Raw genomic sequence first — 57,182 nt, 5'->3', positions numbered from 1 at the left:
CGGGCCGGGCCCGGCGCCCCAGGGCCAGGACACGGGCCAGCAACTCCTCGTAGGCGAACGGCTTGGCCAGGTAGTCGTCCGCGCCCAGGCCCAGGCCCTCGACGCGCTCCCGTACGGAACCGGCGGCGGTGAGCATCAGCACCCGCGTCAGCAGACGCGCCTCGACGACGCGACGGCACACCTCGTCGCCGTGCAGGCCGGGCAGATCGCGGTCCAGGACGAGCACGTCGTAGTCGCCCAGGCGCAGCCGTTCCAGCGCCTCCGTGCCGTCGTGGGCGACATCAACGGCCAGGGCGTCCCGGCGCAGCCCCTCGGCAACCATCTCCGCCAGGAATTTCTCGTCTTCCACGACCAACACACGCATGTCACCAGATGTACCTGAGAGGGACGTTTCCTCGACGTAAACGTCCACGGTGAGGGAAACGAAACACGGTCCCGTGTGAGCCTCCGTGCAGTCGGACTTGGTCCGGGAGCAGGGAGGAAAACCATGGCGGAATTCAGGTACGGCATAGCGGCCGCGTTCGTGACGGGGTTGGCGCTGTTTGCCGTGAGCTGCACCGGAGGCGCTTCGGACGCGGCGAAGGGCGGCAGTGCGCAGGACTCCGGCGGGGCTGGCGACGGCAAGAAGGAGGACGAAGCCTATGCATACCGTCAGTGCCTGCGCGACAACGGCCTGAAGGTGCAGGAGCCCAAGCCGGGACAGGCCGCGGGCATCGAGGTGAAGGACGAGAAGGCGCTCAAGAAGGCGCAGGAAGCGTGCAAGGACCTGCCCGGTGCCGGCAACGGCAAGGAGATGAGTCCGGAGGAACAGCAGAAGGCGCTCGACAAGGCGGTCGCGTACGCCCGTTGCATGCGCGAGCAGGGCATCGACATGCCGGACCCGCAGATGGAGGACGGCAAGCTGAGCATGCGTGCGGGAGGCGGCCCCGACGTGAGCAGGGAAAAGATGGACAAGGCCACGAAGGCGTGCAATGACAAGCTCGGCAAGTGAACGCAGGCGGCCTCGCCGGAAGTACGTCCTCGCCTCGACGGTCGTGGTGGGCGTGCTGGTGGGCGGGGCGGCGGTCGTCGCGACCAACGCCGACCACGCCAAGGGGCGGCAACAGCGCACGGACGGTCTGCCGCAGCGGACGGACACGGTCCAGCGGCAGGATCTGAGCAGCCGCACCCAGGTGGACGGAACCCTCGGCTACTCCGAGGAACGCAAGGCCAATGGCGGCGCACAGGGGACGGTCACCTGGCTCCCGGACACCGGAGCGGTGATCAGGAGCAACGAGGCGCTCTACGAGGCCGACGGGAAAAAGATCTGGCTGATGTACGGCGAGCGCCCCATGTACCGGAAGCTGAAGGCCGGTGACAACGGCCCGGACGTCAGACAGCTGAAACAGAACCTCCGCGACCTCGGCTACGGCGCGGGCCTGACCGTCGACGAGGAGTACACCCCCGGGACCGCGGACGCGGTCAAACGTTGGCAGAAGTCCCACGGTCTGCGGCAGACCGGTGAGACGGGCCCGGACCAGATCGCCTTCGCGCCGGGTTCGGTGCGGGTCAAGAAGAGGGAAGCGGCCGTCGGAGACCAGACCGGCCCCGGCCGTCCACTGCTCACGCTTACCGGCGCCGAGCGCGAGGTGCAGATCAAACTCGACGTCGCCGATGCCGGGCTCGCCGAGGTCGGCACCCGAGTGGAGATCACCCTCCCAAGTGGCGACAAGGCTAGAGGGAGGGTCTCCTCCGTCGACCGCAGCGCGAGTTCGGACGAGAAGGACCAGGGCGCCGGTGGGCAGGACCAGTCCGCCAAGATCACCGCCCGGATCGCCTTCACCGATCCGGGACGGGTCAAGGGCGTTGACCAGGCCCCGGTCACCGTCGACCTCCAGGGCGAGACGCACCGGAACGTGCTGACGGTCCCGGTCAACGCGCTGCTCGCACTGCCCGCCGGTGGCTTCGGCGTCCAGGTCGTCGAGGACGGCAGGGCCCGCGAAGTGCCCGTCACACTCGGCCTGTTCGGGCAGGGACGGGTCGAGGTCAACGGGTCCGGCCTCAAGGAGGGCATGAAGGTCGGAGTACCCAAGGCATGAACACCGTCGTCGCACTGAACCAAGTCACCAAGGAGTACCCCGGCGGGGTCGCGGCACTACGGGGGGTGGATCTCAGCATCGACCGCGGGGAGCTGCTCGCCCTGGTCGGCCCGTCAGGCTCCGGCAAGTCCACCCTGCTGCACATCGTCGGCACCCTGGACCGCCCCACTGCTGGGACGGTCACCATTGCGGGCCACGACGTCGCCGCCCTGACCGACCGTCGGCTGTCCGCGCTGCGGGCCCGCCACATCGGCTTCGTCTTCCAGTCCTTCCACCTCGTGGCCGGAGTCAGCGCCCAGGACAACGTCGCCGAGGGCCTGCTCTATTCCGGCCTGACGCGGACCGAGCGCCGCAAGCGCGCGGCACAGGCCCTGGCCCGGGTAGGACTCGGGGACAGGATGCGCCACCGTCCGCACGAACTGTCCGGCGGGCAGCGCCAACGGGTCGCCATCGCGCGGGCGGTGGTGGGCGAACCGGACCTGCTGCTGGCGGACGAGCCGACCGGCGCCCTGGACTCCGCCTCCGGCGACGCCGTCATGCAGTTGCTGCACGAGCTCAACGCGGAGGGCGCCACCATCGCGGTGATCACCCACGACGCCGAGATCGCCGGCGCACTGCCGCGCCAGGTGCGCATCCGGGACGGCCGGATCGTTGAGGACACCCACCGGAAACCCCCGGAACCGTCGCGGCCACCGGCGCCGGCGTCGAAGCCGTCGGGGGGTGAGGAACCGTGCGCCGCGACCGACTGACCCCGGCCCGCCTCGGCCCGCGCGACGTCCTGCACGTCGGCTCGGCGGGGCTGCGCAGTCGCCCCATGCGGGTCGTGCTGTCCGCACTGGGCATTGCCATCGGCATCGCCACGATGATCGCGGTGGTCGGCATCTCCGCCTCCAGCAAGGAACAACTCCTGCGACAACTCGACGAACTGGGCACCAACATGCTGACGGTCGCCCCGGGACAGGACATGTTCAGCGGTCAGGCCACCAAGCTCCCCAAGGAAGCGCCCGGCATGATCGGCCGGATCGCCGGTGTCGAACAGGTCGGGGCGACCGGCGACCTGAAACCCACGGTCCGGCGCAGCGAGAAGATCCCCGAGAGCGACACCGGCGGACTCACGGTGAAGGCCGCCGGCGAGGGCCTGCTGAAGGCCCTGCGCGGGACGGTGCACGCGGGCACGTGGCTCAACGGTGCGAACGGACGCTACCCCTCGGTGGTGCTCGGACACGTCGCCGCCCAGCGCCTGGGCATCACCACGCCTGGTCAGCAAGTCTTCATCGGCAACCGGTACTTCACCGTCCTCGGCATCCTCGACCCGCTGCCTCTGGCACCCGAGATCGAACGCGCCGCCCTGGTGGGCTGGGAAGGAGCGGGCACCCTGCTGGGCTTCGACGGCCACCCCACCAAGATCTACGAACGCTCCACGGACGCCTCCGTCGAGTCGGTCCGCACGCTGCTCGCCCGCACCGCGGACCCGCAGAACCCGCAGAACGTCGAGGTCTCCAACCCGTCCTCGGCCCTCCAGGCCAAGGCCGCGACGGAGGGCGCGTTCGACAGCCTGCTGCTCGGGCTGGGTGGCGTGGCCCTGTTGGTCGGCGGCGTGGGAGTGGCCAACACCATGATCATCTCGGTGTTGGAGCGCCGCCATGAGATCGGCCTGCGTCGCTCCCTGGGCGCCACCCGCGGCCAGATCCGCATCCAGTTCGTCACCGAGTCGCTGCTGCTCTCCGGCCTCGGTGGCCTGGCCGGCGTGGTGCTCGGCGCCGCGGCCACCTATGCGTTCGCCATCACGGGCGGCATGCCCTGGGTGGTCCCCCCGTGGGCGGTCGGCGGCGGTTTCGCCGCCACGCTGTTCATCGGGACGGTGGCCGGCCTGTACCCGGCGGTCCGCGCTGCCCGCCTCTCCCCGACGCTTGCCCTCCAAGCGGCATAGGAGGAGAGACGGGCACCACACCCGTGCGGAGAAGACCTCCCCTTGGGGAAGTCTTCTCCGCGGCGCGGGCCTGTCCATCGCCGCTTCGGCAATACCCTGAACGGCAACCCCCTGCGCTCGGTCCGGCCGAAGCCGCATGACCACCGAACCCCCGCCACCCCGCGGAAGGAACGAGACCCGCATGAGTGCGCCGCCGCTGCCCGGAGTGCTCGGCCACCTCGCACCGATCCTGGACCACTGGGGCTACTGGGCCGTGGGCGCCCTGATCTTCGTCGAGGACTTCGGTGTCCCCTCGCCGGGGGAGACGACCCTGATCGCCGCGGCGGTGTATGCGGGTGCCGGCCATCTCAACATCGCCGCGGTTGTCGCCATCGGCATCGTCGCCGCCGTCCTCGGCGACAACGTCGGCTACCTCATCGGCCGCACCGGCGGACAGGCACTGGTGCACCGCTACGGCAAGTACGTCTTCCTCCCGCCCGAACGGTACGAGAAGGCCGAGCAGTTCTTCACCCGTCACGGCGGGAAGGTCGTCACCGTCGCGCGCTTCTTCGAAGGACTGCGCCAGCTGAACGGCATCATCGCCGGCACCACCAAGATGCCCTGGCCCCGCTTCCTCGCCTTCAACGCGCTCGGGGCGGCCCTGTGGGTCGGACTGTGGGCGGGCGTCGGGTACGCGGCCGGCGACCACATCACCACCCTCTACACCGAGATCAACCGCTACTCGACCTACCTGCTCATCGCCCTGGGCCTGGTCGTCGTCGGGCTCGTGGCCCGTAAGGCACTGCGCCGCCGCCACGGTTCAGCCGACTGAGCCACCGAGGTCGACTACGCGCTCAGCGGTCAGTCAGCGAAGTTCCCGCCGGTTGGCCTTCCGCTGCCGGGCGTTCCGGTGGGCGAGGGTGGGTGCCCGTGACGTGAGGTGACTGACCGTCAATTTGCGGCAGGGCAGGGGCTGGAGGCGTCGGGGGCCCGGGCGGGTGATTGTCCGAAGTGTCGCACGTGGAGAGGTGATGTGTGGCAAATGTCGCCTACCGTGCATATGCCAGAGCGGGGAAGGCGGACACGGAAGGCGAAGGGTGCGGCATGGCGAAGTCGAATCGGAAGAAGTTCATGGCCGAGGCGGTGCGGTTGGCCACCGAGTCGGTGGAAAACGGCTGGGGCGGTCCGTTCGGAGCGGTGATCACCAAGGACGACCGGATCATCGCTCGCGGGCAGAACCGCGTCCTGCTCACCGGGGACCCCACCGCGCACGGCGAGGTGGCGGCCATCCGCAAGGCGATCCAGGTCCTCAACCCCGAGGCCCCGTCGATCGACGTCGACTACCAGAACACCAGCACCCTCAAGCTGGTCCGTCGTGACCCGGGCTCCCCGGACCCCTTGCCGCGCCGGGCACGGATGCTCAGGGGGTGCGAGATCTACACCAGTGGCGCGCCCTGCCCGATGTGCCTGAGCGCCATCTACTGGTCGCGGTTCCGCGCCGTCTACTTCAGTTGCGACCTGAAGATGACGGAGGCCATCGGCTTCAGCGACGCGTACCAGTACGAGGAGTTCAAGAAGCCGTTCAACGAGCGGCTGATCACGATGAAGCAGATCCACCCGGAGCTCGGCGCCACCGCGTACCAGGCATGGAAGGACCGGCCGAACCGGCACCCCTACTGATGCGGGCCGGCCTTGGCACACCGTGAGCCGGGCGGAGCGCGGGGGCGGGCCGCCCGGCGGGTGAGGCGGGTGCGAGCGCCGGTGGTCAGTCGCGGCGCAGTGCGGCGAGCGTCGCGGCGAGGTCGGCGGGGCGGGGACGGTTGTGCGGGAGTTTGGCCAACATGACGGCCATCCCGCAGGTGTTGGTGAGCGCGGAGAAGACGAGCCCACCCCCGATGCCGGCCGAGAGGAACTGGAAGGCCGGGTGCACCAGTAGGCCGAGAAGCAGCCCCAGGAGCACCAACGACCCGGCGGTGAGGCGTACTTGGCGTTCCATGCTCCACGAGGCGGGGGTGTCGCAGGCGGCGGGCCGGTGCAGCTCGTGTCCTTCGGCGGCCCAAGCGGTGGTGCCGCCGGCGAGGTTGGCCGTCGTGACGCCCTGCTCGGCGAGGAGCCGGCGGGCGTTCTCCGAGCGATTGCCGGAGGCGCACACCAGGAGAACGTCGCCCCGGTCGGCCGCGTGCCGGAGTTCGGGCACGGCGCGACGGATCTGGGCCAGGGGGATGTTGAGGGCTCCGGGCAGGTGGCCGGAGGCGTATTCGCCGGGGGTGCGGACGTCGATGAGGGTGAGGTCGGCCAACCGGGCGTGGGCCTGGTGGATGTCGAGGGTGAGGGGAGCGGTCATGGCAGTGGTGATCCTTGTCGGTCGCCGTCGCCCCGAACCGGGGCGTACAGTACCCCTAGGGGTATTTTTCGAGGAGTGATCGTGGAACTGGATCTTGAGGGTGCGTCCCTGCGGGCCGTGCTGAACCGGCTGCGGCGGGCGCAGGGTCAGATCTCCGGCGTGATCCGGATGATCGAGGAGGGGCGGGACTGCGAGGACGTCATCACGCAGCTGGCGGCCGCCTCACGCGCCCTCGACCGGGCCGGCTTTGCGATCATCGCCACCGGCTTGCAGCAGTGCGTGGCCGACATCGAGTCGGGCCGTAAGAACGGTGAGGACACCGAGGCGATGCGCGCGCGGCTGGAAAAGCTGTTTCTTTCACTGGCATGAGTCGTTCCGCATCGGGCGGACATCAAACCACCGCGTCCAGCAACATGACGCCGGCCGTCGCCAACAGGACGAGCGCGAACACCCGTTGAAGGACGGGCCCGGACAGCTTCGTCGACAGGCGCTTGCCGTCCCAGGCGCCCAGGATCGCCGCCCCGGCGAACGGCCCTATGACGGCCCAGTCCAGGCCGTCGGCCGTACCGGCGCGCATCGCCAGCGCGGCCAGCGAGTTGACGGTGATGACGAGCAGGCTGCTGCCGACGGCCTCCCGCATCCGCATGCCGAGGACGTTGACCAGCGCGGGGACCGCGAGGAAGCCGCCTCCGACGCCGAGCACGCCGGTGACCGCGCCCAGACCGGCGCCGGCGGCGGCCGCCCGGCCCGGCCGTACGCGGACGGTGCGCTCCGCCGAACCACGGGCCGTGAGCATGCGGACCGCGGCGGCGGCCGCGATCACGGCGAAGGCCACGGTCAGCACGCTCGCCGGGAGATGTCCGACCAGCGCGCCGCCCAACACCGCCGGGCCGACCCCGGCCGCCGCGAACAACAGCCCCGTGCGCCAGCGGACGTTCCCGTCCCGGGCGTGCGCGACCAGGGCGGTGGCGGAGGTGACGGTGACGATCACCAGGCTGGCGGTGGTCGCGGCGACCGGGGTGAAGCCCAGCAGATAGATCAGGGCGGGGACGGCCAGCACGCTCCCGCCGCCCCCGAGGGCTCCGAGCGCCAAGCCGATGACGGCGCCGGCGGCCAGGGCGAGCAGCACGGCGCTCACGGGGCGGTCCCGAGGCCGCTGCGAAGATCTTCGGAGGTTGCCATCAGCGCGTGCGGGCCGTGAGCAGCCCGGCCTTCTCGGCCGCGTCGAAGGTGTCGTCGACGGCGACGACGTCGCGCCCCGCGGCGTCCAGCAGGGAGGCGGCGATGGCGGCGCGCAGGCCGCCGGCACAGTGCACCCACACCTGGCCGTCCGGCACCTCGTGGAGGCGGCGCTGCAGGTCATGAAGGGGGACATGGGCCGACTCCGGAATGTGGCCGCCCGCTCGCTCGGCGTTCCGGCGGACGTCCAGGACTACGATGCCGGGCCCGCGACGGGCGGCGAGGTCGGCGAAGGTGGCCCGCGGGAAGGAGGCCGGGGCCTCGCCCTGTCGCACCCAGTGCGCGGGTGCTCCGGTGGCCGCGGCGGCCGGGCGGTCGATCCCGACCCGGACCAACTCGCGCTGGGCGGCGGCCAGTTGTGCGGGCGAATCGGCGAGCAGGGTCACCGGCTTGCCCCACGGCAGCAGCCAGGCCAGGTAGGTGGCGAGCTGCCCCTCGGCCTCGAAGTTGAACGAACCCGCCACGTGGCCCTCGGCGAAGGCGACCCGGTTGCGGAGATCCACCACCCACTCCCCGGCGGCCAGCCGCGCGGCGATCTCCTCGCCGTCGGCGACGGCGGGCGGGGTCAGGTCGACGGGCGCCGGGCCGGTGGCGTTGGTCGGGCCCATGTGCGTGTAGTAGGCGGGGATGTCGTCCAGGCCGGCGAGCAGTTCGGCGACGAAGGCGTCGACGTCCCGCGTGAGGGCCGCGTTGGACCCCCGCTCCCTGCCGATCGTGGTGGAGTCGCCCGTCGTCTTGCCGGCGGAGCAGAAGCTGCCGAAGCCGTGTGTGGGCAGCACCGCCGCGCCGTCCGGCAGCTCGGCGGCCAGCCGGTGGGCCGAGGCGTGCTGGGCCCGGGCAAGCTGTTCGGTCAGTCGGGGCTCGACCAGGTCGGGCCGGCCCACCGTGCCGATCAACAACGAGCCGCCGGTGAACACCGCGACGGCCGTGCCGTTCTCCTCCAGGGCGTAGGAGGTGTGGTGCGGGGTGTGCCCGGGCGTGGCCAGCGCGCGCAGCGCCAGGCCGGCCGCGGCGTCGATCTCCCGGCGGTCGCCGTCGTGCACGGGCACATGCGCGTAGGAGACGCGGGCCCCGGCGGGGACGAGGTAGGCGGCGCCCGTGATGCGGGCCAGCTCCAGGCCGCCGGTGACGTAGTCGTTGTGCAGATGCGTCTCGACGACGTGGGATATCCGCACCCCGCGCCGCGCTGCCGCCGCGAGCACCTGGTCGATGTCGCGCGGCGGGTCGACCGCCACCGCCGTCCGCTCGCCTCCGGCCAGGTAACTGCGGTTGCCGAGCCCGGCCACCTCGATCGTGTCGACGAAGAACACGAGGCACTTCCTTCCAGCTTCCGGTGAAAATTACCCCGGGGGGTATACGTCGACCGTAGCACGAGTACCCCGGGGGGTATTCCGGAGGAGGCGGGAAGGACCGGGCCCGCCGCGATGACCGGTCCGCGTCGACTACTGGGGCCGTCCGCGCCGCCCGCAGCCATCAGCCCTGCGAGAGGCTCGCTGATTCGGTGAACGTGCCGGGCTCGCCCTGGTGTTGGGAGAGCAGGTGTGGCACGGAGGCGCGGGGGAGCGGGGTGAAGTCGCGGGCGGCGATGAATTCCGGCCGCCGCCCAGGAGCGGAGTACGGCTCCTGGCAGGCGTTCTGGACGCTGTTGAACACGATGAAGACGTTCGACCGGGGAAACGGCGTGATATTGCCGCTGGAGCCGTGCATGCAGTTGCAGTCGAAGAGCGTTGCCGATCCCGCCGCCCCCGCGAACTGCTCGATCCCGTGCTTGTTGCCGAGAAGGGAGAGGCTTTCCTGGTCCGGCGTTCCGATCACCGGGTCACGCAGTGACTCCTTATAGTGATCGGCCGGTGTTTCTCCCACACAGGAGACGAACGTCTTGTGCGAGCCCGGCATGATCATGAGCGCGCCGTTGTGCGGGAAGTTCTCGGTGAGCGCTATCGAGATGCTGACGGCGCGCATGCGTGGCATGCCGTCCTCGGCGTGCCACGTCTCGAAGTCGGAGTGCCAGTAGAAGTCCCTGCCCTTGAAGCCGGGTTTGTAGTTGACGCGGCTCTGGTGGACGTAGACGTCCGAGCCGAGGATTTGTCGGGCCCGGCCGTGCACCCGTGGATCGCTGACGAGTTCGGCGAAGACCTCACTGATTTTGTGCACCTCGAAGATGGAGCGGATCTCGTTCGAGTCCCGCTCCACGACCACGCGTTCGTCCCGCTTGAGCGCTTCGTTCTGCGAAAGCCGCCGCAGTTCATTGCGGTAACGCACCACCTCCTTGGGCGAGATGAGCTGCTCGATGGTCAGAAAACCGTTCTCGGAGTAGGAGGCGAGGGTCTCCGCATCGATCGGACCGCCCTCCGGGGCGCCGTACACCACCGGGTCCTTGCGCAAGAGGTGGATCGGTTCGGCGTTCTTGCGCGTCGGGTAAAGGTCGACCGCGCGGGGCAGCGGGCGGGTGGTCATGGTCGTTCTCCCTTTCTTGGCCAACTACGGGAAGCGGCTTCGGATTTCCGTCTCAGGCGGTATCCGGCCCCCGGCTCCTCTTGAGGGGATCAGCGGTCCAGTGGGCCCATGCGGTAGAGCGTCTCGGGCTCATGGCCTACGGGGAACAGGCCGGCGTCCAGGAGAGGGGTGCGGGTCAGCGTGACGCCGTGGTCACGCGCGAACGAAGCCAGGAAACGGTCGGAAGCGGTGTTGCTCGGCGTGACCGTGGCCTCGACGAAGCGGTAACGGGAACCGACCAGGTGGTCAAGCATGTGGCGGGCGAGTCCCCGCCCGCGCTGTGCCACATCGACCGCGGTCTGCCACACGAAGAGCGTCTCCGGCTCTTCGGGTCGCGCGTATCCGGCGATGTATCCACAGACACCGTCAGCGGATCGGGCGACGACCGAGGTCCGGGAGAAGTCCCGGCACCATACGACATAGAAATACGGTGAGTTGAGGTCGAGGTCCTCCGAGTCGCTGGCGATGCGCCATAGTTCCCGTCCGTCATCGAGGCGTGGAGCCTCGATGTGCACATCCGCGAGCGCGGCACGGGCGGACTGCCGCAGTTCGAGCTTCGGCGCCATTGATTCACACTCTTCTCAGGGTGATTTCGGCTGGTTGGTCGCGGGTCTCGATCGGTTCGGAGGGGCGTTCGGGCCCGGGAGCGGTTCGCTGGGAGTTGGGGTGAACCGCTCCCGGGGTGGCATTCAGGGGCGGCGGGTTGCCGGGAGCCGCACTCTCCGCGCGGGGAGCCTGCCGACGGTCAACTCGCTTGCTGTTCCTTAGGCGTGCGGGGCCTCGGCGGGACGGTGGCCCAGGATGAAGACGAAACGGTCGAGGAGTTCCAGTTGGGGTGCCGTGTACCGTTCACGGATTTCTTCGATGCCGCGGGCGAGTTCGGCATCGGAGAAGTTGGACAGCACCGACATCCAGCGGTCGCTCACCAGGTCGATCCAGACCTCCCGGTCGATGGTCGCCGGGAACTCCTCGTACTCGATCGTGGTTTCCAGCCCGGCGTTGCGCAGCGCGACGGCGATCTTCTCCGGGTCCGGTTGTTCGACGGCGAAGCGGTCCAGCGCCGCCTGGAAGAGCGGGTATCCGATCTTGGGCGGCAGGGCGACGATCAGGAAGCGGCCGCCGGGTGCCAGCCGATGGGCCAGGCCGGTCAGCGTGTTGTCCAGGTCGGTGAAGTGATGTACGGCTTCCTTGATCAGAATGGCGTCGAAGGACGCGTAGGGCAGTCGCACGCGCTGGGCGACCACGTCCTCGGCCGTGGCCTGCACGGGGTGGAGCCGCCGATCGTCGGGGAACAGTTCCAGCAGGGGTGCCGAGGGGTCGATGCCCAGCACCGGAGTGTCCGGAGTGGCGTACGGGAGGAGGCGCCGGAGGAACAAGCCCGTGCCCACACCGATGTCCGCGATCCTGTGCCCCTGTTGGACCTTGAGGCGACTGCGTATCCGTTCCGCCATCCAGTCCGGGTATTCGGGGCGACCGTCCCACAGGGCGTTGTAAATGTCCGCCAACTTCGCGTAGTGCTCTTCGAGCCGCTGATCCATCGTGAACCCTCCTTGGATTCCAGGCGCGTGGCGAGGCCGCGTCTGTGGCTTGCCCGCTGGCTAGCTCTTCTGCTGCGCAGGTACGTACGGATCGCCGTCTTCGATGAGCGCGTTGTCCACCCAGCGTCGGAACTCCTCGATCCGGTACTCGTACGGCGAGTGGATCTGCGAGTCGTCGAAGTACCCGGATTGCGCGCCCAGTTGGACCCGCTCGCAGGCGGCGAAGTCCTCCCGGTTCGTGGCGTCGATCACCTTGACCGCGTCGTCGGGGTCGAATCCGGGCCGTGCGGCGGCATCCGCATGGAAGAGCCAATCGCCCACAACGCGGGTACGGTCCGGCCCGATCGGTTCGAGGCGCATCCAGAAGACGTGGTCGGGAACGAAGACGAGAGAGGCATTCGGCCACAACAAGATCCCGTAAAATGTCCGGTCGTCTTCAGGGGGCACACCCGGGAGTGTCGGTGCTACGGCCCTGCCGGAGAGCGAGAAACCCGTTGCGCCGTCGGCGAGTTGTGCTCCCAGTCCCTGAGGTCCGGTAACGGTGCCGTATCCGCCGCGGAACTGCGGGACCGCGGCGCACAGTTCGGAATGCATCGTGGGGCAGTGGTAGCACTCGTCGAAGTTCTCCCAGAGAATCTTCCAATTCGCCCTGACGTCATAGGTGATAGAGCGGACGAGCCGTAGATTCTCGGTGCCGTAGTTCGGGATGGGATTGAAGTCGCCCCCGAAACGGGCTCGGATCAGCGGTCCCACCTGGTCTTCGAGCGGCGCCGCGGCGGGATCCAGATTGACCCAGAGGTATCCGAGCCATTCGGTGGCGGACACGATGTGCAGATTCCGGTCCCTGGTGCCGGGCGGCATCTTGTCGGCCCACGGCACCCCGACCAGTTTCCCGTCGAGGTCGTAGCTCCACCCGTGATACATACACCGGATCGACCTGCGAAAGCTCCCGCTCGCATCGAGGCAGAGCTGCGCTCCGCGGTGCCGGCACAGGTTGATCAGGCCGCGTACCGCACCCTCCCGGTTGCGGACGAGCAGCAGGCTCTCGCCGCCGAGTTCCACGCGGAGGAAGGAGCCGGCCTCGGGAATCTCGGAGGAATGCGCGATACATATCCACTGGCGCGCGAAGATGCGTTGTTGTTCGAGATCGAATGCCTCGCGGCTGGTATAGCGTGTGCTTTGCCACGATGTCACGTGAACTACCCACTCCCTATTCCGACTTGACATGGAGACCGCGCGAATCGCCCTGCCGGTCCCACGTTTCGCATGATTGAGACGTTCAATCAAGGCGCACTCAAGGCGCTCTCGATTCATGCTCAAGAGGAATTCGGGGCAGGCTCGACCGGCCTGCTGGGGAGGCCGAAGCCTGGTCACCCGTCAGTTGTTGAGGACTTTGTGTAACAGCCGCTGGAGGTCGCGTGACGGTTCCAGGCCCAGCTCCTTGTCGAGGATCCGGTGCACCTGGCGGTATGCCTGAAGGGCCTCCGCGCGGCGCCCCGCGCAGTTGAGGGCGGAGATGAGTTGGCCGTGGAACCACTCGTTGAACGGGTACTCGTTGACCAGTGAGCGTAGTTCGGGAATGGTCTCGCGCTGACGCCCCAGATGATGCTCCGCATCGATGCGCAACTCCAGGGCGCGGATGCGTAGTTCCTCCAGGTGGGCGGTGTGACAGGTGAGCACATCCCCGACGGGTACGTTCGACAACACGGGGCCGCGCCACAGCGAGAGGGCTTCGTCGAGGCGCTGGATCGCCGGCTCGTACCTGCCCTCCCGGAAATTCTCGTGCCCCTGTTTGAGGAGCCGTTCGAAGATCACGGTGTCCACCTCCCCGTCCGTCACCCGTATCAGGTAGCCCGTCGGTTTGGTGACCAGCAGAGTCCGCGAGGAGGGGGCTAACCCCTCCTCGATGAACATCTTGCGCGCACTGTAGACGTAGGTTTGCAGGCCGGCCATGGCTCTGCGCGGCGGACGTTCACCCCACAACTCCCGGATGAGGGAATCCGAGGTGACGATCTCGTTGGGGCAGATCAGGAGAAGAGCCAAGATCTTGCAGACCTTGGGCGCGCTGGGCGTGTATGCCCTGCTGTCATCGGCGACGACCTCGAACGGACCTATGAGATTGAACCGCACCGCACGATCTCCCTTCTCGGAGTTTCCGGTGATCGATGCTTCCGATCGGTTCCACGTGAACTGAGTTGATTCCTCCGGCCCGTTGTCTCGCCCGGGTCGCGCCGGAGGCTTCGAGGGATCCAGGGATGCGGCCCGTGTGCCCGGCGATGGCGAAGGGGCTGGGTGCCCAGTGCCACGAGCTTCTTTTTCAGCGTCTTCTGTCGGGCGTGATGCTGGTGAGATCAGGCGCCTGACCAGCGTGGCTGCGGTGATCGAAGGCGGGTAAACGCGCGAGGAGTTGCTCGGTTAAACGCTGTCGGGCCCCTTCGGAGGCGGGCAGCGCGTGACGGGATCGGTGCGCGGCCATGCGGGGGTTCCTCCAGGGGCGCGGGGTGCCGGACGCCCTCACACTAGAGAGCGCTTTCTTTGTTTTCTAGGGGGTGGATAACCTCTCCCTTTTGTGCACAGGCGTATAGCGGCGCAATCAATTAGGCGCTTCTTTGCCACGTCAGCGTGATATCGACTGAGATAGTCGGGGATGGCGGGCTGCTGGCAGTCGACGCGGCGGGGAGAGCTGCTGGTGGTGGCGGGCATGCTCATCCGCTCGCCCGTCAACTCACCTGCGCATCCCGTCGATTACCGCACGGATGAGGAAGGTGAGGAGGGCAAGGAAGGCAAGAAAGGCAAGAAAGGGAGAGGGGGGCTTCATGGCAGCCCCTGAGTGCCGAGCGATCCGACGTGCGCCCGACAACTCCGCGCGCGGGGAACGAACGAGGGCGGTGCGGGACCGCGGATCGCCCGCCTTCCCGCACCGCCCTCACGCGACGCGCCCGCCTCACCCGCCAGGCGCGGCAGGCGTATTCGACGTATCTGCCGGACCCGGCACGGCAGCCGTACCCGACGCGGGCTTCCTGATCGCGATGGCCATGAGTGCCGCGAGGGCGCACAGGGTGCCGGAGGTGATCCAGGACATGTCGTATGAGCCGGACATGTCCCGGGTCATTCCGCTGAGGAAGGCCATCAGGCCGGCGCCGACCTGGTGGAAGGCCAGGGTCCAGCCGAAGATGATGGCGCTGCTGCGCTCGCCGTAGACCTCCCGGATGGCGCAGAGGGCGATGGTGGGCGGGACGGTGGCCACATCGAGCAGGCCGAAGAAGACGACGAAGACGATCAGCGGCCAGCCGGCCTGCGGGCCGAGCAGGGACGGCAGGCAGACCAGCGACACCCCGCGCAGGCCGTAGTAGATGCAGAGCAGTGCCCTGGGGTCGAAGCGGTCGGTGAGCCACCCGGAGAAGATCGTGCCCGCCACGTTGAAGATGCCGATGAGCGAGAGCAGGGAGGCCGCGACCGTGGGCGGCATGCCGTGATCGTGCGCCGCGGGCACGAAGTTGGTCCACATGATCCCGTTGGTCGACGCGCCGCAGATCGCGAAGGTGCCGGCGAGCAGCCAGAAGGGGCGGGTCTTGGCCGCGTCGCGCAGCACCCGCACCGCATGCGTCGCGGCGCCCGGTACCGGAGCGGGCTTCGGGACGAACTCCTCGGCCCCGTAGGGCTTCTGGGCGACGTCGGCGGGGTGGTCACGCAGCAGCAACCAGACCAGCGGGGCGAGGGCCAGGGCCGCCAGGGCCACCGTCACCATGGCCGGGCGCCAGGCGTAGCGGTCGACGGCCCAAGAGAGCACGGGGAGGAAGACGAACTGACCGAAGACGCTCGCCGCCGTCAGGATGCCGGTCACCAGTCCGCGCCGCTGGACGAACCAGCGGCCCACGACGGTCGCCGCGAAGCCCATCGCGATGGACCCGCAGCCCGTGCCGACGAGGAAGCCCCAGTACAGCGTCAGTTGCCAGGCTTGGGTCATGACCGTCGTGAGGATCGCGCCGGTGGCGATGACGGCGAGCGCGCCGGCGACGACGTTGCGGAGGCCGAAGCGGTCCATCAGCGCGGTGGCGAAGGGCGCGGCCAGCCCGTTGAGCGCCATGTTCACCCACATCGCGAAGCCGATCGACCCGCGGGACCAGGCGAACTCGTGGTGCAGCGGGTTGACCAACAGGCCGGGCATGGTGCTGAAGGCGCCCGCGCTCATGATGGCCAGCGCGGCAATGGCGGCGACCCACCAGGCGCGGTGCACCCGGCGCCCGCGGACGACAGGCGGGGCTTCGATCGTCTGCGTCATGCAGGAGATGCTCTCGGGACGGCCCGGCGGGAGGCGAGTAGCCAGATGGCCACCATGTGCAAAAATCTGGCCATGGCCGTCTTCACGCATCCCGGGCGCCACCGCGTCTCCGTGCTCATCCGCCACGGTCTGTTGCCCATGGAACTGGGCCTGGTCCACCAGCTGTTCGGCGCGGCCAGATCCGCGGACGGCACACCGCTGTACGAGGTCGCGACCTGCACGATCGTCCCCGGCAAGGTCCGCACCGACGCCGACTTCCCGATCTACGTGGCCCACGGCCCCCAGGCCCTGGCCGAGGCCGACACCGTGATCGTCCCGGCCACCCACGAGGACGACGAGAGCTACACCGAAGGGCGGCTGCCCCGCCCCCTCGCCGCCGCCTTCGAACGGATCCGCCCGGGCACCCGGATCGCCTCGATCTGCACGGGCGCCTTCGTCCTCGCGGCCGCCGGGCTGCTCAACGGCCGCCGGGCGACGACCCATTGGAAGTCCTGCGCGCACTTCCGGGAGCTGTTTCCGGGCGTCCGCCTCGACCCGGACGTGCTCTACACCGACGAGGGGGACATCCTCACCTCCGCCGGGGAAGCCTCCGGGATCGACCTGTGCCTGCACATGATCCGGGGCGATCAAGGCTCGGTCGTCGCCAACGAGGTCGCCCGCACCACGGTCGTGCCGCCCCACCGCGACGGCGGCCAGGCCCAGTTCATCCAACGGCCCGTGCCCGAGACGAGGTCGTCCTCCACCGGCGCCGCCCGCGCCTGGGCGCTCGCCCACCTCGACCAGCCCCTCAGCCTGGACGAACTGGCCGCGCAGGAGTCCATGAGCGTGCGGACCTTCACCCGGCGCTTCCGCGAGGAAATGGGGGTCACCGCACTGCAGTGGCTCAACCAACAACGCATCGAGCGGGCCCGGCAGTTGCTGGAGGAGACCGACCTGCCCGTCGACCGCGTCGCCGCGGACTCCGGCTTCGGCACCGCCGCCTCGCTGCGGCTGCATCTGCAGACCACGCTGGGCGTATCGCCCACCCACTACCGCAGGACGTTCCGCGGCCCGGCGATGAGCCCCCACCGGACCACGTGACGGAAAGCGGGGCGCGCCAACTCCCCGACTTGGCAAGGATCTTGCGGGTGACTGGCAACCCTGGCCAGAGCACTGCCCTTACTCCTACGATGCCAGTAACGGGGAGGGGGACTCGACGTGGCACAGCGTGTGGGGCGGGTGGAGTTCGGCGTCGCCTGGGTGATCAGGAACCTGGACGGGGTCGTCGCCGTGGGACTCGGCCTGACCATCGGCATGTTGGACGTCTTCAGCGACGTGATCAGCGACAAGGTGTCGTCCGGCGCGACGCTGCTGGTGCTCGGCACGCTCTCGGTCGGCTCGTTGACGGAACGGGTGCGCCGCAGGTCCGACATCCACGCCGCGTCCGCGGACACCCGCCGCGCCCTGGAAGACCTCGCCATGGTCCGCTCCCTCTCGGGCCACCAGGTCGGCGACGCACTGGAGCGGGCCCGCGCACAGACCAACCGCTGGTACTTCAAGGGCGGCACCGGCACCTACCTGCGCGCCGTCACGCTGCCCCGGTGCGTCGAGGCCGCCACCCGCCAGCGCGCCCAACTCAGCATCAAGATAGACATCATCAACCCGGCGGACGAACAGACCTGCGCCGCCTACGCCCGCTTCCGCCAGACCTTCGCCCACCGCCACAACGACGGCGCGGCGCACGCCTGGACCGCCGACCGCACCCGCAAGGAGGCGTACGCCACGGTCCTGGCCGCCTGCTGGTTCCGCCAGCGGCTGGACACCCTGGAGATCAGCGTCCACCTCTCCTCGGGCGTGCCCACCCTCCGCTTCGACCTCTCCGAGTCCTGCCTGATCATCACCCAGGACGACCCGAACCGCGTCAACCTCCTGGTCGGCCGCGACCAACCGCTCTACGACTACTACGTCACCGAGCTGCACCAGAGCCGCGAACAGGCCGTCCAACTCGACCTGCGCGGCGTTGCCCCGCTGGGCGACGAGCCGACCGTCGACGAGGTCCGCGCGGTCTTCGACGCCGTCGGCCTCCCCCTTCCCACGGTGTTCAGCGACGCCGACGTCGCCGAGATCGTCGACAAAGCCCTGCACGCTGAGGACCCCTACCGGAGGTGAGACGCCTCGGGCGCGGCTCATGGACTACGACACGCTCGACCGACTGCTCCGGCCCGGCACCCCGCGGGAGGCACCCCGCGCCAGCGTCACCGGCGTCCTGGAGGACATCGCCTGCGGCAAACGGGAGTTACGCGCGGTCCACCACCCGCTCGGCTTCCTGTGCCTGCCGCTGGTCCGCGACGGCGCCCGCGGCGTCTGCGTCCACCTCTTCGGTACCGGCATCGCCGCCGACCCCACCGCCTCCCCCATGCACGCGCACAGTTGGGAGCTGCGCAGCTACGTCCTCTACGGCCGGGTCGGCAACCTCCCGGTCACCGTGACGGACGAGGCGCGCACCCCCACCCACCGGATCTACGAGGTCCTCAGCGCCCCCTCGGGCGTCGACGAACTGCGGCCCACCTCCCGCCTGGTGCACTGCCGGCCGGGCCCCGCCGCCTCCAGCGGCAGCGGCGAGACCTACAGCCTGCCGGCCGGGGAGTTCCACGCCACCGTCGTCATGCGCGGACAGCCCGCCGCCACCCTGGTGCTCGGCCGGTCGCTGCCCGGCCACACCGACCTCTCCCTGGGGCCCCTGCACGGCCGCGGCCACACAACGGTGCGCCGGTTGTGCGGTGCGGAACACACTGAACGAACCGTCCGCACAGCACTCAGGAGGATCCATGCCGAGCAGCGCGAGTGACCGGGACGTCGCACCGTACGCGGGCGAGACGCGGGTGGCCGTCGCCGCGGCCGAGGAGGCGGGGGCCCTGCTGCGCGGCCGCTTCGGCGCGGCGCGCACGGTGCGGGTCAAGGACGCCGAGGGCGACGTCCTCATGGACCTCGACCTGGCCGCGGAGAAGCTGATCCTCGCCCGCCTCCAGACGCACTACCCGCACGACCGGATCCTGTCGGAGGAGGCCGGCCTGCTCGACGCCGTCGGCCGCCGCACCTGGCTGGTCGATCCGCTCGACGGCAGCAACAACGTCGCGATCGGCCTGACCGCGTACGCCGTGGGCATCGGGCTGTGCGTGGACGGCGCGCCGGTCGTCGGGGTGGTGCACGAACCGGTCACCGGCTCCACCTGGCGGGCCGTCCGCGGCCAGGGCGCGTCCTGCGGCGTCGACCGGCTGCCGGGGCCGCCCGGCGCCGTGCCGCGCAGCGGACCGGTGGTGGCCTGGACCCAGGGCCACGCGGTGGGCCGGGCCGACCCGGTGGCCGCGGGACTGCGGGGCCAACTGGAGTGCCGCACCCGGCGGATGCTCCAGCTCTGGGCGCCGCTGCTGGGCTGGAGCATGCTGGCGCGCGGCGCGATCGACGGCTTCGTCGGCTACCGCGCGGAGGGCATCGACTTCCCCGCGGGCGCCCTGCTGGCCACCGAGACCGGCGTGGAGTTCCGCACGCTGACCGGCGCCCCCTTCACGGTGAGCTCCGCCGGCCCGGACACTGACCGCAGCTTCGTCGCCGCCCGCGGCGACACCCTGACGTACCTGCTCGACGTGGTCGCCCGCGCGCGGAGGAACTGAGCGGGGCCGGCAGGCCCTGGAGGCGCGGCGGTTCAGCTCACCGCCAGTGCCAGCGTCGCCGTCAGGGTCGCCGTCACGGCCAGGACGAAGCCGGTCCCCATGAAGCGCCGCAGCGGGATCACCGTGTCCTGGCCGCGGCACCGCTCGAACCACAGCAGCGTCGCCAGCGACGCCCACGGCGTGACCAGCGGGCCGACGTTGGTGCCGATCAGCAGCGCCAGCAACTGGTGGTGGTTGCCGACCGGCACCGCCGCCTCGCCCGCCATATACACCGGCAGGTTGTTGAGGACGTTGGACAGGCCCGCGCCCACGCCCGCCGAGCGCAGCATCCCGCCGATGCCGCTGTCCGACCCGATCGCCGCGGTCAACAACGTGTGCAGCCCGTGCGCGTTCACCGTCTCGACGACCAGGAACATCCCCGGCACCAGCACCAGCAGCCGCCACGGCACCAGCGACAACCGCAGCTCCGCCGGGCGCCGCACCGCGAACGCGACCACCACGATCAGCATCGTGGTCAGCGACGCCGACCACAGCGGCACGTCCGCGACCAGGATCGCCACCAGAAAACCCGCACACGCCACCGCGCACACCCGGAACAGCACCGGATCGGCCGGCGCCCGCCGCTCGGGCGGCACATACGCATCGGCGCCCCGCCGGCCGCGCCGCCAGTAGAAGCCCCACAGGCACCCCATCGTCATGGCGATGGCGGCGAGCTGGGGCAGCCCCATCGTGGCCGCCATCTCGGTGGGGGAGAGGCCGACCCGGTTCGACGCCAGCAGGTTCGTCAGGTTGGACACCGGCAGCAGCAGGCTCGCGGTGTTGGCGAGCCAGACCGTGGTCATCGCCAGCGGCACCGACGCGATGCCCACCCGCCCGGCCAGCGACAGCATCACCGGCGTCAGCAGCACCGCCGTGGTGTCCAGATTCAGCGCGATGGTGGTGGCCGACGCGAAGACCACACACAGCCCGAACAGCCGCGGATAGCTGCCCTTCCCGGTCCGGGCCACCCAGGACGCCACCGCATCGAACACCTCGGCCCGGCCGGTCAGTTCCGCCATCACGATGACCGTCGCCAGGAAGACCAGCAACGGCCCGATGCGCGCCATCGCCTCCCCGGCGGGCGCGGTCGGCAGCAGCCCCGTGGCCACACAGACCAGGCCACCGGCGAGCAGCCCGGCGGCGAGCCAGTCCAGAGGATGCAGACGCTTGAGAAATCGCACGTCGGATAGGGTCGCACACCCGCCGGACGGGGCGGGGCAGAGGACGGGGCAGGATTCCCCTCCACATCCTCGCAACCACCTGTCCCGCCACCCCCCGTCCTCCTACGATGGCCCCATGGTGACTGACGGGGAACTGCTGGGCCGGACGCGGGACTTGGACTTCTTCATCAGCTATTCGCCCGCCGACGAACAATGGGCGTCCTGGATCGCCTGGACCCTGGAGGAAGCCGGGTACCGCACCGTCATCCAGGCATGGGACTTCGTCGCCGGCACCAACTTCATCGACTTCATGGACCGCGGCGTCAGCGAATCCGTCGCCGTCATCGCCGTCCTCTCCAGCCACTACGGCCGCTCCACCTACGGCCGCATGGAATGGCAGGCCGCACTCCGCGCCGAACCGGAGGAGCCCGAGCGCAAGCTGCTCACCGTCCGCGTCGAGGACATCCCCATCGAGGGACTGCTCGCCACCATCACCTACGTCGACCTCGTTGGCGTCGCCGACGCCCAGGCCGCCCGCACCATGCTGCTCACCCGCGTCGGCCAGGCCGTCGAGGGCCACGCCCGCCCCGTCCACCACCCCGGCTACCCCGGCTCCCTCACCGACACCGGCTCCGTCAAACTGCCCGGGCCCGCCACCCCCGGCGACGACCGGCAGCGCCCGCTCGGCCGCACCGGCTGGTCCGGCCGCCGCCGCCCCGCCCGCGCACCCCGGTACCCACAGGCCCCCGGCGCGGCCCGCGACCAGGGCGCACTGACCGTCCTGCACCTCGCCGGACCCGACTTCGGCCGCGGCCGCGAACCGGACGCGCTGCGCCGGGAGATCCGCGGCGACCTCGTCGAGCTGAAGGACGCCGGCGCCCCCGCGCCCGACCTCCTCGTCGTCACCGGCGACCTCACCGCCTCCGGCAGCCCCCGCGAGTGCGACCAGGCCCTCAGCTTCCTCACCGGCCTGCGCTCCCAGCTCGACCTGCCGCCCCAGCGCGTCATCGTCGTCCCCGGAAACCAAGACGTCAGCCAGGCCGCCTGCCGCGGCTACTTCCACACCTGCGAGGCCGACGAGATCCCGCCGCAGCCCCCGTACTGGCCCAAGTGGCGCCACTACACCCGCCTCTTCCGCGGCCTCTACGAGGGCCTGGACACCGTCTTCGACAGCGACCAGCCCTGGACCCTCTTCCCGGTGCCCGAACTCCACACCGTCATCGCCGGGTTCAACTCCTCCATCGCCGCCAGCCACCGCCCCGACGACCAGTACGGCTTCCTCGGCCGCGACCAGGCCGCCTGGTTCGCCGAGGCGCTGCGCGGCTACGAGGAGGAGGGCTGGCTGCGCATCGGCGTGCTGCGCCACCCGCTCACCGCCCGCCGCCGCCCCCAGGACGCCCCCGGCGGCCCCGGCACGCTCCGCGACGTCGACACCTTCACCCGACTCGCCGCGCCCCGCCTCCACTTCGTCCTGCACGGCCCCAGCGGTGGCCCCCGCACCACCGGCACCGAGCCGGCCCACGACCACCTCCCGCTCCAGAACGGCACCCTGCCGCTGTACGGTTCGGCCGCCCCCGCCGGCTTCGAGCTGCTGCGCGTCACCGTCGACGGCATCACCCGCTGGACCGGCGACGGCGGCACCGAACCGGCCGTCTTCCCCCTCACCTGGCACGGCGCCGGCCGGATCTTCACCCCGCCCGGCGAGCTGGCCACCCCGCCCGCCGCAACCCCGCCCGCCGACAACCGCACCGTCGACGCCCCCGCCGACTCCCTCACCGAACGCGTCAAGGAGGTCTGCCGCGCCCGTCAGGAAGGCGTCCGCCTCCGCGACGTCCCCCGCACGGACCCCGACGACCTCGCCCAGATCATGGTCACCTGGAGCGACGAGGGCGTCGTCCGCCAACAGCGCATCGCCGTCCACTCCGGCACCCCCACCGACGACGACCTCGACCGCTTTCTCGCCCAGGCCCACGCCACCGACACCGGCTCCGAGGCCGAGCTGATCCACGACGGCCCGCCCCCCGAGCAGTCCCTGCGCGAACGCGCCGGACGCCGCGGCGTCCGCGTCCGCAGCTTCCTGGAGTTCCAGGGCCTCCTCGACCTGCGCGGCTACGTCGCCGCCCAGACCGCCCGGCTCAGCAACGACGACCGCTACGCCCCCGACCTCTACCTCCCACAGCGCTACCGCGACGCCGAACGCCCCGACGCCGACGAGCGCGACCACCTCGTCGAGGCCATGCTCCAACTCCTGGAGACCGACCACGGCCGCTTCCTGCTGCTCCTCGGCGACTTCGGACACGGCAAGACCTTCGCCCTGCGCGAGCTGGCCCGCCGCATCCCCGAACGCCTCCCGCACCTCACCCCGTTGCTCATCCCGCTGCACACCCTCGACCGCGCCCACAGCCTCGAAGGGCTCGTCGCCGCCCACCTCGCCGGCCACGACGTCGACACCATTGACCTGCGCGCGCTGCGCTACATGCTCGGCCAGGGCCGCGTCGTCCTGCTCTTCGACGGCTTCGACGAACTCGTCAACCGCGTCAGCTACGACCGCGCCGCCGACCACCTCCAGGTCCTCCTCAACGCCGCCGTCGACAACGCCAAGATCGTGGTCAGCAGCCGCACCCAGCACTTCAAGTCCCAGGACCAGATCCTCACCGCCCTCGGCGAACGCATCGGCCTGCTCCCGCAGCGCCGCATCCTCGCCGTCGAGGGCTTCGCCCCCGAACAGATCCGCGCCTACCTCGTCAACCGCTACGGCGACGAGACGACCGCCGCCCGCCGCTTCGAACTCCTCGGCAACATTCCCGACCTGCTCGCCCTGTGCGCCAACCCCCGCCTGCTCAGCTTCGTCGCCGACCTCGACCCCGACCAACTGCGCGCCGTCGCCGGCGCCGGCCGCGCGCTGAGCCCCGCCCGGCTCTACGAGGACGTCTTCACCTCCTGGCTCGCCCACGAGGAACGCCGCGGCCAGGGCGGCCCGGGCGCCGCCCCCGGCCTGACCCTCGACCACCTCTGGGCCGCCGTCACCGCACTGGCCCGCCGCCTGTGGGAGACCGGCCGCAACGGCCTGCACCTCGACGAACTCACCGACACCGTCGCCACCGCCCTCACCGGGCTCGCCAGCACCACCCTCACCACCCAGGAAAGCGCCCAAGCAGTCGGCGCCGGCAGCCTGTTGATCCGCACCGACGACGGCCTGTTCCAGTTCATCCACGGCTCCGTCGTCGAATGGCTCATCGCCCGCGAGGCCGCCGACCGCCTCGCCGAAGGCGACAGCACCCTGCTCGCCACCCGCCAACTGAGCGCCCTCGCCGTCGAGTTCTTCTGCGACCTCGCCGACCACGACCTGAGCACCGCCTGGGTCCGCACCGTCCTCAACGCCCCCGGGCCCGGTATCAGCGACGCCGCCCGCGCCAACGCCGTCCGCGTCATCGACCGACTCCGCGTCCCCGCCGGCGCCGACCTGCGCGCCGCCCGCCTCTCCGGCGAGGACCTCTCCGGACGCGACTTCTCCGGCGTCGACCTCACCGGCGCCGACCTCACCGACACCCGCCTCATCGGCGCCAACCTCTCCGGCGCCGTGCTCCGCGACGCCCGCCTGGGCGGCGCCCGCCTCGACCACGCCGACCTCTCCGGCGCCGACCTCACCGGCGCCGATCTGCGCGGCGCCCGCCTCACCCGCGCCGACCTGCGCGGCGCCCGCCTCACCCGCAGCCGTTGGCACCGCGCCGCGCTCATCGACCCGTTCATCGACCCCCAGGCCCGCGACGCCGCCGAACTCCGCACCGCCGCCCTCGCCCCCGGCATGCCCGTCGAGGTCGGCTTCCGCCCCGCCGCCGTCGGCGTCCCCTACGGCTTCGACATGCGCACCAGCCGACTGCCCGAACCCCTCTCGTACAGCCCCGGGGGCGAACTCCTCGCCGTCGGCAGCGAGGACGGCGGCGTGCTGGTCTGCGCCGCCGACACCGGCCTCGCGCTGCGCACCCTGCACGGCCACGAAGGCCGCGTCTACGCCGTGAAGTTCCGCTCCCGGGTCCTGGCCACCGGCGGCGCCGACGGCACCGTCCGCCTGTGGGACCCGGTCTCCGGACGCCAACTGCACCGCCTGGACGTCCACCCCGGCGGCGTCTGGCCGGTCTCCCTCGACGAGGCCGGCACCCTCGTCGCCACCGGCGACGCCGACGGCCTGGTCACCCTCTGGGACGCCGCCACCGGCGAGCCGCTGCGCCAACTCCCCGGCCACACCGCCCCCATCTACACCGCGGTCTTCAGTCCCGACGGGCAGACCCTGGTCACCGGCGACGCCGCCGCCAACCTCCGCATCTGGGACGCCCGTACCGGAGAGTGCCTCGGCACCCTCGACGGCCACGAAAACGCCGTGTTCCGCGCCCGGTTCAGCCCCGACGGCACCCTCCTGGCCACCGGCGACCACGGCGCCGACGGCCACGGCACGGTCCGCGTCTGGCACCTCGCCGACCAGCGCCTGCTGCACACCTTCACCGGCCACACCGGCCGGGTCTACACCCTCGACTTCCACCCCGAGGGAACCCTCCTCGTCAGCGGCGACACCGACGGCCAAGTGCGGCTGTGGGACCCGGTGGTCGGCGCCCCCGCCGGGGCCCTGGAGCGCTGCACCGGCGCCGTCTACCAGGTGATGTTCGGCAACGGCGGACGGCTGCTGGCCGCCTGTGACAGCGACGGCACCGTCCGCCTGTGGCGCGTCGCCCTCTCCGGCGGTCACCGCACCATCAGCCTGCTGCGCCAACAACCCATCGAACACCGCGGCTCCGCCTGGGCCTGCCGCTTCCGCCCGCACGGCAGCCAGCTCGTCACCGTCGGCAACGACGGCGGCGCCCAGATCTGGGACGCCGACACCGGCCAGGGCCAGCGCATCCTGCGCGGCCACGGCCGCCGGGTCAACACCGTCGCCTTCAGCGCCGACGGCGCCCGCCTGGCCACCAGTGGCAACGACGGCATCGTCCGCCTGTGGGACGCCCGCACCGGCCGCCGCACCGCCGAACTCACCGGCCGCGGCGACCGGTTGGTCTCCGCCGCCTTCAGCCCCGCCGGCCCGATCCTCGGCACCGCCAGCAACGACGGCGACGTCTACCTCTGGAACGCCGCAACGGGCGAGTACCTCCGCGAGGTCGACGTGGAGACCGACCACACCTGGGCCGAGGCGTTCAGCCCCGACGGCACCCTGCTCGCCACCGCCAACGATGACGACTCCGTCCGCCTGTGGTGGCGCGCCACCGGCGCCCATGTCGCCACCCTCTCCGAGCACCGGGGCCGGGTGCGGTCCATCGCCTTCTCCGGCGACGGCACCACCTTGGCCACCGGCTGCGACGACGGTCGGGTCCGCCTCTGGGACCAGGAGAGCGCCTCCCTGACGGCCGAACTCGACGGCCACGGCGACCGCGTCTACGCCGTCGCCTTCGGCTCCGACGGCGACTGGTTGGCCAGTGCCTCCTGGGACGGCACCGCCATCATCTGGCGCGACGGCGCCCCCCGGCACGTCCTGACCGGACACTACGGACGCCTCTGGGCGGCCGCCGCCCACCCCCGGCTGCCGTTGCTCGCCACCGCCGGCGACGACCGCGTCATCTGCCTGTGGGACGCCCGCACCGGTACCCGCACCGCCCGCCTGACCACCCGCCTCACCGGCCACACCGGGCGGGTCTTCTCCCTCGCCTTCAGCCCCGACGGCACCCGCCTGGCCAGCGGCGGCGAGGACGGCATGGTCCGTCTGTGGAACGTCCCCACCACGGACGCCCCGCCCACCCCACACGCCACACTCATCGGCGTCCCCGGCGGTTGGGCGGCGCTCACCCCCGAGGGCGGCTACAAGTACGAGGGCGAGGTGGCCGGCGAGTTCTGGCACGTCGTCGGCATGGCCCGCTTCACCCCCGGCGAACTGGACGACTACCTCCCCGGCGTCCAACGCATCCCGCTCGACGAGGAGTTGTGACACCGGGGGCAAACCTCCCGCCCCCGGCCGCCGCAACACGACTCACAGGGGTTGGAATCGGCAGCTACCCGGACGCTCGACAGAGACCTGACCCGTCTCGACCGCGTAGAACCAGCCGTGCAGCCGCAGCTTGCCCGCGGTGATCCGCCTGGCGACGAAGGGGTAGGAGCGGATGTTCCCCAGCTGTATCAGCGTGTGCAGTTGGGCCATGGCGTCGGGGTCCGACCGGCCCGCGCGGGCCGCCTGGCGGGCAAGGGGCAGCTCGCTGGCGGCGCGCGTCCCGTGACCGGCCAGGTCGAGCCACTTCGCCAACAGCGGCAGGAACGTCAGTTGTCGCGGGCGCATCAGCCCCTGTATTGCTCCGCAGTGCGAGTGGCTGCACACGACGATGTCCGGTACGTGGAGGGCGGTGACCGCGTACTCCAGCGTCGCGGCGATACCGCTGGCTGCCTGCGGCCGGTAGCGGGGGACGATGTTGCCCGCCACGCGTAATTCGAAGAGCTCGCCGGGCCGGGCTCCGGTGAACAGGGTGGGGACCACCCGGGAGTCCGAACACGTGATGAAGAGCGCCAACGGCCGTTGCCCGTAAGCGAAGTTGCCAAGATTCCAACCCCGTTGGGCGACCCGGTGCGGAAAGCTGCGGGCGTTGTCCAGGAATGCTTGCATGATCGACCTCGTTTTCGGTGGAACGGTCCCGGTCGCGGGGCAGTCCAGGGCGAGGCGGCGGCCGCGAGGGGAAGTCCGTTGAGGCAGCTCATAGCGGCGGCTCGTGACGTGCACGGCCGCGAGCCGGCAGGGAAGCCGTGCGTATGACGGATGCGGAGGGGTGCTGACCCGTCTCTCCGGTCCCGGGGCGCGGTCAGCTGCCGGTGGTCCGACCCCGCATCGTCGCGGCACCGGACCGTCTGCGGTCCAGTCTGTGCACGGAACGGACGGCGGTGCGCCTCCCCGAGGACAGGGAGGGGAAACCGGCCTGCCATGTTTGCGGGAAAGACTGCCGCGCATGGCCGTTGGGCGTCAGGAAGTTGCGCACTTCGCACCCGTCCTTCCAGCGACAACCGAACTGTGGAGGGGTGGATCCGGCGGAATCGGTCGTATGACCGAGCGTCATCCGGCACCCTCCCCAGCGGTCCGCAGGGAACACTTTCAGCCAGTTTGATGCCGGGTGATCACGGTGTGAACCAAGGAAGTGGCAACGGAGCACCGAGAGTTCACCTAGGACCTCCCAGCTATTCCCCAAGAACGGGGCCGGTCGCCGACACTCCGGACGGCCGGGCCGCTCTCCGGTACCCATCACTCCACGGATACTCACACCATGCAGAAACTCTCTCTGGACGCACAGGCACGTGAGCACCTGGAACGCGCCGCGGCCTCCACTTCCGGACGCAGCGCGGAAACCGTCTACGGCGGACACGAGCACACCCTGCGTCAGACCGTCCTCGCCCTGACCGCCGGTTCCGAACTCGCCGAGCACGACAGCCCCGGCGAGGCCACCCTCCTGGTGCTCCGCGGACGCATCCGGCTCACCAGCGGCGACACCTCCTGGGACGGCCGCATCGGTGACCTGATCGTCATTCCCCCGGACCGGCACAGCCTGCACGCCGTCGAGGACGCGGCGGTGCTCCTCACGGTCGCCAAACGCGTCACCTCCGCCTGACGATGACGATGACGGTGCGGGGGCCCTCGCTGTCCCTGCACCGGCGTCGCGCCGCGACGGAGCTGCCGGCCGGCCCGCACGCCTACGGAGCGTCCCACAGCGTGGCGGTCAGTTCGAGGTCGGGGCCCGGTGCGCTGGTGCTGGCCGGGTCACCGCCGGCGGCCGGCCGGACCTTGGTGAAGGTCAGCTTCGCCACCCGGTTCTCGGTGGTGATCACACACCAGACCAGGCCGGGGCTGATCCTTGCGGCCTCGACGGTCTGCGGGAGCGGCGAACGCTCGGCCGCGGTGCGACAGCCATCGGCGGTGTGGGTGTCGGGCGGTGCCAGACCGGCCTTCACCCGCGGGTTGTCCGAGTTGAGCGCGAGGACGCCGGGACAGGCCCCGTAGCCGATCTCGGCGTCCGCGGTGTAGGCGAGGGCATCGGAGGCGATGGTGGTGGCGGCGGGCTTGTCCAGATCGAGCAGTTGGACCGTCTTCACCGTGCAACTGGTCCGCAGCGTGAGGGCCTTGTCCCGGTAGCGCACCTTCGGCCCCGCGGCGGCGGGGGACGGGCCCGGAGCCGAGGAGGTGGGGGAGGTCGGTGACTCGGGGCTCGGGGAGGCGGGCGGCGGCGCGGCGGAGCGGGTCGTCGTCGCGGATTGGCTGCCGTGGGCGCCACTGGCCGCCAGGCTGGCGGTGCGTATCGCCCACACGGCGAAGGCCGATGCCAGCACCACGGTCAGTGCACCGGCGACCGCGGCAGCCATCACCCGGCGCCGGCCGCGTCTCCCCGTGGCTGGGGGCACAGCGGAGACGGTCGGGGGTGGTGGGGGTGCGGGATGGGGGTGTGCTGACGGAGGCGGTGGTGGTGCGGCGGGCGTCCCCACCGGCCCCCGCATCAGCACCAGCGATCCGGCCGCGCCCGCGGACCAGCGCTGCGGCGGGGGCAGCGCGCGGCCGGTCAGCTCACGGTGCACCGCGAAGTAGACCTCGTCTAGGGTGCGCGGAGGGGCCGCGGCCAGCGCCTGGAGGAGCGCGCCGGTGAACGCCGTGTGCGTGGCGCCTTCGGGCGCGTGCGCCGGCTCGTTCCTCGTGGTGGCGGTGAGCGTGTAGGTGCCGGACCAGTCGAGTTGGCCGACGGCGAGGTTGGTCGGCTCGGCCATCGCGGACCCCGCCCGGCCGGAGAAACAGCAGTCCACCAGCAGCACCCGGGACCTCGCCCGGGCCTGGCCGACGATCCGCTTGACCAGGTCGATCGGTACGGCGGTGAAGCCGGCGTTCGCGGTGTCGGTGTGGACGAGCGCCAGGTGCAGCACTCCGTCACCGTCCAACACACCGTGTCCGGCGTAGTACACCAGCAGTAGGTCGTCGGCCTCCCGGGCCGCCCAACTCAGCGCCGCCCCCACCGACTTCTGGTCGGTGGGATCGGAGACCAGTCGGCAGTGCTCCGGGACCAACAGGCCCAGCGTCGGGTGTGTCAGGGCGGCCCTCAGGGACCGGATGTTCGCCTCCACGGCAGGGAGGTGGGGCAGCCCGTCGTCCGTGAACCTGCCCGTGCCGATCAGCACGGCCCGACTGGAGGGGCCGTGCGGAGACCACCGTACGGTCATGCGTCGCGCTCGTCCGTGGGATCGAGCAGGCCCTGTATCTCGCGGATCACGGCGCGTTCGTCGTGGGCCCGTTTGACGTCGACGCTGACCATCCGGCCGTTGGGCAGTTCGACGGTGAGGGAAACGTCGGGACGGCGGTTGGTCAGCCAGGTGCAGAGCGGAGTGATCAGCGCGGCGACACCGCCGGTACCGAGGATGACGGTGAGGGTGTCCAACACGGCGCCCATATGACCCGGTTGCGGGGGCCTGCGCAGCCAGTCCACCCGTCCGCGCAGCCGGTCGTCCCAGGCCAGCCACTCCTGTAGCGACCGCAGCGGCGCTTCCGCCTCGGCTCCCTCGACCGCCACCGACCACCGTTCACCAACCGAACCCAAACCCGCATCCGGCATCAATTGCCCCCCGGTACAGAGAAGTTGGACCTGACGCGCACCATCCTGGCACGAGCGGGCCGGCGGAGTTTCCGATTCCCGGCGGCCGGCCGCCGGGCAGCACCAGTCACTACCGGTCAGCGGAGCTGCCTCGCTTCAGCCCACAGCGCAATGGGGATCATGCAGCCCGCCGGGGCGTTTCACTCATCGTGGGGCAGACACGCCCCTGACGGGGCCTGACTGTCAGCACACATAGCCCAGTCGACACACAGAGCCAGACAACACCAGGAGTTGGCGCATGCCCGAAGCGCGCACCGTCCCCGCGACCCACCGCGAGGTCCATCTCGTCGCCCGTCCCACGGGCCTGCCGTCCGAGGAACACTTCGCCGTCGTGACGGCTCCCGTGCCCGTGCCTGGGCCGGGCCAGGCACTGGTCCGCACCACCGTGCTCGCCGTCCTCACCATCATGAGCGACCTGATCCGTGGCCGCGGCGAGCTGCCGGTACCACCGTTCGACCTGGATGCCTGCGTACCGGGGCCGAGTATCGGTGAGGTCGTCGACGCGGGCGACAGCGGCCTGAAGGTCGGCGACATCGTCAGCAGCCAGGCCGGTGGTTGGCGGGAGTACGCGGCGTTGAACGCCTCCGCCGTGCAACGCCTGGACCCGGCCGCGTTGCCGTATCCGGCCGCGCACCTTTCGCAGGGTGCCGCCGCCTACCTGGGCGTCGTGCACGCCGGCGAGGTCCGCCGGGGCGACACGGTGTTCGTGACCAGCGCCGCGGGCGGCGTGGGTTCCCTGGCCGGGCAGATCGCCAAACTGCGTGGCGCGGCCCGGGTCATCGGCTCCACCAGCTCGCGGCGCAAGGCCGACATCCTGACGAGGGAACTGGGCTACGACGCCGTCGTGCTACGGGGCGCGGGCCCCATCGAGGAGCAGCTCCGCGACGCGGCGCCCGACGGGCTCGACGTGGTCGTCGACAACGTGGGTGGCGAGCAGCTGACGGCGGCGCTCCGGGTGGCGCGGCGCGGCGCGCGCGTGGCGCTGATCGGGGCGCTGGCCGGGCAGTTGGGCGCATCGGCCACCGCGGAGATCGACCCGCACGCCCTCATCACCGGTGGCGTCACCCTGCGCGGCGCGGCCCTCTACGACCATCTCGACGTCATCCCCGAATGGCTCGACGTCTTCGGCCGCGAACTGCGCAACGGTACGCTCACCTTCCCCCGCGCGGTGCTGACCGGAATCGACCAAGCCCCGCGTGCCCTGGGGGAGTTGCTCGCCGGCCAGCACGTCGGCGCCGTGCACGTGGAGCTGTGACCGCGGCTCCACTCTGAGCGCCGCTACCAGATCCGAGCGCCGCTACCAGAAGAAGTGCGACGCCTTCCGGGAGCGGGTCAGGCCAGCGGGCCTCCGGCTTGCGCTACTGAGCGGAGACCTTGTGAACGGTGGTGTCGTCGGGTCGGAGTGGTCGCCCGTCCGCGGAGAGCACTTCCAGCGCGCGGAGGCGGTGTCCCTGCCGGCGGTCGACCAACTCCGAGTGTGGTTCGCCGGGTTCGAAGAAGTTCTGTTCGCCCCACTGCCGTAGCGCCACGATGACGGGGAAGAGTGCCTGGCCCTTCGGGGTCAGTACGTACTCGCGGTAGGCACTGCCGTCCGAGGCGGGGACGGATTCGAGGATGCCGCCGGCGACCAGGGTGCGCAGCCGCGTGGTGAGGATGTTCTTCGCCACGCCGAGGCTGCGCTGGAACTCCCCGAAGCGCCGGCTCCCGTCGAAGGCGTCCCGCACGATCAGCAGGGACCACCAGTCACCGATCGCGTCCACCGACCGTGCGACGGGGCATTCGCTGTCGTCGAAGCGCGTCCTGCTCACCATGGTGTGCCTCTCTCCCTCGCGAACCTTCCCACTCCGGCTATCCCACTCCGGTACCGGTTGCAACATGCTACCAAAGGGGTTAGCGTCACGATTGGTAGCAAGTTGAAACCAGAATCCGAGGGAGTGCTGATGCCTGGCAACTGTGAGGCCGTGACCCGACGGCCCGAGGTCCGCAGCGGGAAGGGGACCGCGTTCGTCCTGTCCCGCGGCGTCGTCATACTGTTCGCCGTCGCCTGCGGTGCCGCGGTGGCCAACGTCTACTTCTCCCAGCCGCTCCTGGTGACCATGGGCCACGACCTGGGCATGAGCCCGGCACTCGTCGGCAGCGTGGTCACCCTCACCCAGGTCGGATACGGAGTGGGGCTCTTCCTCCTCGTGCCGCTGGGCGACGTGGTCAACCGCAGGCGACTGATCGTGGCCCAACTACTGCTCCTGGTAGCGGCGTTGATCGTTATCGCCGTCGCCCACACGGCGGCGATCCTGCTCGCGGGCATGGCCACCATGGGGCTGCTCGCGGTCGTCACGCAGACACTGGTGGCCTTCGCGGCGTCACTGGCCGAGCCCGCCGGGCGCGGCCGGGTCGTCGGCCTGGTCACCAGCGGCGTGGTCACCGGAATCCTGCTCGCCCGCACCGCGTCCGGCCTGATCGCCGACCTCGCGGGCTGGCGCTCGGTCTACCTCGCCTCGGCCTCGCTCAGCGCACTGCTCGCCCTGATCCTGTACCGGGTGCTGCCGCGCCACACGGAGACCCCGCCGACGACCCTGCGCTACGGACAGCTCCTGCGCTCAACCCTCACCCTGTTCGCGCGGGAGCGACTGTTGCGGCTCCGGGCCCTGTTCTGCCTGCTGATCTTCGCCGCCTTCAGCACCCTCTGGAGCAGCATCGCACTACCGCTCAGCGAGGCCCCGTACTTCATGTCCCACAGCGCGATGGGGGCGTTGGGGCTGATCGGCGTCGCCGGCGCGCTGGCCGCGAGCGTGGCGGGCCGCCTCAACGACCGCGGACTTGCCCAGCGGACCACCGGCATCGCGCTGGCGCTGCTCGCCGTCTCGTGGCTGCCCCTGGCCTACACCCGCAGCTCGCTCTGGGCCCTGTTCGCCGGCGTGATCCTGCTCGACCTCGCCGTGCAGGCGGTCCACGTCACCAACCAGACGCTGATCTACGCGCTGCACCCGGACGCGGGCAGCCGACTGATCGGCGGGTACATGGTCTTCTACTCGATCGGCAGCGCCACCGGCGCCATCGCCGCGACCTCCCTCTACACGGCGGCCGGCTGGGGCGCCGTCTGCGTGCTGGGCGCCGGGTTCAGCTGCCTGGGGCTCGTGCTGTGGGCATGCACCCGACGCAGCGTCCCGGCCCCCGCCGCCAACCTGACGGTCCCCAGCGGCAGTTGAGCATTCTGCCTGGGTGCCTGGGTGCCCAGGCACCCAGGGTCGGGAGCCCTAGGAACCCTTGACCTTCGGCTTGTTCTGGCCGGAGTCCCAGGTCCATTGGGCGCTGGAGAACGGCGTGCGCGTGAGAAAGGTGCGGGCAACGGTGCCGAGGTTGGCGTATGCCTCCTCGGCATAACCCGTCTTCTTGCGGTCCTTGGCGTACTGGGCGATCCTCGCGTCCACCGTTTGCAGCGTCTTGTACTGGGTGCCGCTCGCGCCGATGATGAAGCGCACGGCGGCGTCGAACTTGTCCCCGGGGTCGTCGGCGCGGTTCTTGGGGCCGGTGAAGAGGTTGCCGGGCAGCCAGATGTAGACCTGGGCGAAGCTGTCCCAGCCGGTGGGCCGGGCGGCGCCGGTCTGGTGGGTGAGGGTCTTGTTCTTGATGCCGGTGGCGAGGTCCTTGACCTGCTGACGGTCCGTGGGAACGAGCGTGGTGCCGTACTTGTCGACGTTCTGGATGATCGCGTTGAGCACGGGGGTCGCGGCGGTCAGGACCTTGTCCTCAAGGACTGCGTTCCACAGCCAGATCAGCCCGACCTTCGGGCTCTTGGGGACGATGTGGTGGTACATGAGCTCGACCTGGTGGCCGGAGACCGTCCCGTTCCCCGGTGCGGGGTAGGGGTGGGACAGCTCCTGTATGGCGAGGTTGTAGGCAGGCACGGCGTCGGCGCTCCTCGACTCGTCAGCGGTGCGGGGCCGGAGGCCCGATGCTGCCAGGGGGCCGCCGCGGCGAACAGGGAGCGGGAGGCGTTCCGGCCATCGAAACACTCCTACGGGGCCCGTCGGTGCGTGCCAGGCAACCACGTCGAGCAGGCGGCAACCCACTGGACGCCACACAACCCACTAGGCACCACCTGCACGGGGCACCACACGGACTGGGCCTACCCAGGCTCCTCGGACGGGGCGTGCGCCGGCACTGACTTCGGGGCCGCCAGGAAGATCGTGACCAGGGTGAGCGCCGCGGCCAGCCAGGTGGCGGTGTGGAAGGCAGCGGCGAACGCCCGTGCGGTCCCGGGGGAGTTGGCTGCGTGAAGTGGGGACGTCGAGGTGCCTGGGGGGACGAGGAAGCGGTAGGCCATCGCGGTCACCGTGCCGAAGACCGCGATTCCCAGGCCGGCACCGGCCTCGTAGGAGACGGACTCGATGCCTGCCGCCGCACCCGCCTGGGAGGAGGGCGCGGTGGTCATGATCAGGTTCGAGGCGACCATCTGGACCAGGCCGTGCCCGAACCCGATCAGGGCCAGGCCGAGCGGTACCACCGTGCCGGACGCCACCAGGACGTACCCGGTCGCCGCGAGCAGCAGACCGGCGGGCACATCGATCCGCGGCCGTCCCAACCGGGAGAGAACCAGCCCACCCACCGGGCCCGCCAGCGTGGCGGCCACCGGCATCGGCAGCAGGTGCAGCGCGGCGGCCTTGGCCGACAGTCCGTTGACGAACTGTAGGTACTGCACCAGTTGGAGTTCGAAGCCGACCATCACCAGCGCCGGAAGGACCGCGGCCACCACCCCCGCGCGCAGCCCTGGCAGTCGGAAGAGCGACAGGTCCACCATCGGGTGCGCCGCGCGCCGTTGCCGCCGTACGAACAGGACCAGTGCGGTCAGCCCCAACCCGGCCGGCAACGCCACCTCCGCCGGCCCGACGTCGTCGTGGCTGAGGGCGATGATGGCGTAGGCGCTGCCCAGGAACCCCACGATCGAGAGGAGCGGCGAGGTGGCCTCCCAGGGCTGCCGTTCGGCCTCGACCTCGTTGCGCAGCAGCAGCGCCACCGCGGGCATGGCCAGCGCCACGATCGGCAGGTTGACCAGGAAGATCGAGCCCCACCAGAAGTGTTGGAGCAGGAAGCCACCCACCACCGGTCCCAACGCCGAAGCCCCGGCCGCGACCGCACTCCACGCCCCGACGGCCACCGCGTGGTCGCGGCCGTCGCCGAAGGTCTGCCGGATGAGCGCCAACGTGGCCGGGATGATCATCGAGGCACCGACCGCCAGCAGCGCCCGCGCGCCGATCAGCGCCGGCGCTTCCGGCGCCCTCGCGCACAACACCGAGGCCGCACCAAAGACCGCCAACCCGACCAACAGCAGCCGCTGGTGTCCGATCCGGTCGCCCAACGGGCCGCTGACCAGCACCAGTCCGACCATCAGGAGCGAATACACATCCACTGTCCACAGCAGTTCGGTCGCGGACGCGGGCAGTTCGCGGGCGAGGGTCGGGACGGTGATGGTGAGGATGGTGACGTCCATGGCGGCGGGCAGAAAGCACAACAGCACCACGGCGAGCACCCACCAACGCCGGGCCGCCCCGACTGCCGGCAGCCCGCCGGTCACCGGCCGAGCCCCGGCGCCGCCGCTTCAGCCCTGACGATCGGAACGTGCGGCTGGAACGGGTTCGGAGCGCAGAACATGGAGATCAGTCTGCCAGCCCGCAGCTTCGGGAACGTAACTCCACCCGGTGCGACGGGCGTTGAGACGGCGGACCGCGAGGGGAAGCCGGCGGGGGCAGCGGCGGCCCCCGCCTCCCCGACGTCAGTTCCGCCGTTGCCTGGCCCGTCGCAGCTCGCGGTCGATGGCCCAGGCATCGGCGACCGGGCCGAGGTGGCCCAGCTTGTCGGGGTTGAGCACCGCGCGGATGGTCTGGATCTGCCCGTCGAGCACGTCGAGCGCCAGGGTGTGGAGCACCTTGCCGTCCCGGTCGCGGAAGAGCGCGCCCGGCTGGCCGTTGACCTCGTGCGGTTCGAACACCACGTCGAGGCGGGCCATTTGGGGGATGACGGAGGCGAGCAGTCGGGCCACCTTCTCCGGCCCGACGACGGCCCGGGCGAACTGCGGGGCCTTCCCGCCGCCGTCCCCGACGAGTTGCACATCCGCGGCCAACAGGCTTTGCAACGCGCCCACATCGCCGTCGGTGAGCGCTTCGAAGAACCGCGTCGCGAGCTCTTGTCGCTCCTGGCGGTCCACGGCGAACCGCGGCCGTTCGGCCCGCATGTGCCGCCGGGCCCGCACCAGCAGCTGACGGCAGGCCGCCTCCGAACGCCCGACCGCCTCGCCGATGTCATCGAATCCGAACGCGAACACCTCCCGCAGTACGAACACCGACCGCTCCAACGGGCTGAGCCGCTCCAGGAGCAGCAGGGCCGCCATCGACACAGAATCGGCCAACTCCGCCGTGCGCGCCGGGTCTTGGTACGGATCGCTCAACAGCGGCTCGGGGAACCACGGGCCGACGTACTCCTCCCGCCGCACGCGCGCGGAGCGCAACACGTCGATCGAGATACGGGTCACCGTGGTGGACAGGAACGCCTTGGTCGACGTGGGCGGGGTCGTCGAGCCGTCGAAGCGCAGCCAGGTCTCCTGCACCGCGTCCTCGGCCTCGCTCACGCTGCCCAGAATCCGGTAGGCGATCGAGAACAGCAGCGGCCGCAGGTCCTCGAACTCCCGGACCTTCCGGGCCGCTTCGACCTCTTCGACCTTGTTCACGTCGAACTCCCTTACGCCGAGGGCTGATGCTGATGCCGATGTTGGTGTTGGTGTTGGTGTCAGTGGAACTGCCCGGCCACGTAGTTGCCGGCCGGCTGCTGGGTGATGATGTTCATCCGGTTCGCGGCGTTCATGAAGGCGACCAGGGTCACCAGAGCGACCAGTTGCTCCTCGTCGTAGTGCTTGGCGGCGTGCGCCCACACCTCGTCGCTGACGCCGGTGGCCGCGTCCGCGACCCGGGTGCCCTCCTCCGCCAGTGCCAGCGCCGCCCGCTCGGCCTCGGTGAAGACCGTGGCCTCCCGCCATGCCGCGACCAAGTTCAGCCGCACCGCGGTCTCGCCGGCCGCGGTGGCCTCCTTGGTGTGCATGTCGATGCAGAAGGCACAGCCGTTGATCTGGCTCACGCGCAGTGACACCAACTCCTGCGTCGCGGCCGGCAGGGCCGAGTCCCTGAGTGCCTTGCCGGCCGACATGAAGTGCTTGAGGGCCTGGCCGGTGGTCGGGCTGGCGAAGTAGTTCAGTCGCGCGTCCATGGGATGCTCCCGAGGGGTCGTCTCGTCAATGGCTACACCCCTCAGACGAGACGGCTCGGCCCCCTGTGACATGCACGCAGGTGACCCGCGTCACCCGCCGTCGGCGACCGATGGGCGCCGTCGGCGAACCGACGGCGCCCAGGCGAGGACTTCTTGGGGCTGCCGCGCCCTCAGTGAATCTGCTCGGGCGTCACGGTCAGCCAGTCCTTGTCGGCCGTCACCCGCTGCCCCAGTTCCTTCTGCCGCTTCGCGTTGGCCTGCTTCATCGCGTCGAGCTCCTTCATGGAGCTCTCCTTGCGGTTCACCCAGATCCGCGCCCCGCCGTGCTCCACGTCCGCGGACTGGAACAGCATCGGCCCGTCGCTCTTCGGGGTGTCACCGGCCGCGAGGATCGGCCTCCGCCATGCGTCGATGTACGTCTTGATGGCGGCCGGCTTGCCCTCGTACCAGGTCAGCGGGGCCCACAGGGTGGGCGTCAACTCCCAATCGGTCAGCGCCTTGCGCCGCTTGGGGTCGAAGCGCCCCTCGGCGATCTCCTTGCGCGAGCTGGTGACGTCGCCGGTCTTGCGGTTCTTGAGGAGCGTGGAGACGCCGATGACGTGGTCCGGCTTCACGCCGTAGCCGTACTTGGGGTCGGCCAGGACCATGCGCGCCAGTTCCTCGTTGGCCGCGCTGACGACATAGACGTCGATGCCGTGGGCGCGCAGCGTCCGGTACAACTCCTGCATTCCGGTGGAGAATTCGGGCGCCCTGACCTCCGTCTTGGTCAGCTTCCCGTCCTTGTAGTACTCGGCGGGGATCGGCTTTCCGTAGGCCAGCAGCTCGTCGACGTACTGCTTCAGCTCCTTGAGCGTGAAACCGGAGAAGATCTGCGCGGCCCATGGGTAGGAGACCTGGTCGTCGAGGTCGCACAGCCGCATGTAGTAGCTGTAGAGGCTTTCCTTGTGGGTGGCGGTGTCCTTGAAGGGGATGACCTTCAGGGAGGGGTCCATGGACTTCCGGGTCAGTACGCCCTTCATCTCCAGGAAGGGGAGGAGCGCCTCTTCGAGGTCGTTGCGGTAGGTGGTGTTGTCCGCGTCGAAGGTGGCGTACGCACCCTTGTGGTCGTTGTTGGCGATGACCTTGCCGAGCTTCTTCGCGACCGGCGCGGGCCAGTGCTTCAGCTCCTTGGCGACGGAGCGTGACGAGACGCCCGCGGCGGAAGCCTCACCGCTTGGCCACAGAGTGCTGCCTGCGACCACCGCGGCCGTGAGCACCCCCGCCGCTCCGAAGACCGCAAGCCTGCCTTTGCCGCGTACGTTCACGTCTGTCTGTCCATCCTGCTGAAACGAGTCCTGTGGTGCGAAGCCCGTTGCGGGCAGCGCGCCATGTTAGGGCGTCTGCCTGGGATTTCCCATGAGTGAAGTCACGGTGGGTGAGGGGTGTGAGGCAGGGGGAGCCGGGTAGCAGCGTGTGGCGACGTGGAGGGGACGTGCCACGGGAGATCCCAACTCCTCACCCCGCTCTGGGGCGTGGCAAAAGTCGGGTGCGGTGCGCCCCGTCCACGGCCATGATGGTGATCATGACTCGATACGTTGACGCGCCCGCCAGACTGGGCGAGAGCGCCCTGCCCGACGGTCGGTTGCTCGGCTGGGCCGAGTGGGGGCCGCTGGACGGAGTGCCTGTCCTGTTGTGCCCGGGGGCGGCTACCAGCCGATGGCTGGGATTCGGTACCGACGCCGTCGAGGCGCTCGGAGTGCGCCTGGTGTCTGTGGATCGTCCGGGGCTCGGAGTCTCGACGCCCGCTCCCGGACGGACCTTCGCCGACTTCGCCCGGGACATCCGCGACATGTGCGTGCTGCGGGAGTTGGGGCGCCCGGCCGTGATCGGGAACTCGCAGGGCGCGCCGTTCGCCCTCGCCTGCGCTGCGGAAGGGGCCGCCTCGGCGCTGGCCGTCGTCTCCGGCGCGGACGAGGTCGCCGCGCCGGAGTTCGCTTCTGTTCTGGAGGCGGACCTGCGTACCCTCGTCGAGCGGGTCGCGTGTGACCCAACCGGCGCCGAGGAGTTCTTCGCGGGCTTCACCGCGGAGGCGATGGGGGACATGGTGATGAACCGGAGCCCCGAGTGCGACCTTGCGGTGTACCAGGATCCCGCTTTCGCGGCTGGATATCGCAGGGCCTTGGACGAGGGATTTGCGCAGGGCGCCGCCGGTTACGCCCGTGACACGGTCCTGGCGATGGGGCGTTGGCCGTTCGCCCTCGACGGGATCACCGTTCCGGTCGATGTCTGGTACGGCGAGCAGGACACCGGTCACTCGCCGGACAACGGCGCGCTGCTCGCTGCTCGGATGCCGGGTGCGCATCGCCATGTCGTGCCGGGGGCTGGTGGCGCCCTGCTGTGGACGCATGCCGAGTCGATCCTCGCCGCGCTGCTTGCGAAGGCCGGCGCCGGCCGGTAGCCGCCCGGACCACGGCAGTTGGAGGTGTGGTTACTGTCCGGGCTGGCCGCTCTCCCCGGTGAACCGCGGCGACTTGGGGTCTGTCCGATGCCGGATCTCACGTTCGGCGTCTTCGGCCTGCTGCACGTGGTCGGCGGCGGCGTTGACCGCCTGGCGCGCCAGGCGCAGGTCGTCTTCGGCCTCCGCCAACTTCCTGCCGATTTCCAGGACGCGCTGCTGTGCTTCTCCCAGCCGGTCGAGTGCCCGCCGCTCCCGGCTCCTCGCCGTTGCCACCTCCGCTTCTGCGGCGCGCAGTTCCCGCTCGGCGTCCGCGGCGTCCGAGTCGGGCTGCGGCCGATCCCGCTCGGCGCGCCTCACCCGCCCGCGACGACGGCTGCGCACCACGTCGAGGTCAACAACCTTGTCCGCCAAGGGCGTTGCCTCGTGTTCCGATGCCTGTGCCGCCGGGGAAGGGGCCGGCACCGCCACGAAACCGACCGCCGTCAGCGGCTGCGTCAGCCGACCTCGGGCCCACTGCCTGGCTGACTGCTGGTCGGCCAGGACGGCCCGCAGGGTGTCCTCCAGTTCCCGCTGGGCGCTGGGTCCGAGGGCGTGGCCTGCCTGGGCGGCCAGGTGGCGTGCCTGGCCGGTCAGCACGGCAACCATCTCGTGTTGCTGCCCGGAGAGCTCGCGCAGACGCCGTCCGTCCAGTTCCCGATGGGCCTGCCGCAGTTCCTCGCCGAGCCGGAGCAGTCGCGCCGTGTCCGACCCCTTCTCGCGGGCCAGGAGGTTACTGGCCCAGGCGGCGTGGGTGGGGCGGCGCAGCTGTCGGATCCGTTCGGCCAACCCACGGTCGCCGGCCGCCCGCGCGGCTCGCACACGGGCGTCCCGCACCGTGGTGAATTCCCCCGGCGGCAACGCGTAGAGCTCATCGGCGACGGTGTCCAGATCCATCCGGCCCTCCATCGGCGCGTGCGGTGGTTGCCCACGACGCGGGCCCGTGGGCATCTTTTGCCAGCCCCACACCCGCCGGCGACCGAAGCCACCGGCGACCGTCAACGCCCGGCACGGCCGCGCCCGGTCGCCCTGCGCAGCAATCGCGCACCACTCAGTGACCGAACCGGAAATGGTGGTGCTTGGGGTGCTCGGACTGCGCGGCCGCCGGTGCGGTTCGGGCGGCCTGCCTGCGGTGTCGGGACCGGGCGAGGCTGCCCGTCATCAGGGCAACGCCCAGGCCGATGATCAGGGTGAGCGCGATTCCGGCCAGGAAGATCCCGAGACCGTTCAGGGTGGCGATGTGGTTACCGAGGATCGTCACGCCGTAGGTGGGCCCGCCCACGAGGTTGCTTGCGATGGACAGGCCGACGAACGCCCCGGCCGCGGCAAAGAGAAGAAGTCCAAGTAGCGCCATGATGTCCGCCCTTCTGCGACACCGACACTTCCACTCTCGCACCGCAGGCACCTGCCGTCTCGGCCACAAGGAACGGTGCAACCCAGCGGTTCCGGGCGACGACAGCCCGCAACGCGAACCAGCCGGCCGCCTCTGCGCCGCACCCGGCCCATACAAGATCGTCGGCGTCCACAAGCACCCGCGCATCCATGCCCTTCGGCCTGCGGCGCGGCCAGCGAGAGGGGTACCCCGGGTACCTCCAGGCGGGCGGTTTTCCGCGCCCCGACCGGCGCTGCCCCACCGAACTCCATACATGACGAACCCTCAGCTCAGCGCGGTGAACGGGGGATTGGGGCCGCTGCCGGCAAGGGTGCGCTGTTCGGGCGCGCGGGCCTGGGCCGGGATTCGTAGCCGGGGACCGCGGAGTGCGCGACGTAAGGTCGGGGCGGGTGCCGCCGCGGTCCGCGCGGCCTCACCGGGCCGGTGCGGCGAAGTCCGGGGCCGGCCCCGGCACACGGTACGGAAGGGACCACCCGATGGCTGACCGGATCAGCGATGTGTGGGGCAAGCGAACCCCCTTTGCCGCCGGCGAGAGCTGGCCGCTCCGCGTGGACGAATGCCTGGCCATCCCGCAGGACCACGTCGAGCGCTGGGTGCCGTCCGCCTGTGTGCTCTGTTCCAACGGGTGCGGACTGGACATCGCGGTCGCCGACGGTCGCATCGTGGGAGTACGCGGCCGCGCCGAGGACCGGGTCAGCCACGGCCGGCTCGGCCCGAAGGGACTGTTCGGCTGGCAGGCCAACCACTCCCGCGACCGCCTGCTGCACCCGCAAGTCCGCGTCGACGGTGCCTTGCAACGGGTCGACTGGGACACCGCCATGAGCGCCGTGACCGAACGATCCCGGGCGGTCGTCGCCGACCACGGCCCCTCGGCCATGGCGTTCTACAGCAGCGGCCAACTCTTCGCCGAGGAGTCCTACGCCCAGGCACTGATCGCCCGGGGCGGGATCGGCACGCCCCACCTGGACGGCAGCACCCGCCTGAGCAGCGCCACCGCGGAATGGGCCCTGATCGAGAACTTCGGCAGCGACGGCGACCCCGGCTCCTACACCGACATCGACCACTGCGACACGCTGTTCCTCGTCGGGCACAACGTGGCGGAGACCCAGACCGTGCTGTGGTCCCGGATGCTCGACCGCCTGCACGGCCCCGACCGGCCCAGCCTGATCGTCGTCGATCCGCGCCTGACCGCGACCGCACGCGCGGCCGACGTGCACCTCGCCATCCGGCCGGGCACCAACGTCGCCCTGCTCAACGCCCTGCTGCACGAACTGATCGACAACGACTGGATCGACCAGGCATTCCTCGACGACCACACCACCGGCTACGCCGAACTGGCCCGGACCGTCGCCGACTACCCCGTGGAGCGCGCCGCGGAGATCTGCGGCATCCCCGCACACCTGATCCGCCGGGCGGCCCAGCTCATCGGCACCGCACACCGACTGGTCTCCACCGCCCTCCACGGTGTCTACCAGTCCCACCAGGCCACCGCCGCCGCCGTGCAGGTCAACAACATCCACCTCGTGCGCGGCATGATCGGCCGGCCCGGGGCCACCGTCTTCCAGATGAACGGCCAGCCCACCGCCGAGAACACCCGCGAGACCGGCGCCAACGGCACCCTGCCCGCCTCTCTCAACTGGCAGAACGACGCCCATGTGCGACGCCTGGCCGACCACTGGAACGTCGACGAACGGCGCATCCGCGACTGCTCGCCGCCCACCCATGCCATGGAGATCTTCCGGCGCTGCGAGAACGGGTCGATCAGGTTCCTCTGGATCACCGGTGCCAACCCCGCCGTCTCCCTCCCCGAACTGCGCCGCATCCGGGCAACCCTCAAGGCCGACGGGCTCTTCCTGGTCGTCTCCGACGCCTTTCCCACCGAGACCACCGCACTGGCCGACGTGGTGCTGCCCACCGCACTGTGGGGCGAGAAGACCGGCTGCTTCACCAACGCCGACCGCACCGTCCACCTCTCCCACAAGGCCGTCGATCCGCCCGGCGAGGCCCGCACCGACTTCGCGATCCTCCTCGACTACGCCCGTCGGATGCGCCTCGCCGACCGCGACGGCAGGCCGCTGCTCGCCTGGCACCAACCGGAGGACGCCTGGAATGACTTCATCGCCCTGACCAAGGGCCGGCCCTGCGACCAGTCCGGCCTCACCTACGAGCGACTGCGCGGCAGCAGCGGCGTCCCATGGCCCTGCACGGAGACCGCCCCCGACGGGACCGAACGCCTCTACGCCGACCACGTCTTCGCCACCGCCGCCGACCACTGCGCGGACTACGGCCACGACCTGGCCACCGGCGCCCAGCACGAACCGCACGCCTACCGCGCCCACGACCCCGCGGGACGAGCCAACCTCAAGGCAGCGCACTACGTGGCACCGCACGACCCGCCGGACGAGCAGTACCCCCTGTGCCTGACCACCGGTCGCGGCGTCTACCACTGGCACACCCGCACCAAGACCGCGCGCGTCCCCGAACTCAACGACGCCGAACCGGAGTTGTGGGTGGAGCTGCACCCCGACGACGCCCACAGCCGGGACATCGCCGACGGCGACCTGGTCCGGGTGATCTCCCGGCACGGCGCCATCGAGGCGCCCGTCGTGCTCTGCGGAAGCCGCCCCGGCCTGGTGTTCGTCCCCTTCCACTACGGCTACTTCGACCAGCCGAACCCGGACCGGCACAACCGGGCGGCCAACGAACTCATCGGGACCGCATGGGACCCGATCTCCAAACAGCCGGTCTACAAGGCCACCCCGGTCCGGCTGGCCAAGGTCACCGACACGGATGCGGACGCGGTCGCCGCCGCTCGAAGCGCACAGCGCGAAGAGTGAAGTAAGTCACCAGGCACGCGAGAACCGGACTTTTCACCCTTTGCGTCTCTCTAGCCAACGCCCGTGCCCGATCTGGGCCGGATGCGCGAGCGATTGGAGAGTGTCCTTGTCTTTTCCCGTGGCCCTGAGCATCGGCATCCTCGGCTGTGCGGTCATCGCGGCGGTGACGTTCCTGTTCCGGAGCCCCAGGCGGACGTCGCACCGGGTCTGTGCCGCCCTGGGATGGTTGTGGGTGGCCGGGGTCGTGGGCCTGACGTTCGGCACCCGCTCCGGTGGGGGACAGGCGTTGAACCTCAAACTGCTCGACGTGTCGAACCCCGCCGACACCTGGGACTTCTTCCTCAACGTGGTGATGTTCGTCCCCGGCGGGCTGCTCCTGGCGAGCGCCGGCGCACGCTTCGCGACCGCGGCGGCCTGCGGCTTCCTCGGCTCCCTCGCCATCGAGGCGACGCAGTACCTCACCGCCTCGGGGCGCACCGCCGACCTCAACGACCTGCTGGCCAACACCCTTGGCTGCGTGGCCGGTTACGCCTGTGCGGCAGCGGTCCGGGTCGCGTTCCGCAGGACGCGGACGATGGCCGGACCGCGCCTGCGCGCCTGACGCGTGGTGGTGCATGAGGGCCGTGCCACCAGCGCGGCCGTCGGCATTCATCGCGATTTCAACGGCCGTGCCTAGCGTCTGGGGCCTTCGTTGTCGGACACGTCCACGACCTCAGGGGGAGATCAGGCAATGTCGAAGACGAGCCGGACGGCACGGGCTGTGCGCACCGCGGCGATGGCGGCGGCGCTGACCGCCGGCACCGCCGTCGCGTTCCCGTCCGCCGCCCACGCGGCCGGCGCAGAGCACTACTACATCGAGATCGGCGGCACCGGTCCCACGGACTCCGGTCCCGGCTGCCCCACGATCTCCAAGTCCTACAACACCGCGAACGACCGTCTCCACCTCGGCTCCTCCGCGGTCGAGGTGTGCTACCCGGCCACCGCCGGCCCGCTCATCGGTGTCCACGGCGGGCTCGTCGAGCCCCCGTTGAAGTTCAACCCCGACGCCCTCACCGCACCGGCCTACGACGCCAGCGTGCAACTGGGCTACCAGAAGGGGTTGCAGGCCGCGGAGGACACCCACCGCGCGCACCCGGGCGCGCGCCTCACCATCACCGGCTACTCCCAGGGCGCCCAGGCCGCCGACGAGGTGCTCCAGAAGATCGCGAGCGGCAGCACGGGCATTCCGCGCAACCAGGTCGACGGCATGCTCTACGCCGACCCGATGCAGCCCGACACCGGTCTGTTCGCGCGTCTCCCCAAGGGGTTGGGCATCCCGGGGTTGGCCAGCGTCGGCGCCCCCGGCCCGGTGAAGTTCAACGGGATTCCGGTCAAGCGGTACTGCATCATCGGCGACCCGGTGTGCGACCTGCGGGCCGTCACCAATGCGCCCGGCTACTTCAACCTGCACTGGAAGTACCCGGATTCCGTCATCCCCAAGAACCTCAACCAGAGCGGCCAGGACGGCGTCCAGTGGCTGAATGAGAACGGAGACCCCGCGTAGGGCTCCGGAACGCTTGCGGCCACCGCGGATCCTCGGGACTGGTGGGAGCCATGAGGATCCGCGGTGGCCGCGAGTCATGACGCGGGCCGCTGGGGGCGGCCGCCGCTCAGGTCCGGTACGCGTAGTACGCGGCGCCCGGGTACGCGGCGATGAGGCTGGCCACCGACCTGTTGTAGGTGTTGGTGGTGTGGTAAGTGAGGTACGGCATGCCCTGTCGGCTGCGCTTGGTGACGATCATGGAGTGGTCCTTGGACCCGTCCCGGTCGAAGTCCAGTTGCAGCACGTCGCCGAGGTCCATTTGGTAGACGTTGGCGAGGCTCCTGGCCCGCTTCGAGGACAGGGCGAACCAGGAGAACTCGTTGACGCCGACGAAGGAATCCGACTGGATCTCGGAGTTGCCGAACCACTTGTGGAAGTCGGTCGTGTAGCCGGGGACGTGCTTCCAACCGCCCGCCTTGAGGGCCTGGCTGACGAAGTTGGTGCAGTCCCCGCCGGCGCCGGCGTCGCTGAAGTCGGGGTAGTCCGGGTTGTACCGGTTCCAGTACTTCGTCGCGTAGGCCGCCATGGCGTTGTAGTCGTAGCCGGTGGCCTTGAAGTCCTTCGGGTCGGCCGGCGCGGGGCGGGTGGTGGCCGAGCGGGTCGCCGAGGGCGGGTCGTCGCTGGTGGCCGGCGCGGCGACGGAGGGCTTGGCGACCTGGTTCACCGCGAGGTAGCCGTCGTCGGTGTCGCGGACGCCGGTCAGTTGCCAGTCACCCTTGCGGTCGGCCTGGAAGGCCAGTTCGTGGTGGGCCTGGAACCCGGTGGTCTTGGGGTCGCTGGCCTTGGCCTTCTGGTACGTCAGGGTCGTGGTCTCGGTGACGTCGACCGTGGCGTGCCGGCCCCGCACCCGGGTGGCGTCCAGCGTGACGCGGGTGTGGGACCCGCTGTACTTCTCGCCGAGTTGGGCGAGGCGGGACTTGCGGGCGCGCAGCGCGTCGAGCGTCGAACCCTCCTCGCGCGACTGCGTCTTGGACAGCCGCACCTTTCCGGTGAAGCCGGACGTCCGCTGCGGGTGCGACGTCTGACGCCCGCTCGGGGCGTCGTCGATCAGGGACTGGGTGCGATCGGCGAAGACCGCGTCGGCCAGGCGTTGGAAGGTGGCCTTGGTCGCCGCGTCCACCGTCGGGTCGTCGACGACCGCGGCGCCCGCGGTCCAGTTGGGTAGCACGATTCCTGCGGCCACTGAGGCTGCCGCCACCGAAACCAGGGTGGCGCGGCTCCGCTTGCGGCCTATTTTTCTTGGTTTTCTTGATTTCAACGATGTTCCCCTCTACGCCGGTACATGGACCGGGCGTTCGCATTTTGGCACGAGATGTGTGAAGAATGTGAAGGGGTGTGCACGAGGGAAGACAGGTCGTTCCAGGGCTACTTGACGACCGTGGACCAGTCCGGGGACTGCGCAGGGTCCAGCCCGCGCAGGCGTTGCAGCGTTTCGGGCTTCTGCACGTCGAGCCAGTCGGCGAGTTCCTTGAAGGACACGCACTTCACGCCCTGCTTGTCGCAGGTGTTCTTGACCACCTGGTCGATGGCCTTCATATAGATGCCGCCGTTCCAGTCCTCGAAGTGGTTGCCGATGAACAGCGGCGCCCGGCTGCCGTAGTAGACGCGGTTGAAGCCCGCCATGTAGGAGGCGACGGTCTGCCGTTGCCAGTCGGCGTACTTGGCCGGATCGCCCTTGGTCTCGCCGTGGGACTGGTTGTAGAGGAAGTTGAAGTCCATGGACAGGCCCTGGTAGTTGCCGCCGGGGTACGGCAGCATCTGGAGCGGGAAGTCCCAGACGCCGTCCTTCTTGGTCGGCCATATCTGGAAGTCGCCCGGGGAACTGGCGTCGTAGCGCCAGCCGTAACTCCTCATGGCCTTGAGCAGGTTCGGCTGGCCCTCCAGGCAGGGGGCGCGACCACCGGTCACCTCCTTGCGGAAGTCGAACGGCAGGGCCGGGGCGTCCCGGTTGCCGGTGTTGGTCTTCCACTTCTCCACGAAGTCGTAGAACTGGTCGATCTCGCTCTTCCACTCGGCGACGCTCCAGTCACCGCCCCCCTTGGCGCCGCAGAAGTGGCCGTTGAAGTGGGTGCCGATCTCGTTGCCCTGCTCGTAGGCCGCGGCGAGTTGGGTCAGGGTGGTGCGGATGTGTGCGTCGGTGGGGTAGCTGATCGCGGCCGAGCCCACCGGGTGCTGGGGCGGGTGGTAGAGGTGCTGCTTGCTCTTGGGCAGCAGATAGATGCCGGTGAGGAAGAAGGTCATATGGGCGTTATGGGCCCTGGCCAGTTCGCGGTAGTGCGAGAAGAGTCGTTCGTCGCCCTCCAGCGCACCGTCCCATGAGAAGACCACGAACTGGGGTGGCTTCTCACCGGCCTTGAGCGGCACCGGCTTCAACTGCCCCTTCTGCGGGCCGGTGTAGGAGGTCGAGCCGTCGCCGAGGACCTTGGTCTTGCCGTCCCACGGAGGTTCCTTGCGGGCCTGTGGCGGCCTCTGGTCGGCCGGTGCGGCTGCCTTGCTGCCGGAGGGGGCCGGGGCGTCGCCGTCGGTCTGGGCGAACACCAGGTACCCCGCGACGGCCGAGCCGGCGACGAGGCCGGCGGCCGCGAGGGCGGTGAACCGGGTGCGGACGGTGCGGACGGTGCGGCGGGACGCGCGGGCCTTGCGGCGACGGCCGGGAGTGGACTTCATGCGGGGCTCTCATCTGCGAGGGAGGTTCCGGTGCGGTGCGGGTGGGCGCGGACGGTCCGCCGGTCAGCGCAGGGGACTCATGGCGCCCGCCCAAATGTCGTAGGGGACACCGCCGGTGGCGGAACCCGCGAGCCCCTTCAACGGCAGCGGTTCGAGGCTCTTGGCCAGGTCCATGCGGTAGACCACCACGGCCGTCGACACGGTGCGGGCCGTGCCGACGTACCAGGCGGCACAGTCGTCGGCGGTGGTGCCGGCCTTGCCGGACACCGCGGCCGAGGCGGGAGCGGCGCCCGGGTGGGCCAGGCGGAAAGAGTCCGTGAGCGCCTGCGTCACCTCCCCGGCCACCCGGGCGCCGACCGCGCGGCGCGCCTCCGGGACGTCCAGCCGCACCGCCGAGCCGTTCCGGGTGATGCGGCGCACGGAATACGGCTCGGTGTGCCGCCCCGCGGCGGCGAAGGTGGTGTAGCCGCTGGCCATGCGGATCGCGCTCGGCGTGGAACTGCCCAGGGACAGCGCGGGTACTTGGGGCCCCATGCTGGACGACAGCAGTCCGGCTGCCTGGGCGGTCTGCTTCACCTTGTCCAGGCCCGCGTCCATGCCCAGTTGCATGAACGGGGTGTTCACCGACCTGGCGAGCGCCTCGCGCAAGGTGATCCGACCCCACGACCGCCCGCCGTCGTTGTGCGCCGAGACCTTCTTGCCGCTGCGGTTCCAATAGGGGCCCTCCGGCGTGCTGACGGGCACGTCGTCGTCGCCGTCGTAGAGGGACTGCGGGGTGACCTGCTCCCGGGGCGCGTCCCGCCGCTTGACGGCGCCGTGCTCCAGACCGGCCGCGTACACGAACGGCAGAAAGGCCGAACCGGACGGCACCGTGGTGGCGTTGGACTCGTTGAAACCCTGCTTGCGGTGGTCCGGGCCACCGTAGACCGCGAGGATGCGGCCGTCGGTGGCCACCGACGCGACGCCGTAGTGGGCGGCGGCCGCCGCGTCCGGGTGGGCCCGTTGGACCTGTTGGCGCGCCTTGGCCACCACGGAGTCGAGGGCCGCCTCCCGCTTGCGGTCGAAGGTGGTGTAGATCTGGTAGCCGCCAAGGTCGAATTCCCTGTCCGAGAGGTGCCCGGCGTCCTTGGCGTACTGGGAGGCGAGTTCCACCAAGTAGTCGCTCTGCTCACCGGTGTCGTACAGCGGGTTCCGCTTGAGCGGCTCGGGGAACGTCCGGTACGTGGCCCGCTCGGACGGCGACAGCTTGCCTATCTTGACCATCCGGTTGAGGACCCAGTTCCAGCGCTCCACCGCACGCTTGTGGTTGGCCGCGCTCAGCGTGGGGTCGTACAGTCCGGCGCCCTTGAGCAGCGAGGACAGGAACGCGGCCTCGCTCACGTTGAGTTCGCCGACGTCCTTGCCGTAGTACGCCTGCGCGGCGCGCTGGATGCCGTAGGTGCCGCGGCCGAACCAACTGGTGTTGAGGTACCCCTCCAGGATCGCGTCCTTGCTCATCCGGTTGTCCAGCTTGAGGGCGATCAGCGCCTCGGTGAACTTGCGGCCGAGGGTCTGATCCTGGTTGAGGTAGACGTTCTTGACGTACTGCTGGGTGATGGTCGAGCCGCCCTGGGTGTCGCCCCGACCGACCGTGCGCCACAGGGCGCGGGTAATGCCCGTGAACGAGACGCCGGCGTCGCTGTAGAAGCTCTCGTTCTCGGCCGCCAACACGGCCCAACGGACGTCCTCCGGTATGCCCTTGAGCGGCATCGCCTGCCGCTGCACCCAGCCGGTGCGGGCCATGGGGGTGCCGTCGGACCAGAAGAACACGTTGTCCTGCTGGGTGGCGTAGGTGTTGAGGTCCTTGGGGATGTCGGTGGCGGCGTAGACGATCCCCAACAACAGTCCGGACAGGCCGATGACGGTCGACGCGATGCCCAGCCACTGCCGGCCGGAGGGTATCCAGCGGCGCCAACCGGCGCGGCCCGGGCGCGGATAGTGGGGTCTGAGCCGGCGGGCGTACGGCGTCAGCCGCGCGATGAGGGAGGCCGGCAGCGCGCCTTTGCGTAGGAGGCCGGACGGTGACGGCGCGGCCCTACGGCGGTCGGCCCGGCCGCCGGGCGGCTCCGGCCTGCGTATCAGCAGGGTCTCTTCGGTGAGCGCGGGAGGTTCGATCCTGAGCTGCAACGTGCGCTCGGGGTCCACGGGTTGAGGCGCCCGGGCGTCGCCTGCCGCGTCGGCGACGGGCTCCCGGGGCGTGGCCCGTCGGCGATCCCAAGGCGCGTGGCCCTCATCCGGACTGTCCGGCCCCCGCCCGGTCCCTGTCACTGAAGTCTTCCCTCCGCACTGTGCGTGTGGCTCGCACGGGGGTGGCGCAGTCGCCGCCCCAGCCCCCCAGCCACACCGCGGCCTTCACCACTTGCGCAAATCTATCAGCGATATTTTCTAAATCTCCACGCAATGTCCGAACGGAAACAAACGGAACAGATGGCCAGGGCCGGGCGGCCCCCGCACCGCAGTTGGGGGCAGGGCCACCCGGCCCTGCCCCCTCCGCCCAGTGGTGTCGACGCGTCACATGAGCAGTGCGAACACCGCGGCCATGCCCAGCCCATGGCCGCGTGACAGGCGGGGCCGAACGCCTGCGCCGCCCCGGGTGACGAAACCCGACGCCACCTCGGGGGCGGAGCGCGCCACGTCGAAGGCGCGCGCCAACCACCGCAGCGCGACCACGACCAAGAGGACGGCAAGCACCGCGGCGGTCGGCCGCTGACCGGTGCCGACCCACCCCGTCTTCGTGGCGCCGGAAGCCTCCGCCATCGGCATGCCAGGCATCTCGTCCATGGCCTGCCCGCCGCCCCGACCGGCAGACATCGGCGAGGAACCCATCACGGCGCCCATCCACGCCATGGCCCCCAGCATCAGCACGTGCGGCAGGGTGACGAGCAACGCCCGCCCACGATCCGCGGATTGGGCTCGGAGCGGCCCGTGACGACATGGAGTCCGTGGCCGATCCGGTCCGCCACGGTCCCGTCGCGAGCGACGACCGACCGCAACCCGTAGAGCACCGGAAGGGCGTAGAGCGCCGTAAGGACCCAGCGCAGCCCGATCGCGGCGATCACGGGGCCACCCGCCCTCCGCGTCGCCGCCGTACGGCGCCCACGGCCAGGTCCGTGAGGAGGAACGCCAGCAGCGGCAGGCCGAACAGCGGGACGTAAGTGCCCACGACGGCAAGCGCGACCACGGCCGGCGCCAGTACCCGCCCCGGCAGCCGGCGCCATGCGCCACGCGCCGGCGCTCGCCCCAGGGCGCCGGCGGACCTGGTGGGCCGCCGCAGCCACCACATCCGGTAGCCCCAGAGGACCATGACGGTCAGGCCGACCGCGAGGAGCGCCAACGCGATCTGGTTGGCCAGGCCGAACAGCAGGCCCATGTGGGCGTCGACGCCCCAACGCGTCAGCTTGGCCAGCACCGGATAGTCGTCGAACTTCAGCGTGGCGGTCACCTTCCCGGTGGTCGGATCGACGGCCACCGAGTCCTGCCGCTCGGGCCAGGAGCGGGTGTTCTCCTTCACGACATAGGCCGAACCCGCCTTGACGGGCGGGGAGATGACGACCAGTCCGCGCAGCCCGGCGCCGTGCGCGGCGGCCGCGACGGCGTCGATGCCGACGTCCTTCGTGCCGACGGCGCCGGAACGGGTCCCGGAAGTGCTCCCGCCGCCCGTGGCGAGGGCCGTGGAAACCGTCGGAGTGTTGCCGCCCAGCGCGTCCTTGAGCTCGCCGATGCTCGCGCCGGCATGCGCGGACCAGGTCAGGCCCGTGGCGGACAGCCCCAGCAGGCCGACGGACGCCCACACACCCACCGCGCCGTGCCAGGACATGGTGCGGCGCCGACCCTTGGCGCCGCGGCGCGGCAGGACGAGGGTGCGCAACCGCTGCCGGGTGCGGGGCGCGCCGATCCACAGGGCGAGCCCGCCGAGGACCTCGACCCAGAGCCAACTGGCGGCGAACTCACTGTAGTTGCGGCCCAGCTCTCCCAGGTGCAGCGTGCGGTGGAGGTCGTCGAGCCAGGCGCGGACCGGAAGCCACTGGCCGTTGGTGCGCAGCGTGCCGAGCACCTGGTGGTCGTAGGGGTCGACGAACGCGGTGAGCGTGGTGCCGTCGGGCAACCCGGGCCGGTCGAAGACGACCCGGGTGCTGTCCGTACGACCAGGGGCCGGGCTGACCGACACCAGCGACCCGTCGGGCACCGCCCGCCTGGCGGCCGCGACCTGACTGGCCAGCGGGGCGGCCGCGCCGCGCGGGGTGACCGTCAACTCGTGCTGGTAGAGCGCCGATTCGAGTTGCGGCGCCGCGGTGTAGGCCAGCCCGGTCAGCGCCGCGACGAGCAGGAACGGGCCGACGAGGACGCCGGCGTAGAAGTGCAGCCGCAGCAGCAAGGGGCGCAGGTGGCGCCAAGTGCTCGGCGTGGCCGAGGGGTTGGCCGCCACGACCTCGGGCCCGTTGCCCACGGCGGGCGAGCCGCCGTCGCCCGGCGCCCCGTCCGGTGGCGCAGCCGCCCCCTCTGACGCGACTGACGTGCTGCGACTTGCGGCCATGGCGGACTCTTCTTCCTGCGGGTGTCGTCGATCGTCGACCGATGTCTACGGTCCGCAGGAGGAGTCGGAGCGTTGGCGCGAGAAGTTCCCGCGCATGCGAGGTGAGCGTCGTCACCCTGGAGAAGGGTGGAGGGGGCGGGGCGGGCGCCCGCAACGCCCGGGTGACCGTGGCCCCCACGGTCACCCGGCGCCGGCCCCCGTGCCGCCTCAGCGGTCGTCGTGGAGCTCCTGGTGCATCTGCGGCTGGTCGTCCTGGTCGTGGGTGAGGGCGAAGCGCTCGACGCCGTTGAACGCCTTGGAGGCGATACCGAGGATCTCCTTGTACGGGTTGACGCCCACGGTCTCCTCGACGGCGCCGCCGAGGAGGCCGCCGCCGATGCCGCTGAGCACGTCGTGCCCGGCGGCGAGCGGCTTGCCGGCCAGGTCCAGGACGCTGCGCGGGAGGCCGGCCAGGTCGGCGTACTTGTCGGTGAGCGCCACGCGCACCATGGCCATGTAGGCGTCGTGCGCGCCCGGCGGCAGGAACTTCCGGTAGAAGTCGACGGCCTGCCGGGTCATGAAGACGCCGTCGTCGGTCTTCTGCCACTCCTTGTCCCGCTGGGAGTTCCACACCTGCTCGGCCTCGTCGGCGTCCTTGGGCACCAGCCACTTCTCCGGCGTACCCAGGTAGTGGTTGATGTAGTGCCAGGCGCAGATGAAGCCGTGGGCGTCCTCCCGGGAGACGTGGATGCCGAGGTTCTTCATGGACTGGAGGATCTGGGTGCTGAAGACGCAGGTGGCGCCGGTGGTGTACTTCTGCGAGACCGGCTCGCCCCACCTCGCGTAGTCCCACTCGCCGCTCTTCTTGTGGAGCTGCCGCACCGAGGCGTGGACCAGGCGCACCTTGGTGACGGTCGCCGCCAGCGAACCGTCCCGCAGGGCGCCCTTGTTGCCCATGTCGAGGAAGAGCCGCGAGGACTGCGACAGCCGTCGGCCCGGCCCCTCGACGCCGCCCAGGCGCCCCGTTGAGCGGAGGGTGAACGCGCCGGTGGGGGAGAGGTAGGTGCCGATGAGCCCGACGGTCCCCTGGAGCATCGACGCCTCACCGTGGTGGTGGGCGAAGAACCCCTCTGCGGCCCTGACGTCCGCCTCGCTCCAGCCCGGCGGCTCGGCCGCGGCCTCGTCGAGGAACTCCCGCAACCGCCCGGGGAGTTGGGAGTTGTCCTGGCCCGGCTTCAGCGTCCCGATCGTGCGGAACAGGCCGTTGACGCCGTCGACCTCCCCCTTGTCGATCAGATCGGAGACCAGCGCATCGGCAAGCGGGTCACCGGCCTGGTTCGCCGCCTCCAACTCGGCCGCAACCGTCTCAACCGTCAAAGCCATGGTGAGCCTCCATTTCTTGTCGTCTCTTGTTGCTTCTCGTCGTTGCTCGTCGTTGCTTGTCGTCTCGGCATCGCGCCACCGGATGCCCGGGTCGCCCGGGGCATCTGGGGTGTTCGCGAGTGCGTGTCGCCACCCGTGTCGTCATGCGTGTCGTCCACCCGGGGCGCCGCACGGCACGGGAGCGGGCGGACGAACCGGTCGGGCCAAGATGTCCGAGGAACCTCACGCTCATGCGGCGAAAATCCGACGACTACCCTTATGAGGTAACCCGAGGCGCACCCCCGCGCACGAGGGCGCACTCCCGCCCGCGGAGGCGCACTTGCCGACGACCGGAACCGCGGGGCGCCCAAACCACTCGACGCCGTGCCGCTGGTGCGCCCTGCGCGCGTGCCCTCCGCGGTTTCACGGGCGCGTGGATGCCACGGATACGCGGGGCCGAGGGCCGGCCGCCGCGATGCGTTGGGTGACGCCATGGCGCACAGGGCCATGGGCGAGTGAGACCGTCAGCCGGTCAAACTCCGTGTGGTGAGCGGGAGTTTCCACGCGTTGCGACGGTGCATGGCGGTGAGGCTGTGGTGCAGGGGAGAGGGCGGGACGGCCAGCACTGTGCAGCAGGCGCGTGCCACGCAGTACCGGGAGACCGAAGGCCACATTCCGCGACGCAGCCGGCCGCGGGCCCCGGCGCCGATCACGAGCAGGTCGTCGCCCCGGTCGGCGGTCGCCACCAGCACCCTTCCCGGTGTGCCGCGCGCGACCAGAGCGTGGAGCGGGACGTGTGGCCCGTCGCTGCCGAAGGCGGTGTCCAAGGCATCCATGAGCTGTTCACTCGCCATGCGGTGCCACGCGGTCACCAGGGACGCGCCGCGGCAGGGGAGGTCGCCACCGGGCGGCTCCCAGGCCAGTACGGCCCACAGTTCCGCACTCCGCACGCGGGCTTCCGCGGCGGCCCGATGCAGAGCCGTCACGCTCCCCAACGAACCGCTCACGCCGACCACGACGCGCGAGCCCAGGGGTTCGGCCATGGGCCACGCTCCTTGAATGTGCCGCCCTCGCGCGACCCGAGTCGCGCTTACCTGTCGCGACCGAGCCCCGCGTCTCTGTCGCGTTCATCGAAGCGCCGCCGCAGCAGCGATCCCGCCTCGTTGGCGCTTCCCATACGCGGGTGGAGGAGACCCTGACGACGTCATGATGCCGGCCGGCCAACGGGTGGGGATGCCGGCGCGTTGGGTGGTGCGGTGTGGATTCTGCGGCAGGCATGGGGCTGTTGAACGGTACGACCAGGTACGGCTGGATACCACCGGTGACCACGTGGGGACGCCGCGACCGCGGCCTCGGGCTTGCGGTCGCGGCGGCGGAGGTTCGGCGCGACGCTGGCAGGAGAGCGTGGTTCGCCTCCCCCTGCGGGTGCGTCGGCGGCCGCGCCGAACAGGAAGGCAGCGGTCATGGCAGCAATGCCGGACAAGGGGCAGCAGCGGAGCGTCTACCACGGCAAAGTCGTCGTCGGCGACGCGTTGTTCGCCGGTGTGGCGCTCACGGTAAGCGGCCCCCTCAGCATTCTTCAGGGCATCACCGCAATCACCCGCGACCGGGTCTTCTCCGCGCTCGGATATGCCTACCGATTCGACCTCACCGCGTGGGGCTGGATTCACCTCGTCATCGGTGTGGCACTCTTCGTCGTCGGCGTCGGAATCCTCCTCGACATGGTCTGGGCGCGCGGAGCCGGCATCGCAGTGGCGGGGATCAGCCTGATCACCCAGTTCATGTTCGTGCCGTACTACCCGGTGTGGTCCATCATCGTGATGGCCTTCGACCTCCTCATCGTGTGGTCGCTGAGCAGGTCATTCCACCCGGCGGCCGGCGGCCGGTAGACGAGGACCAGGCCGCCGTCATCCGAGAATCCCCGGCAGGTGGAAGCGTCCGTCCTGCCGGGCCCACTCGCGTCCCGGTGCCCCCACGCTGCCGGTTCCTCGCCCACCACCCCGCCCGCAACGAGGCGTTGTGAGCCCACCCGCCAGGAACCCTCAGGGGCCGGGCGCTCACGTCGTGTTGTGTCGGGCAGATCAATAAGAGGTTAGGCTTACCTAAGTCTTGCCGGGGGTGGGGGCTTCACGCGCGCCGTCCGGACGGACTGTCGACCGCAGTCGAGCGGGCCGTGCGCACCGCGGCCCCCGAAGAAAAGGACCTGGCATGGCCATCGCCTCGCGCCGGATATCGCGCCGTCTCCTCGCCGCCTCGGCGGTGACCTCGCTGCTGTTGGTCACCAGCGCCTGCGGCAGCGGGGGAGACGACGACAGCGCCGCCGCGAGCGGTAACGGCGTGTTCCCGGTGTCCATCAAGAGCGCGCTGGGCACGGCCACGATCAAGAAGGAACCCAAGCGGATCGTCACGCTCGGCCAGGGCTCGGCCGAGACGGCAATCGCCCTGGGGCACACGCCGGTTGGTGTGGAGGAGTACGCGTGGGGCAGCGACAAGTCCGGTTACCTGCCCTGGATCCGGGACGCGGTGAAGAAGTCCGGCGACCCGCTGCCCAAGCAGTTCAAGGGGGGCGATCAGCTCGACATCGAGGCGATCACCGAACTGGCCCCCGATCTGATCCTGGCGCCGTGGTCGGGCATCACGGCCAAGCAGTACGACCTCCTCAAGGACATCGCGCCGACCGTCG

Annotated in this window: 50 protein-coding genes and 1 pseudogene (2 of these 51 cut by a window edge); 22 read left to right on the top strand and 29 right to left on the bottom strand. The window is 70.5% G+C overall.

The window, feature by feature from the left end:
- Positions 1–364 carry the 5' portion of a response regulator transcription factor gene (locus ACFVFQ_RS04945; protein WP_383408759.1) on the bottom strand. Its footprint begins 302 nt before the window's first position, so 364 of the gene's 666 nt are visible here — the first part of the coding sequence; its start codon is at positions 362–364; its stop codon lies beyond the left edge, outside the window.
- Between the two features lie 123 nt (positions 365–487).
- On the opposite strand from ACFVFQ_RS04945, the gene ACFVFQ_RS04940 reads away from it, so the two are divergent.
- From ACFVFQ_RS04940 to ACFVFQ_RS04915, 6 genes are all read left to right on the top strand, one after another.
- Entirely contained in the window at positions 488–991 is a 504-nt protein-coding gene (locus ACFVFQ_RS04940; protein WP_383408756.1) for a hypothetical protein, read from the top strand.
- The gene (locus tag ACFVFQ_RS04935) at positions 972–2,078 is read left to right on the top strand and encodes a peptidoglycan-binding protein (protein ID WP_383408753.1); all 1,107 of its coding nucleotides are present in this window, start codon (positions 972–974) and stop codon (positions 2,076–2,078) included. The genes ACFVFQ_RS04940 and ACFVFQ_RS04935 overlap by 20 nt, the downstream gene beginning before the upstream one ends.
- Complete coding sequence (locus tag ACFVFQ_RS04930; RefSeq protein WP_383408750.1) at positions 2,075–2,827, top strand: ABC transporter ATP-binding protein; 753 nt, start codon at positions 2,075–2,077, stop codon at positions 2,825–2,827. The genes ACFVFQ_RS04935 and ACFVFQ_RS04930 overlap by 4 nt, the downstream gene beginning before the upstream one ends.
- Positions 2,809–4,008, top strand: coding sequence for an ABC transporter permease (locus ACFVFQ_RS04925; RefSeq protein WP_383408747.1), 1,200 nt, complete (start codon positions 2,809–2,811; stop codon positions 4,006–4,008). The genes ACFVFQ_RS04930 and ACFVFQ_RS04925 overlap by 19 nt, the downstream gene beginning before the upstream one ends.
- Positions 4,009–4,189: 181 nt before the next feature.
- Entirely contained in the window at positions 4,190–4,819 is a 630-nt protein-coding gene (locus ACFVFQ_RS04920) for a DedA family protein (protein WP_383408744.1), read from the top strand.
- Between the two features lie 272 nt (positions 4,820–5,091).
- Positions 5,092–5,667 (top strand): nucleoside deaminase, encoded by a 576-nt coding sequence (locus ACFVFQ_RS04915; RefSeq protein WP_383408741.1) that lies wholly within the window; start codon positions 5,092–5,094, stop codon positions 5,665–5,667.
- Positions 5,668–5,752: 85 nt separating this feature from the next.
- On the opposite strand, the gene ACFVFQ_RS04910 is transcribed toward ACFVFQ_RS04915, so the two are convergent.
- Positions 5,753–6,331, bottom strand: coding sequence for a rhodanese-like domain-containing protein (locus tag ACFVFQ_RS04910; RefSeq protein WP_383408739.1), 579 nt, complete (start codon positions 6,329–6,331; stop codon positions 5,753–5,755).
- An 81-nt stretch (positions 6,332–6,412) separates the two neighbouring features.
- Here ACFVFQ_RS04910 and ACFVFQ_RS04905 point away from each other — a divergent pair, with 81 nt between their 5' ends.
- Complete coding sequence (locus tag ACFVFQ_RS04905) at positions 6,413–6,700, top strand: metal-sensitive transcriptional regulator (RefSeq protein WP_274918812.1); 288 nt, start codon at positions 6,413–6,415, stop codon at positions 6,698–6,700.
- A 22-nt stretch (positions 6,701–6,722) separates the two neighbouring features.
- On the opposite strand, the gene ACFVFQ_RS04900 is transcribed toward ACFVFQ_RS04905, so the two are convergent.
- The 7 genes and pseudogenes from ACFVFQ_RS04900 to ACFVFQ_RS04870 all read right to left on the bottom strand — a co-directional run bounded on the left by ACFVFQ_RS04900 (position 6,723) and on the right by ACFVFQ_RS04870 (position 13,734).
- Positions 6,723–7,469, bottom strand: a complete 747-nt coding sequence (locus ACFVFQ_RS04900) for a sulfite exporter TauE/SafE family protein (RefSeq protein WP_383408735.1) — start codon at positions 7,467–7,469, stop codon at positions 6,723–6,725.
- Between the two features lie 43 nt (positions 7,470–7,512).
- The gene (locus ACFVFQ_RS04895; RefSeq protein ID WP_383408732.1) at positions 7,513–8,880 is read right to left on the bottom strand and encodes a rhodanese-like domain-containing protein; all 1,368 of its coding nucleotides are present in this window, start codon (positions 8,878–8,880) and stop codon (positions 7,513–7,515) included.
- A gap of 250 nt (positions 8,881–9,130) precedes the next feature.
- Positions 9,131–10,027: pseudogene (gene thpD, locus ACFVFQ_RS04890) on the bottom strand (ectoine hydroxylase); the annotation flags it as partial.
- Positions 10,028–10,116: 89 nt separating this feature from the next.
- The gene (ectA, locus tag ACFVFQ_RS04885) at positions 10,117–10,632 is read right to left on the bottom strand and encodes a diaminobutyrate acetyltransferase (RefSeq protein ID WP_383408729.1); all 516 of its coding nucleotides are present in this window, start codon (positions 10,630–10,632) and stop codon (positions 10,117–10,119) included.
- Positions 10,633–10,830: 198 nt separating this feature from the next.
- Positions 10,831–11,604, bottom strand: coding sequence for a class I SAM-dependent methyltransferase (locus tag ACFVFQ_RS04880; protein WP_383408727.1), 774 nt, complete (start codon positions 11,602–11,604; stop codon positions 10,831–10,833).
- 60 nt (positions 11,605–11,664) lie between these two features.
- Positions 11,665–12,798 carry an aromatic ring-hydroxylating dioxygenase subunit alpha gene (locus ACFVFQ_RS04875; RefSeq protein ID WP_383408724.1) on the bottom strand — a complete coding sequence of 378 codons (1,134 nt, stop codon included), beginning with the start codon at positions 12,796–12,798 and terminating at the stop codon, positions 11,665–11,667.
- Between the two features lie 183 nt (positions 12,799–12,981).
- Complete coding sequence (locus ACFVFQ_RS04870; RefSeq protein WP_383408719.1) at positions 12,982–13,734, bottom strand: BTAD domain-containing putative transcriptional regulator; 753 nt, start codon at positions 13,732–13,734, stop codon at positions 12,982–12,984.
- Positions 13,735–14,296: 562 nt separating this feature from the next.
- Between ACFVFQ_RS04870 and ACFVFQ_RS04865 the strand changes: the two genes are divergently transcribed.
- Positions 14,297–14,434 carry a hypothetical protein gene (locus ACFVFQ_RS04865; RefSeq protein ID WP_383408716.1) on the top strand — a complete coding sequence of 46 codons (138 nt, stop codon included), beginning with the start codon at positions 14,297–14,299 and terminating at the stop codon, positions 14,432–14,434.
- A gap of 114 nt (positions 14,435–14,548) precedes the next feature.
- Here the strand turns inward: ACFVFQ_RS04865 and ACFVFQ_RS04860 are convergent, their stop codons facing one another.
- Entirely contained in the window at positions 14,549–15,886 is a 1,338-nt protein-coding gene (locus ACFVFQ_RS04860; RefSeq protein ID WP_383408713.1) for an MFS transporter, read from the bottom strand.
- A gap of 72 nt (positions 15,887–15,958) precedes the next feature.
- Here ACFVFQ_RS04860 and ACFVFQ_RS04855 point away from each other — a divergent pair, with 72 nt between their 5' ends.
- From ACFVFQ_RS04855 to ACFVFQ_RS04840, 4 genes are all read left to right on the top strand, one after another.
- The gene (locus ACFVFQ_RS04855) at positions 15,959–16,966 is read left to right on the top strand and encodes a GlxA family transcriptional regulator (protein WP_383408710.1); all 1,008 of its coding nucleotides are present in this window, start codon (positions 15,959–15,961) and stop codon (positions 16,964–16,966) included.
- A 117-nt stretch (positions 16,967–17,083) separates the two neighbouring features.
- The gene (locus ACFVFQ_RS04850) at positions 17,084–18,034 is read left to right on the top strand and encodes a hypothetical protein (RefSeq protein ID WP_383408707.1); all 951 of its coding nucleotides are present in this window, start codon (positions 17,084–17,086) and stop codon (positions 18,032–18,034) included.
- 19 nt (positions 18,035–18,053) lie between these two features.
- Positions 18,054–18,713 carry a hypothetical protein gene (locus ACFVFQ_RS04845; RefSeq protein WP_383408704.1) on the top strand — a complete coding sequence of 220 codons (660 nt, stop codon included), beginning with the start codon at positions 18,054–18,056 and terminating at the stop codon, positions 18,711–18,713.
- Positions 18,694–19,536, top strand: coding sequence for an inositol monophosphatase family protein (locus ACFVFQ_RS04840; RefSeq protein ID WP_383408701.1), 843 nt, complete (start codon positions 18,694–18,696; stop codon positions 19,534–19,536). The genes ACFVFQ_RS04845 and ACFVFQ_RS04840 overlap by 20 nt, the downstream gene beginning before the upstream one ends.
- Positions 19,537–19,568: 32 nt before the next feature.
- On the opposite strand, the gene ACFVFQ_RS04835 is transcribed toward ACFVFQ_RS04840, so the two are convergent.
- Positions 19,569–20,756 (bottom strand): SLC13 family permease, encoded by a 1,188-nt coding sequence (locus ACFVFQ_RS04835; RefSeq protein WP_383408696.1) that lies wholly within the window; start codon positions 20,754–20,756, stop codon positions 19,569–19,571.
- A 115-nt stretch (positions 20,757–20,871) separates the two neighbouring features.
- Here ACFVFQ_RS04835 and ACFVFQ_RS04830 point away from each other — a divergent pair, with 115 nt between their 5' ends.
- Positions 20,872–26,703 (top strand): TIR domain-containing protein, encoded by a 5,832-nt coding sequence (locus ACFVFQ_RS04830; protein WP_383408692.1) that lies wholly within the window; start codon positions 20,872–20,874, stop codon positions 26,701–26,703.
- A 42-nt stretch (positions 26,704–26,745) separates the two neighbouring features.
- Here the strand turns inward: ACFVFQ_RS04830 and ACFVFQ_RS04825 are convergent, their stop codons facing one another.
- Positions 26,746–27,369, bottom strand: coding sequence for a carbonic anhydrase (locus ACFVFQ_RS04825; protein ID WP_383408689.1), 624 nt, complete (start codon positions 27,367–27,369; stop codon positions 26,746–26,748).
- Positions 27,370–28,018: 649 nt separating this feature from the next.
- Here ACFVFQ_RS04825 and ACFVFQ_RS04820 point away from each other — a divergent pair.
- Entirely contained in the window at positions 28,019–28,360 is a 342-nt protein-coding gene (locus tag ACFVFQ_RS04820; protein WP_383408686.1) for a cupin domain-containing protein, read from the top strand.
- An 82-nt stretch (positions 28,361–28,442) separates the two neighbouring features.
- On the opposite strand, the gene ACFVFQ_RS04815 is transcribed toward ACFVFQ_RS04820, so the two are convergent.
- Entirely contained in the window at positions 28,443–29,951 is a 1,509-nt protein-coding gene (locus ACFVFQ_RS04815) for a caspase domain-containing protein (RefSeq protein ID WP_383408683.1), read from the bottom strand.
- Positions 29,948–30,340, bottom strand: coding sequence for a hypothetical protein (locus ACFVFQ_RS04810; RefSeq protein WP_383408680.1), 393 nt, complete (start codon positions 30,338–30,340; stop codon positions 29,948–29,950). The genes ACFVFQ_RS04815 and ACFVFQ_RS04810 overlap by 4 nt, the downstream gene beginning before the upstream one ends.
- A gap of 277 nt (positions 30,341–30,617) precedes the next feature.
- Here ACFVFQ_RS04810 and ACFVFQ_RS04805 point away from each other — a divergent pair, with 277 nt between their 5' ends.
- Positions 30,618–31,634, top strand: a complete 1,017-nt coding sequence (locus ACFVFQ_RS04805) for an MDR family NADP-dependent oxidoreductase (RefSeq protein WP_383408677.1) — start codon at positions 30,618–30,620, stop codon at positions 31,632–31,634.
- Positions 31,635–31,737: 103 nt separating this feature from the next.
- Here the strand turns inward: ACFVFQ_RS04805 and ACFVFQ_RS04800 are convergent, their stop codons facing one another.
- Entirely contained in the window at positions 31,738–32,190 is a 453-nt protein-coding gene (locus ACFVFQ_RS04800; RefSeq protein ID WP_383408674.1) for a winged helix-turn-helix transcriptional regulator, read from the bottom strand.
- A gap of 129 nt (positions 32,191–32,319) precedes the next feature.
- Here ACFVFQ_RS04800 and ACFVFQ_RS04795 point away from each other — a divergent pair, with 129 nt between their 5' ends.
- Positions 32,320–33,585, top strand: coding sequence for an MFS transporter (locus tag ACFVFQ_RS04795; protein WP_383408671.1), 1,266 nt, complete (start codon positions 32,320–32,322; stop codon positions 33,583–33,585).
- A 48-nt stretch (positions 33,586–33,633) separates the two neighbouring features.
- Here ACFVFQ_RS04795 and ACFVFQ_RS04790 read toward each other — a convergent pair whose 3' ends face one another.
- The 5 genes from ACFVFQ_RS04790 to ACFVFQ_RS04770 all read right to left on the bottom strand — a co-directional run bounded on the left by ACFVFQ_RS04790 (position 33,634) and on the right by ACFVFQ_RS04770 (position 38,937).
- Entirely contained in the window at positions 33,634–34,284 is a 651-nt protein-coding gene (locus ACFVFQ_RS04790) for a hypothetical protein (RefSeq protein WP_383408668.1), read from the bottom strand.
- 221 nt (positions 34,285–34,505) lie between these two features.
- Positions 34,506–35,951 carry an MFS transporter gene (locus tag ACFVFQ_RS04785; protein WP_383408665.1) on the bottom strand — a complete coding sequence of 482 codons (1,446 nt, stop codon included), beginning with the start codon at positions 35,949–35,951 and terminating at the stop codon, positions 34,506–34,508.
- A 198-nt stretch (positions 35,952–36,149) separates the two neighbouring features.
- Complete coding sequence (locus ACFVFQ_RS04780) at positions 36,150–37,100, bottom strand: RNA polymerase sigma-70 factor (RefSeq protein ID WP_383408662.1); 951 nt, start codon at positions 37,098–37,100, stop codon at positions 36,150–36,152.
- 59 nt (positions 37,101–37,159) lie between these two features.
- Positions 37,160–37,633 (bottom strand): carboxymuconolactone decarboxylase family protein, encoded by a 474-nt coding sequence (locus ACFVFQ_RS04775; RefSeq protein WP_383408658.1) that lies wholly within the window; start codon positions 37,631–37,633, stop codon positions 37,160–37,162.
- Between the two features lie 170 nt (positions 37,634–37,803).
- Positions 37,804–38,937 (bottom strand): haloacid dehalogenase-like hydrolase, encoded by a 1,134-nt coding sequence (locus ACFVFQ_RS04770; RefSeq protein ID WP_383408655.1) that lies wholly within the window; start codon positions 38,935–38,937, stop codon positions 37,804–37,806.
- 257 nt (positions 38,938–39,194) lie between these two features.
- Here ACFVFQ_RS04770 and ACFVFQ_RS04765 point away from each other — a divergent pair, with 257 nt between their 5' ends.
- The gene (locus tag ACFVFQ_RS04765) at positions 39,195–40,070 is read left to right on the top strand and encodes an alpha/beta fold hydrolase (protein ID WP_383408652.1); all 876 of its coding nucleotides are present in this window, start codon (positions 39,195–39,197) and stop codon (positions 40,068–40,070) included.
- Between the two features lie 30 nt (positions 40,071–40,100).
- Here the strand turns inward: ACFVFQ_RS04765 and ACFVFQ_RS04760 are convergent, their stop codons facing one another.
- Together ACFVFQ_RS04760 and ACFVFQ_RS04755 are read right to left on the bottom strand one after the other, a co-directional pair.
- Positions 40,101–41,003 carry a hypothetical protein gene (locus tag ACFVFQ_RS04760; protein ID WP_383408649.1) on the bottom strand — a complete coding sequence of 301 codons (903 nt, stop codon included), beginning with the start codon at positions 41,001–41,003 and terminating at the stop codon, positions 40,101–40,103.
- Between the two features lie 154 nt (positions 41,004–41,157).
- The gene (locus ACFVFQ_RS04755; protein WP_383408646.1) at positions 41,158–41,460 is read right to left on the bottom strand and encodes a hypothetical protein; all 303 of its coding nucleotides are present in this window, start codon (positions 41,458–41,460) and stop codon (positions 41,158–41,160) included.
- Between the two features lie 515 nt (positions 41,461–41,975).
- Between ACFVFQ_RS04755 and ACFVFQ_RS04750 the strand changes: the two genes are divergently transcribed.
- The 3 genes from ACFVFQ_RS04750 to ACFVFQ_RS04740 all read left to right on the top strand — a co-directional run bounded on the left by ACFVFQ_RS04750 (position 41,976) and on the right by ACFVFQ_RS04740 (position 45,879).
- Positions 41,976–44,336: a molybdopterin oxidoreductase family protein gene (locus ACFVFQ_RS04750; protein WP_383408643.1), complete on the top strand. Its 2,361-nt coding sequence runs from the start codon at positions 41,976–41,978 to the stop codon at positions 44,334–44,336.
- A 106-nt stretch (positions 44,337–44,442) separates the two neighbouring features.
- A complete protein-coding gene (locus ACFVFQ_RS04745; protein ID WP_383408640.1) occupies positions 44,443–44,937 on the top strand; it encodes a VanZ family protein in 495 nt (164 codons plus the stop codon).
- Between the two features lie 129 nt (positions 44,938–45,066).
- Positions 45,067–45,879: a PE-PPE domain-containing protein gene (locus ACFVFQ_RS04740; protein ID WP_383408637.1), complete on the top strand. Its 813-nt coding sequence runs from the start codon at positions 45,067–45,069 to the stop codon at positions 45,877–45,879.
- Positions 45,880–45,985: 106 nt separating this feature from the next.
- On the opposite strand, the gene ACFVFQ_RS04735 is transcribed toward ACFVFQ_RS04740, so the two are convergent.
- From ACFVFQ_RS04735 to ACFVFQ_RS04705, 7 genes are all read right to left on the bottom strand, one after another.
- Positions 45,986–47,101, bottom strand: coding sequence for an amidase domain-containing protein (locus ACFVFQ_RS04735; protein ID WP_383408965.1), 1,116 nt, complete (start codon positions 47,099–47,101; stop codon positions 45,986–45,988).
- Positions 47,102–47,283: 182 nt separating this feature from the next.
- Positions 47,284–48,585 carry a hypothetical protein gene (locus ACFVFQ_RS04730; protein WP_383408630.1) on the bottom strand — a complete coding sequence of 434 codons (1,302 nt, stop codon included), beginning with the start codon at positions 48,583–48,585 and terminating at the stop codon, positions 47,284–47,286.
- 63 nt (positions 48,586–48,648) lie between these two features.
- Positions 48,649–50,769, bottom strand: a complete 2,121-nt coding sequence (locus ACFVFQ_RS04725) for a transglycosylase domain-containing protein (protein WP_383408627.1) — start codon at positions 50,767–50,769, stop codon at positions 48,649–48,651.
- A gap of 366 nt (positions 50,770–51,135) precedes the next feature.
- A complete protein-coding gene (locus tag ACFVFQ_RS04720) occupies positions 51,136–51,795 on the bottom strand; it encodes a DUF5134 domain-containing protein (RefSeq protein ID WP_383408624.1) in 660 nt (219 codons plus the stop codon).
- On the bottom strand, positions 51,680–53,158 hold the full coding sequence (locus ACFVFQ_RS04715) for a PepSY-associated TM helix domain-containing protein (protein WP_383408621.1): 1,479 nt from the start codon (positions 53,156–53,158) through the stop codon (positions 51,680–51,682). Before ACFVFQ_RS04715 ends, ACFVFQ_RS04720 begins: the two co-directional genes overlap by 116 nt.
- 207 nt (positions 53,159–53,365) lie before the next feature.
- On the bottom strand, positions 53,366–54,520 hold the full coding sequence (locus ACFVFQ_RS04710) for an oxygenase MpaB family protein (protein ID WP_383408616.1): 1,155 nt from the start codon (positions 54,518–54,520) through the stop codon (positions 53,366–53,368).
- A 503-nt stretch (positions 54,521–55,023) separates the two neighbouring features.
- Positions 55,024–55,542, bottom strand: a complete 519-nt coding sequence (locus ACFVFQ_RS04705) for a universal stress protein (RefSeq protein ID WP_383408612.1) — start codon at positions 55,540–55,542, stop codon at positions 55,024–55,026.
- Positions 55,543–55,962: 420 nt separating this feature from the next.
- Here ACFVFQ_RS04705 and ACFVFQ_RS04700 point away from each other — a divergent pair, with 420 nt between their 5' ends.
- Entirely contained in the window at positions 55,963–56,388 is a 426-nt protein-coding gene (locus ACFVFQ_RS04700) for a hypothetical protein (RefSeq protein WP_383408609.1), read from the top strand.
- A 319-nt stretch (positions 56,389–56,707) separates the two neighbouring features.
- Positions 56,708–57,182, top strand: partial view of an iron-siderophore ABC transporter substrate-binding protein gene (locus tag ACFVFQ_RS04695; RefSeq protein ID WP_383408606.1) — the 5' end (the start) only. 563 nt of this gene lie beyond the right edge of the window; 475 of the gene's 1,038 nt are visible here — the first part of the coding sequence; the start codon lies at positions 56,708–56,710; its stop codon lies beyond the right edge, outside the window.

It is taken from the genome of Streptomyces sp. NPDC057743, assembly GCF_042798755.1.
In the GTDB taxonomy this organism is placed as follows: domain Bacteria; phylum Actinomycetota; class Actinomycetes; order Streptomycetales; family Streptomycetaceae; genus Streptomyces.
This window is presented reverse-complemented; position numbering and strand designations above follow the sequence as displayed.

Coding starts and splice junctions, on each gene's coding strand:
- ACFVFQ_RS04930 (WP_383408750.1), top strand. CDS start 2,075: ATGAACACCGTCGTCGCACTGAACCAAGTCACCAAGGAGTACCCCGGC.
- ACFVFQ_RS04710 (WP_383408616.1), bottom strand. CDS start 54,520: ATGGCTTTGACGGTTGAGACGGTTGCGGCCGAGTTGGAGGCGGCGAAC.
- ACFVFQ_RS04940 (WP_383408756.1), top strand. CDS start 488: ATGGCGGAATTCAGGTACGGCATAGCGGCCGCGTTCGTGACGGGGTTG.
- ACFVFQ_RS04855 (WP_383408710.1), top strand. CDS start 15,959: ATGGCCGTCTTCACGCATCCCGGGCGCCACCGCGTCTCCGTGCTCATC.
- ACFVFQ_RS04840 (WP_383408701.1), top strand. CDS start 18,694: ATGCCGAGCAGCGCGAGTGACCGGGACGTCGCACCGTACGCGGGCGAG.
- ACFVFQ_RS04755 (WP_383408646.1), bottom strand. CDS start 41,460: ATGGCGCTACTTGGACTTCTTCTCTTTGCCGCGGCCGGGGCGTTCGTC.
- ACFVFQ_RS04730 (WP_383408630.1), bottom strand. CDS start 48,585: ATGAAGTCCACTCCCGGCCGTCGCCGCAAGGCCCGCGCGTCCCGCCGC.
- ACFVFQ_RS04795 (WP_383408671.1), top strand. CDS start 32,320: ATGCCTGGCAACTGTGAGGCCGTGACCCGACGGCCCGAGGTCCGCAGC.
- ACFVFQ_RS04750 (WP_383408643.1), top strand. CDS start 41,976: ATGGCTGACCGGATCAGCGATGTGTGGGGCAAGCGAACCCCCTTTGCC.
- ACFVFQ_RS04775 (WP_383408658.1), bottom strand. CDS start 37,633: ATGGACGCGCGACTGAACTACTTCGCCAGCCCGACCACCGGCCAGGCC.
- ACFVFQ_RS04910 (WP_383408739.1), bottom strand. CDS start 6,331: ATGACCGCTCCCCTCACCCTCGACATCCACCAGGCCCACGCCCGGTTG.
- ACFVFQ_RS04815 (WP_383408683.1), bottom strand. CDS start 29,951: ATGACCGTACGGTGGTCTCCGCACGGCCCCTCCAGTCGGGCCGTGCTG.
- ACFVFQ_RS04760 (WP_383408649.1), bottom strand. CDS start 41,003: ATGGATCTGGACACCGTCGCCGATGAGCTCTACGCGTTGCCGCCGGGG.
- ACFVFQ_RS04830 (WP_383408692.1), top strand. CDS start 20,872: ATGGTGACTGACGGGGAACTGCTGGGCCGGACGCGGGACTTGGACTTC.
- ACFVFQ_RS04920 (WP_383408744.1), top strand. CDS start 4,190: ATGAGTGCGCCGCCGCTGCCCGGAGTGCTCGGCCACCTCGCACCGATC.
- ACFVFQ_RS04825 (WP_383408689.1), bottom strand. CDS start 27,369: ATGCAAGCATTCCTGGACAACGCCCGCAGCTTTCCGCACCGGGTCGCC.
- ACFVFQ_RS04810 (WP_383408680.1), bottom strand. CDS start 30,340: ATGCCGGATGCGGGTTTGGGTTCGGTTGGTGAACGGTGGTCGGTGGCG.
- ACFVFQ_RS04915 (WP_383408741.1), top strand. CDS start 5,092: ATGGCGAAGTCGAATCGGAAGAAGTTCATGGCCGAGGCGGTGCGGTTG.
- ACFVFQ_RS04705 (WP_383408612.1), bottom strand. CDS start 55,542: ATGGCCGAACCCCTGGGCTCGCGCGTCGTGGTCGGCGTGAGCGGTTCG.
- ACFVFQ_RS04765 (WP_383408652.1), top strand. CDS start 39,195: ATGACTCGATACGTTGACGCGCCCGCCAGACTGGGCGAGAGCGCCCTG.
- ACFVFQ_RS04845 (WP_383408704.1), top strand. CDS start 18,054: ATGGACTACGACACGCTCGACCGACTGCTCCGGCCCGGCACCCCGCGG.
- ACFVFQ_RS04740 (WP_383408637.1), top strand. CDS start 45,067: ATGTCGAAGACGAGCCGGACGGCACGGGCTGTGCGCACCGCGGCGATG.
- ACFVFQ_RS04700 (WP_383408609.1), top strand. CDS start 55,963: ATGGCAGCAATGCCGGACAAGGGGCAGCAGCGGAGCGTCTACCACGGC.
- ACFVFQ_RS04800 (WP_383408674.1), bottom strand. CDS start 32,190: ATGGTGAGCAGGACGCGCTTCGACGACAGCGAATGCCCCGTCGCACGG.
- ACFVFQ_RS04805 (WP_383408677.1), top strand. CDS start 30,618: ATGCCCGAAGCGCGCACCGTCCCCGCGACCCACCGCGAGGTCCATCTC.
- ACFVFQ_RS04715 (WP_383408621.1), bottom strand. CDS start 53,158: ATGGCCGCAAGTCGCAGCACGTCAGTCGCGTCAGAGGGGGCGGCTGCG.
- ACFVFQ_RS04935 (WP_383408753.1), top strand. CDS start 972: ATGACAAGCTCGGCAAGTGAACGCAGGCGGCCTCGCCGGAAGTACGTC.
- ACFVFQ_RS04880 (WP_383408727.1), bottom strand. CDS start 11,604: ATGGATCAGCGGCTCGAAGAGCACTACGCGAAGTTGGCGGACATTTAC.
- ACFVFQ_RS04820 (WP_383408686.1), top strand. CDS start 28,019: ATGCAGAAACTCTCTCTGGACGCACAGGCACGTGAGCACCTGGAACGC.
- ACFVFQ_RS04860 (WP_383408713.1), bottom strand. CDS start 15,886: ATGACGCAGACGATCGAAGCCCCGCCTGTCGTCCGCGGGCGCCGGGTG.
- ectA (WP_383408729.1), bottom strand. CDS start 10,632: ATGGCGCCGAAGCTCGAACTGCGGCAGTCCGCCCGTGCCGCGCTCGCG.